The 56,665-nt window shown below is 64.2% G+C and carries 55 protein-coding genes and 1 tRNA gene (2 of these 56 only partly in view); 20 read left to right on the forward strand and 36 right to left on the reverse strand.

Annotation, left to right across the window (positions count from 1 at the left end; all coding sequences use genetic code 11):
• Positions 1 to 1,537, forward strand: the 3' portion of a protein-coding gene (parE, locus tag U0025_RS10715) for a DNA topoisomerase IV subunit B (protein ID WP_004207372.1). 443 nt of this gene lie to the left of the window's left edge; the window shows 1,537 of its 1,980 coding nt (coding positions 444-1,980); its start codon lies off the left edge, out of view; the stop codon is at positions 1,535 to 1,537.
• The gene (locus tag U0025_RS10720; RefSeq protein WP_004207373.1) at positions 1,534 to 2,808 is read left to right on the forward strand and encodes a serine hydrolase; all 1,275 of its coding nucleotides are present in this window, start codon (positions 1,534 to 1,536) and stop codon (positions 2,806 to 2,808) included. The genes parE and U0025_RS10720 overlap by 4 nt, the downstream gene beginning before the upstream one ends.
• A 167-nt stretch (positions 2,809 to 2,975) precedes the next feature.
• On the opposite strand, the gene U0025_RS10725 is transcribed toward U0025_RS10720, so the two are convergent.
• The 9 genes from U0025_RS10725 to U0025_RS10765 form a co-directional block, all read right to left on the reverse strand.
• A complete protein-coding gene (locus U0025_RS10725) occupies positions 2,976 to 3,767 on the reverse strand; it encodes a LysR family transcriptional regulator (protein WP_004207374.1) in 792 nt (263 codons plus the stop codon).
• Positions 3,764 to 4,162: a Co2+/Mg2+ efflux protein ApaG gene (apaG, locus tag U0025_RS10730; protein WP_004207375.1), complete on the reverse strand. Its 399-nt coding sequence runs from the start codon at positions 4,160 to 4,162 to the stop codon at positions 3,764 to 3,766. Before apaG ends, U0025_RS10725 begins: the two co-directional genes overlap by 4 nt.
• 32 nt (positions 4,163 to 4,194) lie before the next feature.
• Complete coding sequence (locus tag U0025_RS10735) at positions 4,195 to 5,403, reverse strand: trans-sulfuration enzyme family protein (protein ID WP_004207376.1); 1,209 nt, start codon at positions 5,401 to 5,403, stop codon at positions 4,195 to 4,197.
• On the reverse strand, positions 5,400 to 6,398 hold the full coding sequence (locus tag U0025_RS10740; protein WP_004207377.1) for a threonine dehydratase: 999 nt from the start codon (positions 6,396 to 6,398) through the stop codon (positions 5,400 to 5,402). The genes U0025_RS10735 and U0025_RS10740 overlap by 4 nt, the downstream gene beginning before the upstream one ends.
• Before the next feature lie 184 nt (positions 6,399 to 6,582).
• Entirely contained in the window at positions 6,583 to 6,999 is a 417-nt protein-coding gene (locus tag U0025_RS10745) for a hypothetical protein (RefSeq protein WP_004207378.1), read from the reverse strand.
• An 85-nt stretch (positions 7,000 to 7,084) separates the two neighbouring features.
• The gene (gene leuB, locus U0025_RS10750; protein WP_004207379.1) at positions 7,085 to 8,128 is read right to left on the reverse strand and encodes a 3-isopropylmalate dehydrogenase; all 1,044 of its coding nucleotides are present in this window, start codon (positions 8,126 to 8,128) and stop codon (positions 7,085 to 7,087) included.
• 120 nt (positions 8,129 to 8,248) lie between these two features.
• A complete protein-coding gene (recO, locus tag U0025_RS10755; RefSeq protein ID WP_004207380.1) occupies positions 8,249 to 8,983 on the reverse strand; it encodes a DNA repair protein RecO in 735 nt (244 codons plus the stop codon).
• Between the two features lie 38 nt (positions 8,984 to 9,021).
• Positions 9,022 to 10,002, reverse strand: coding sequence for a TerC family protein (locus U0025_RS10760; protein ID WP_004207381.1), 981 nt, complete (start codon positions 10,000 to 10,002; stop codon positions 9,022 to 9,024).
• A 142-nt stretch (positions 10,003 to 10,144) separates the two neighbouring features.
• Complete coding sequence (locus U0025_RS10765; RefSeq protein WP_004207382.1) at positions 10,145 to 11,662, reverse strand: acetyl-CoA hydrolase/transferase family protein; 1,518 nt, start codon at positions 11,660 to 11,662, stop codon at positions 10,145 to 10,147.
• A gap of 116 nt (positions 11,663 to 11,778) precedes the next feature.
• On the opposite strand from U0025_RS10765, the gene U0025_RS10770 reads away from it, so the two are divergent.
• Entirely contained in the window at positions 11,779 to 12,666 is an 888-nt protein-coding gene (locus tag U0025_RS10770) for a LysR substrate-binding domain-containing protein (RefSeq protein ID WP_004207383.1), read from the forward strand.
• Here the strand turns inward: U0025_RS10770 and U0025_RS10775 are convergent.
• From U0025_RS10775 to uvrC, 3 genes are all read right to left on the reverse strand, one after another.
• Entirely contained in the window at positions 12,663 to 14,189 is a 1,527-nt protein-coding gene (locus U0025_RS10775) for a methyl-accepting chemotaxis protein (protein ID WP_004207384.1), read from the reverse strand. The genes U0025_RS10770 and U0025_RS10775 overlap by 4 nt on opposite strands.
• Complete coding sequence (locus U0025_RS10780) at positions 14,186 to 14,437, reverse strand: hypothetical protein (protein WP_051156872.1); 252 nt, start codon at positions 14,435 to 14,437, stop codon at positions 14,186 to 14,188. Before U0025_RS10780 ends, U0025_RS10775 begins: the two co-directional genes overlap by 4 nt.
• A 152-nt stretch (positions 14,438 to 14,589) precedes the next feature.
• Positions 14,590 to 16,503 carry an excinuclease ABC subunit UvrC gene (gene uvrC / locus U0025_RS10785; RefSeq protein ID WP_037491626.1) on the reverse strand — a complete coding sequence of 638 codons (1,914 nt, stop codon included), beginning with the start codon at positions 16,501 to 16,503 and terminating at the stop codon, positions 14,590 to 14,592.
• 241 nt (positions 16,504 to 16,744) lie between these two features.
• Here uvrC and U0025_RS10790 point away from each other — a divergent pair, with 241 nt between their 5' ends.
• Positions 16,745 to 17,797 (forward strand): NAD(P)-dependent alcohol dehydrogenase, encoded by a 1,053-nt coding sequence (locus tag U0025_RS10790; RefSeq protein ID WP_004207388.1) that lies wholly within the window; start codon positions 16,745 to 16,747, stop codon positions 17,795 to 17,797.
• A gap of 103 nt (positions 17,798 to 17,900) precedes the next feature.
• Entirely contained in the window at positions 17,901 to 18,425 is a 525-nt protein-coding gene (locus U0025_RS10795; protein WP_004207389.1) for a GNAT family N-acetyltransferase, read from the forward strand.
• Positions 18,426 to 18,488: 63 nt separating this feature from the next.
• Here the strand turns inward: U0025_RS10795 and U0025_RS10800 are convergent, their stop codons facing one another.
• The 8 genes from U0025_RS10800 to U0025_RS10835 all read right to left on the reverse strand — a co-directional run bounded on the left by U0025_RS10800 (position 18,489) and on the right by U0025_RS10835 (position 25,074).
• Positions 18,489 to 19,103, reverse strand: coding sequence for a F0F1 ATP synthase subunit B family protein (locus U0025_RS10800; protein WP_004207390.1), 615 nt, complete (start codon positions 19,101 to 19,103; stop codon positions 18,489 to 18,491).
• Positions 19,096 to 19,590, reverse strand: a complete 495-nt coding sequence (locus U0025_RS10805) for a F0F1 ATP synthase subunit B family protein (protein WP_004207391.1) — start codon at positions 19,588 to 19,590, stop codon at positions 19,096 to 19,098. The genes U0025_RS10800 and U0025_RS10805 overlap by 8 nt, the downstream gene beginning before the upstream one ends.
• A gap of 67 nt (positions 19,591 to 19,657) precedes the next feature.
• Positions 19,658 to 19,885: a F0F1 ATP synthase subunit C gene (locus U0025_RS10810; protein ID WP_004207392.1), complete on the reverse strand. Its 228-nt coding sequence runs from the start codon at positions 19,883 to 19,885 to the stop codon at positions 19,658 to 19,660.
• Positions 19,886 to 19,937: 52 nt separating this feature from the next.
• Entirely contained in the window at positions 19,938 to 20,723 is a 786-nt protein-coding gene (locus U0025_RS10815) for a F0F1 ATP synthase subunit A (protein ID WP_004207393.1), read from the reverse strand.
• A 46-nt stretch (positions 20,724 to 20,769) separates the two neighbouring features.
• The gene (locus tag U0025_RS10820) at positions 20,770 to 21,093 is read right to left on the reverse strand and encodes an AtpZ/AtpI family protein (RefSeq protein ID WP_004207394.1); all 324 of its coding nucleotides are present in this window, start codon (positions 21,091 to 21,093) and stop codon (positions 20,770 to 20,772) included.
• Between the two features lie 173 nt (positions 21,094 to 21,266).
• Positions 21,267 to 21,653 (reverse strand): YdbL family probable chaperone protein, encoded by a 387-nt coding sequence (locus tag U0025_RS10825; RefSeq protein WP_004207395.1) that lies wholly within the window; start codon positions 21,651 to 21,653, stop codon positions 21,267 to 21,269.
• A complete protein-coding gene (locus tag U0025_RS10830; RefSeq protein WP_004207396.1) occupies positions 21,650 to 21,838 on the reverse strand; it encodes a YnbE family lipoprotein in 189 nt (62 codons plus the stop codon). The genes U0025_RS10825 and U0025_RS10830 overlap by 4 nt, the downstream gene beginning before the upstream one ends.
• A complete protein-coding gene (locus U0025_RS10835) occupies positions 21,835 to 25,074 on the reverse strand; it encodes an intermembrane phospholipid transport protein YdbH family protein (RefSeq protein WP_004207397.1) in 3,240 nt (1,079 codons plus the stop codon). The genes U0025_RS10830 and U0025_RS10835 overlap by 4 nt, the downstream gene beginning before the upstream one ends.
• Before the next feature lie 152 nt (positions 25,075 to 25,226).
• Between U0025_RS10835 and radC the strand changes: the two genes are divergently transcribed.
• Positions 25,227 to 25,919 carry a RadC family protein gene (gene radC, locus U0025_RS10840; protein ID WP_004207398.1) on the forward strand — a complete coding sequence of 231 codons (693 nt, stop codon included), beginning with the start codon at positions 25,227 to 25,229 and terminating at the stop codon, positions 25,917 to 25,919.
• Between the two features lie 2 nt (positions 25,920 to 25,921).
• Here the strand turns inward: radC and U0025_RS10845 are convergent, their stop codons facing one another.
• From U0025_RS10845 to U0025_RS10855, 3 genes are all read right to left on the reverse strand, one after another.
• A complete protein-coding gene (locus U0025_RS10845; protein WP_004207399.1) occupies positions 25,922 to 26,302 on the reverse strand; it encodes a VOC family protein in 381 nt (126 codons plus the stop codon).
• Positions 26,303 to 26,403: 101 nt separating this feature from the next.
• Entirely contained in the window at positions 26,404 to 27,795 is a 1,392-nt protein-coding gene (locus tag U0025_RS10850; RefSeq protein ID WP_004207400.1) for a DEAD/DEAH box helicase, read from the reverse strand.
• A 134-nt stretch (positions 27,796 to 27,929) separates the two neighbouring features.
• Entirely contained in the window at positions 27,930 to 28,361 is a 432-nt protein-coding gene (locus tag U0025_RS10855) for a hypothetical protein (RefSeq protein ID WP_004207401.1), read from the reverse strand.
• A 77-nt stretch (positions 28,362 to 28,438) separates the two neighbouring features.
• On the opposite strand from U0025_RS10855, the gene U0025_RS10860 reads away from it, so the two are divergent.
• The 4 genes from U0025_RS10860 (at position 28,439) to U0025_RS10875 (ending at position 31,948) form a co-directional block, all read left to right on the forward strand.
• Entirely contained in the window at positions 28,439 to 29,893 is a 1,455-nt protein-coding gene (locus U0025_RS10860) for an FAD-binding oxidoreductase (protein WP_004207402.1), read from the forward strand.
• Positions 29,894 to 30,009: 116 nt separating this feature from the next.
• Positions 30,010 to 30,798 (forward strand): SapC family protein, encoded by a 789-nt coding sequence (locus U0025_RS10865; RefSeq protein ID WP_004207403.1) that lies wholly within the window; start codon positions 30,010 to 30,012, stop codon positions 30,796 to 30,798.
• A 305-nt stretch (positions 30,799 to 31,103) separates the two neighbouring features.
• Positions 31,104 to 31,178, forward strand: a tRNA-Glu gene (locus U0025_RS10870).
• A gap of 518 nt (positions 31,179 to 31,696) precedes the next feature.
• Entirely contained in the window at positions 31,697 to 31,948 is a 252-nt protein-coding gene (locus U0025_RS10875) for a hypothetical protein (protein WP_037490186.1), read from the forward strand.
• A 164-nt stretch (positions 31,949 to 32,112) separates the two neighbouring features.
• Here the strand turns inward: U0025_RS10875 and U0025_RS10880 are convergent, their stop codons facing one another.
• From U0025_RS10880 to U0025_RS10920, 9 genes are all read right to left on the reverse strand, one after another.
• Entirely contained in the window at positions 32,113 to 32,472 is a 360-nt protein-coding gene (locus U0025_RS10880) for a hypothetical protein (RefSeq protein WP_004207404.1), read from the reverse strand.
• 83 nt (positions 32,473 to 32,555) lie between these two features.
• A complete protein-coding gene (locus U0025_RS10885) occupies positions 32,556 to 33,368 on the reverse strand; it encodes an energy transducer TonB family protein (protein WP_004207405.1) in 813 nt (270 codons plus the stop codon).
• Positions 33,369 to 33,372: 4 nt separating this feature from the next.
• On the reverse strand, positions 33,373 to 33,735 hold the full coding sequence (locus U0025_RS10890; RefSeq protein WP_004207406.1) for a hypothetical protein: 363 nt from the start codon (positions 33,733 to 33,735) through the stop codon (positions 33,373 to 33,375).
• The gene (locus U0025_RS10895) at positions 33,732 to 34,559 is read right to left on the reverse strand and encodes a DUF3325 domain-containing protein (protein ID WP_004207407.1); all 828 of its coding nucleotides are present in this window, start codon (positions 34,557 to 34,559) and stop codon (positions 33,732 to 33,734) included. Before U0025_RS10895 ends, U0025_RS10890 begins: the two co-directional genes overlap by 4 nt.
• On the reverse strand, positions 34,556 to 34,858 hold the full coding sequence (locus U0025_RS10900; protein WP_004207408.1) for a hypothetical protein: 303 nt from the start codon (positions 34,856 to 34,858) through the stop codon (positions 34,556 to 34,558). Before U0025_RS10900 ends, U0025_RS10895 begins: the two co-directional genes overlap by 4 nt.
• The gene (locus U0025_RS10905; RefSeq protein WP_004207409.1) at positions 34,855 to 36,486 is read right to left on the reverse strand and encodes a PepSY-associated TM helix domain-containing protein; all 1,632 of its coding nucleotides are present in this window, start codon (positions 36,484 to 36,486) and stop codon (positions 34,855 to 34,857) included. The genes U0025_RS10900 and U0025_RS10905 overlap by 4 nt, the downstream gene beginning before the upstream one ends.
• Positions 36,487 to 36,699: 213 nt before the next feature.
• Positions 36,700 to 39,213, reverse strand: a complete 2,514-nt coding sequence (locus U0025_RS10910; RefSeq protein ID WP_157225175.1) for a TonB-dependent siderophore receptor — start codon at positions 39,211 to 39,213, stop codon at positions 36,700 to 36,702.
• A gap of 122 nt (positions 39,214 to 39,335) precedes the next feature.
• On the reverse strand, positions 39,336 to 40,316 hold the full coding sequence (locus U0025_RS10915; RefSeq protein WP_004207411.1) for a FecR family protein: 981 nt from the start codon (positions 40,314 to 40,316) through the stop codon (positions 39,336 to 39,338).
• A 108-nt stretch (positions 40,317 to 40,424) separates the two neighbouring features.
• Entirely contained in the window at positions 40,425 to 40,937 is a 513-nt protein-coding gene (locus U0025_RS10920) for an RNA polymerase sigma factor (protein WP_004207412.1), read from the reverse strand.
• Positions 40,938 to 41,211: 274 nt separating this feature from the next.
• Here U0025_RS10920 and U0025_RS10925 point away from each other — a divergent pair, with 274 nt between their 5' ends.
• From U0025_RS10925 to U0025_RS10935, 3 genes are all read left to right on the forward strand, one after another.
• On the forward strand, positions 41,212 to 41,718 hold the full coding sequence (locus tag U0025_RS10925; protein WP_004207413.1) for an RNA polymerase sigma factor: 507 nt from the start codon (positions 41,212 to 41,214) through the stop codon (positions 41,716 to 41,718).
• Positions 41,719 to 41,847: 129 nt separating this feature from the next.
• Entirely contained in the window at positions 41,848 to 42,825 is a 978-nt protein-coding gene (locus tag U0025_RS10930; RefSeq protein WP_004207414.1) for a FecR family protein, read from the forward strand.
• A gap of 135 nt (positions 42,826 to 42,960) precedes the next feature.
• Entirely contained in the window at positions 42,961 to 45,477 is a 2,517-nt protein-coding gene (locus U0025_RS10935) for a TonB-dependent siderophore receptor (protein ID WP_004207415.1), read from the forward strand.
• A 441-nt stretch (positions 45,478 to 45,918) separates the two neighbouring features.
• Here the strand turns inward: U0025_RS10935 and U0025_RS10940 are convergent, their stop codons facing one another.
• From U0025_RS10940 to U0025_RS10955, 4 genes are all read right to left on the reverse strand, one after another.
• Positions 45,919 to 46,389 carry a nuclear transport factor 2 family protein gene (locus tag U0025_RS10940; protein WP_004207416.1) on the reverse strand — a complete coding sequence of 157 codons (471 nt, stop codon included), beginning with the start codon at positions 46,387 to 46,389 and terminating at the stop codon, positions 45,919 to 45,921.
• Positions 46,389 to 47,018, reverse strand: coding sequence for a pyridoxamine 5'-phosphate oxidase family protein (locus tag U0025_RS10945; protein WP_004207417.1), 630 nt, complete (start codon positions 47,016 to 47,018; stop codon positions 46,389 to 46,391). Before U0025_RS10945 ends, U0025_RS10940 begins: the two co-directional genes overlap by 1 nt.
• 61 nt (positions 47,019 to 47,079) lie before the next feature.
• Positions 47,080 to 48,051 carry an alpha/beta fold hydrolase gene (locus tag U0025_RS10950; RefSeq protein WP_004207418.1) on the reverse strand — a complete coding sequence of 324 codons (972 nt, stop codon included), beginning with the start codon at positions 48,049 to 48,051 and terminating at the stop codon, positions 47,080 to 47,082.
• Positions 48,052 to 48,178: 127 nt separating this feature from the next.
• Complete coding sequence (locus U0025_RS10955; RefSeq protein ID WP_257010909.1) at positions 48,179 to 49,063, reverse strand: LysR family transcriptional regulator; 885 nt, start codon at positions 49,061 to 49,063, stop codon at positions 48,179 to 48,181.
• A 256-nt stretch (positions 49,064 to 49,319) separates the two neighbouring features.
• Here U0025_RS10955 and U0025_RS10960 point away from each other — a divergent pair, with 256 nt between their 5' ends.
• From U0025_RS10960 to U0025_RS10990, 7 genes are all read left to right on the forward strand, one after another.
• Positions 49,320 to 50,309 (forward strand): L,D-transpeptidase, encoded by a 990-nt coding sequence (locus tag U0025_RS10960; protein WP_037491638.1) that lies wholly within the window; start codon positions 49,320 to 49,322, stop codon positions 50,307 to 50,309.
• 108 nt (positions 50,310 to 50,417) lie between these two features.
• Positions 50,418 to 50,906 carry a nuclear transport factor 2 family protein gene (locus tag U0025_RS10965; protein WP_004207421.1) on the forward strand — a complete coding sequence of 163 codons (489 nt, stop codon included), beginning with the start codon at positions 50,418 to 50,420 and terminating at the stop codon, positions 50,904 to 50,906.
• Between the two features lie 140 nt (positions 50,907 to 51,046).
• The gene (locus U0025_RS10970) at positions 51,047 to 52,282 is read left to right on the forward strand and encodes a hypothetical protein (protein WP_004207422.1); all 1,236 of its coding nucleotides are present in this window, start codon (positions 51,047 to 51,049) and stop codon (positions 52,280 to 52,282) included.
• Entirely contained in the window at positions 52,275 to 53,432 is a 1,158-nt protein-coding gene (locus tag U0025_RS10975; protein ID WP_004207423.1) for a glycosyltransferase family 4 protein, read from the forward strand. Before U0025_RS10970 ends, U0025_RS10975 begins: the two co-directional genes overlap by 8 nt.
• Position 53,433: 1 nt before the next feature.
• Positions 53,434 to 54,453, forward strand: a complete 1,020-nt coding sequence (locus U0025_RS10980; RefSeq protein WP_004207424.1) for a sulfotransferase — start codon at positions 53,434 to 53,436, stop codon at positions 54,451 to 54,453.
• Complete coding sequence (locus U0025_RS10985; RefSeq protein ID WP_004207425.1) at positions 54,405 to 55,145, forward strand: winged helix-turn-helix domain-containing protein; 741 nt, start codon at positions 54,405 to 54,407, stop codon at positions 55,143 to 55,145. The genes U0025_RS10980 and U0025_RS10985 overlap by 49 nt, the downstream gene beginning before the upstream one ends.
• A gap of 315 nt (positions 55,146 to 55,460) precedes the next feature.
• Positions 55,461 to 56,665, forward strand: partial view of a TonB-dependent receptor gene (locus U0025_RS10990; RefSeq protein ID WP_004207426.1) — the 5' portion only. Its footprint extends 1,594 nt past the window's final position; the window shows 1,205 of its 2,799 coding nt (coding positions 1-1,205); the start codon lies at positions 55,461 to 55,463; its stop codon lies beyond the right edge, outside the window.

Raw genomic sequence — 56,665 nt, forward strand, 5'->3', positions numbered from 1 at the left:
CAACAAGGAACTGTTCCGCCAGAGCTTCAGCCAGGGCCTGCCCACCAGCGGCCTGGAAAAGGTCGGCGCCGCCCCCAACCGGCGCGGCACCGCGGTCAGCTTCATTCCCGACAGCGAGATTTTCGGCGAGCAGAAATTCAAGCCGGCCAAGCTCTATCGTCTCGCCCGGTCCAAGGCCTATCTGTTCGCCGGGGTCGAGATACGCTGGAAATGCGCGCCCGAACTGATCGGTGACGACACCCCGCCCGAAGCGGTGTTCCAGTTCCCCGGCGGCCTGGCCGACCATCTGAAGGAGCAACTGGGCGACCGCGAATGCGCCACCACCCAATTCTTCTCGGGCAATCAGGATTTTCCGGGCGAAGCCGGCCGGGTCGAATGGGCGGTCGCCTGGCCGCTCTGGTCCGACGGCAGCTATAGCTGGTATTGCAACACCATCCCGACGCCCGATGGCGGCACCCATGAAAACGGCCTGCGCGCCGCACTGGTGAAGGGTATCCGCGCCTTTGGCGAACTGGTGGGGCAGAAGAAGGCGAAGGACATCACCGCCGATGACATCATGACGTCATCGGAAATCATGCTGTCGGTCTTCATCCGCGATCCCCAGTTCCAGAGCCAGACCAAGGATCGCCTGACCAGCCCCGACGCCGCGCGCCTGGTCGAAAATGCCGTGCGCGACCATTTCGACCATTTCCTGACCGACCATATGGACCGGGGCAAGGCGCTGCTCGCCTATGTCATCGACCGCATGGACGAGCGCCTCAAGCGCAAGCAGGAAAAGGAGGTCAAGCGCAAGACCGCCACCAGCGCGCGCAAGCTGCGCCTGCCCGGCAAGCTCACAGATTGTTCGAACGACGACCCGGAAGGTGCTGAAATCTTTCTCGTCGAAGGCGACTCGGCCGGCGGATCGGCCAAGCAGGCTCGCGATCGCAAGACGCAGGCGATCCTGCCCCTGCGCGGCAAGATCCTCAACGTCGCCTCAGCAAACACCGCCAAGATATTGGCAAACCAGGAAATTGCCGACATGATCCTGGCGCTGGGCTGCGGCACGCGCAAGGATTGCAACCCCGATAATCTGCGCTACGAACGCATCGTCATCATGACCGACGCCGATGTCGACGGCGCCCATATCGCCACTTTGCTGATGACCTTCTTCTTCCAGGAAATGCCCGAGCTGGTGCGGCGCGGCCATCTCTATCTGGCGCAGCCGCCGCTCTATCGCCTGACTGCCGGCGGCAAGAGCCTCTATGCGATGGACGATGCCCAGCGCGAGGCGATGATGGCCAAGGAGTTCAAGGGCAAGAAGGTCGAGATCAGCCGCTTCAAGGGGCTGGGCGAAATGAACCCGATGCAGTTGCGCGAGACCACCATGGACCCCAAGACCCGCAGCCTGATCCGCATCACCCTGCCCGACGATATCGAGGATCGGCAGCAGGTGCGCGACCTGGTCGAGCGGCTGATGGGCACCAACCCGGCCCATCGCTTCGCCTTCATTCAGGAAAATGCGGCAGCGGTCGATGAGGAAGCGATTGACGCATGAGGCTGCTGGCGGCCGCGCTTGTCCTCATCGGGATGGCGCTGCTGCCGGGTCGCGCCATGGCTGATCCCGCCCCTGCCCTTCGCGCGCGCGCCGCGCAACTGGTGACCATCCTCGCCGGCCCCGGCAACGAATCGGACTTCTTCTCCCCCGTCTTCATCGACGCCATCCCGGTCGACCGCTGGCGCGCGCTCGCCGCCGACCTGCGCCGCCAGCATGGCCGGCCGGTCGCGCTGGGCGCGCTCACCCAGCAGAGCGCAACCGCCGGGCAGATGGAGGTCCGCTACGAACGGGCGATCGTCGCCATCACGCTGGTGATCGCCCCCGATCCGCCCAACCGCGTCGTCGGCCTGCGCATCATCGGCAGCCGCCAGGCCGATGACAGCATGGCCGCAGTGCTGCACGACATCGCCGCCCTGCCGGGTCGCAGCAGCTTCGCCATCGCCCGGCTGACCGATGCCGGCCCCGTCCTGCTCCAGTCGCACCATCCCGACCAGCCGATGGCGACCGGCTCCTCCTTCAAGCTGACCGTGCTGGCCGAACTGGCGCGTGCGGTGCAGGCCGGCGAGCGGCGCTGGAGCGATGTCATGCCGCTCGGTCCGAAAAGCTTTTCCGGCCGGCTGATGGCATGGCCCGATCGTGCGCCGATGACGCTGCACAGCCTGGCGACCGCGATGATCGCCGAAAGTGACAATAGCGCGTCGGACACGTTGCTGCTGGGCCTCGACCGCGACAAGGTCGACGCCATGCGCCAGCGTTTCGGTATCGCCGATCCCCGCAGCCTGCCGATGCTGACCACGGCCGAGGCCTTTGCCCTCAAGATGCCGGCCAATGCCGAATTGCGCCGCCGCTATGAGGTCGGGACCATCGCCGATCGCCGCGCCCTGTTGCGGGATGCCGCCGCCCGGCTGACCGCCGCTCATGTCGATGTCGGCACCGTGTCGGAAAATCCGGTGGCGATAGACACGCTCGAATGGTTCGCCAGCCCGCAGGAGGAAATCGCCCAGCTCGACTGGCTGCGCCGCAACGGTGGCGACGCCCTGTCGATCATGGCGGTCAATCCGGGCATCGCCCCCGCCAACGCGAAACGCTGGCGCTATTTCGGCTATAAGGGCGGCAGCGAGCCCGGCGTCATTGCCATGAACTTCCTGGTGCAGGCGCAGGACGGCCAATATTACGCGGTCAGCGGCGCCTGGAATGATCCGGTCGCCCGCGTCGACGAAGGCCGCTTCGTCATGCTGATGACGCGCGCGCTCAACCTGCTCGCCGACTGATCGCCCGGTCCGGCGCCTGTCCTACACGCCGCCGATCCTCTATACATGCCCGATGGGACATGGACGACGCTCGCAACAATCCATCACCAGTTGGACATTTAATGTCGAAATGTGCGGGAAATATGCGAAGTTAAGCGGCCGAAATCCTATTTCCCGGCCCCGCCGGGTCAGGCCGTGAGCGCCTCGACCAGCGCCTTGACCTTCTTCTGGCGCCATTGCGGCAGTGGCGCGATCAGCCAGTAGCTGAGCATTGTCGGCAGGGCATCGCCCACCTTGCGCACCCGTCCATTCTCGATATCCGCCTGTGCCAGCAGCAGCGGCACGCTCGCCCGGCCAAAGCCGTTCGCAGCCGCCTCGATCGCCAGCCCCGCATCCGCCACCCGGATCGCGGCAGGCAGGTCGCCCGAGGGGCAGCCGGGCCATTCGATCCGCTGCTCCGGCCCGCCGGCCGCCGCTTCCACGGTGACGAAGGCGGTTTCGCCGATCTTGATGCCCTCATGCTCGCCCGCGCCATCGGTCAGGCGCAGCGCCAGGTCCAGATTGGCCTCGGTAAAGTCCAGCGCCTCGTCGGCTGCGACCAGCGAGAAGGTCAGGCCGGGCTGGCTCGCGGCATAGGCGGCCAGGCGCGGCTGCAGCCATTTGGCGGTGATGTCGCGCGGCGCCGCGATCGTCAGCGACGAACTGGACTGGCCCGCCTGCATCGCCCGCACCGCTTCCTCGAACTCCAGGAAACCGGCACGCAGCGCTTCCAGCCCCGCTTCGGTCTCGGGCGTCAGTTCCAGCCCCTTGGGCGTGCGGCGAAACAGCACCACGCCCAGCATATCCTCCAGCGCGCGGATCTGCTGACCGACCGCCGCCGGCGTCACCGCCAGTTCGTCGGCGGCGCGGGTGAAGGACAGGTGTCGCGCCGCGGCATCCAGCACGCGCAGGCCGTTGAGCGGCAAATGGGTCCGCTTCATTCGGCCACCGCCGGCGCGATCAGCGCGAAATGGGGAATGGTCACCTCGAACGTCTCGCCATCGGACCCGATCATCGTATAGGCGCCGCGCATCGACCCGGTCGCCGTGTTGAGCGGGCAGCCCGACACATAGTCATAGCTTTTGCCCGGTTGCACCACCGGCTGTTCCCCGATCACGCCTTCACCCTCCAATTCCTGCTGAATGCCCCGCCCATCGGTGATGATCCAGTGACGGCTCAGCAGCTGCACCGGCTGTTCGCCCTGATTTTCGATCCGGATATGATAGGCCCAGAACCAGCGCCCCCGGTCCGGCTCCGACTGTTCGGGCAGGAAAGTCACGGCGACATGGACGATGATGTCCCGCGTCGTCGCGTGCAGGGGGAACAATGCGTTCATATCTCCCGCATGCGCCTCCCTGCCCGGTTCCGTCAACGCCCTATCGTCTTGAGCGCCTGGTCGAAGTCCGCGATCACATCGTCCGGATCTTCCAGGCCGACGTTCAGGCGCAGCATATCCTCGGTGATGCCGACTTCCAGCCGCGCTTCCTCGGCCATGCCGAAATGGGTGGTCGATGCCGGATGAGTCATCAGCGATCGCGAATCCCCGATATTGTTGCTGATGTCGACCAGTTCCAGCGCGTTGAGCAGGCCATGCGCCTCGGCCCGGCCGCCGCCGACATAGAGCGAGAAGATCGGCCCGGCCGCGTCCATCTGCCGCATTGCCAGCGCATGCTGGGGATGACTCTCCAGCCCCGGATAATTGACCTTGGGCAGGCGGGTTTCCAGGAACTGGGCAACCTTGAGCGCATTCTCGCTCTGGCGGCGGATGCGCAGGTCCAGCGTCTCCAGCCCCTTCAGCACCACCCAGGCGTTGAACGCGCTGAGCGTCGGGCCGGTGTTGCGGTGGAAGGGCAGCAGCACATTGTCGATCCAGTCGCGGCTGCCACAGATGGCGCCGGCCAGCACGCGGCCCTGCCCGTCCATCATCTTGGTCGCGCTATAGGCAACCACGTCGGCACCGAACTCCATCGGCCGCTGCAATGCGGGCGAGGCGAAGGCATTGTCGACGACGGTGGTGATGCCGCGTGCCTTTGCGATCGCGCAGACGGCGGCGATGTCGACCACGTCCATGGTCGGGTTGGCCGGCGTCTCGAAGAAGAAGACCTTGGTATTGGGCTGTGCCGCCGCTTCCCAGGCCGCGACGTCGCTGCCGTCGATCGTCGTCGTCGCGATACCGAACTTGGGCAGCAGCGTGTCGACCAGCCAGCGGCAGGAGCCGAAGGCCGCCTTGGCCGCAACGACATGGTCGCCGGCCGACAGCTGGCACAGCAGGGCGGCGGTCATGGCCGCCATGCCGGTCGCGGTGGCGCGACAGGCTTCTGCGCCTTCTAGCAGGGCGATGCGCTGCTCCAGCATCTCGACGGTCGGGTTCTGCAGCCGGCTATAGGTCATACCCTGCTGTTCACCGGCGAAGCGCGCGGCGGCATCCTCGGCCCGGTCGTAGCAATAGCCGCTGGACAGGAACAAAGCCTCGGACGTCTCGCCATATTCGGTGCGCGCGGTGCCGCCCCGGATGGCCAGCGTCGCCGGCTTCCAGTTCTTGGTGATCTCAGGGTTCTGACCGCTCTTCCGCTTCATATCGCCTTCCGCATATCCGTCGTGACGCGCGGCGTTTCGCCGCCCAATATCTGTGCCATCTGGCTCATGTCGCCATTACCGCCCGACAGGATAACCGCAACCTTCTTGCCGCGCATCTGCTCCTTTTCCTGGATCAGCGCGGCCAGCGCCACCGCACCGGCGCCCTCGGCCAGATTATGGGTGTCCTGCCAGTAGATGCGGATGGCGTCGGCCACCTCGTCATCGGTGACGCCGACGAAGCGGTCGGCGCGCGGCCCGAAATAGTCGAGCGCGGCCTGAACCGGGGTGCAGACGGCGACGCCATCGGCAAAGGTATAGGCGGTCGGGCTGGTCAGCAATTGCCCTGCCTCGAACGAGCGCTTGGCGGCATCGACATGGGCGGATACGACACCGACGACCTTGGTCTTGAGGCCCAGCGCATCCCTTGCCGCGATCGTGGCGCACAGGCCCGATCCGCAACCGACGGGGACATAGACGGTGTCGAGGTCCGGCACCGCATCGAACAGTTCCAGCCCATAGCTGGCGACACCGCGCACCAGTTGCGCATGATAGGCCGGAACCATGAACAGCCCCTGCTCGGCGGCCAGGCGCACCGCCTCCGCCTTGGCGCTGTCGAAATCATGGCCATGTTCGATCAGGGTGGCACCGAATGCGCGCATCGCCGCATTCTTCTCCAGCGCATTGCCATGGGGAACGACGATCGTCGCCTGCAGACCGGCGGCGCGGGCCGCGCGCACCTGCGCCTGGCCATGATTGCCGCGAGTCGCGGTGATGATGCCCGTCACCTCGGGATGGGTGCGCCGCAGCCAGTCGATATAGGTGATGGCGCCGCGCACCTTGAAAGCGCCGGTCGGCGTGTGGTTCTCATGCTTGACCCAGGTTTCAACGCCGATCCGCCCGGCCAGCAGCGGCCAGGCATATTGCGGGGTCGGCGGCACCTGGTCATGAACCATGGCGGCGGCGGCACGAAGGCTGGGCAGGGAAAAGTCGTCCATGCCGCTGCCTAGCTGGCGCGTGGAAGAGCCGACAGGACCGATATGCGCGAATTGGCCCCCTAGAGCCTGATCGTTTGAGGCGGAAGCGCCTCGCGCTTCCACCGATAGCGTGAATCAGGCTCTATTCTTGGATGCTAGACCTTGATTCACGCTTCAGGCAGATTCAGCCTGAAGCGATCAAGGTCTAGGCGGCCCTGCGCACCCTGCCCTCGATCAGCGGATGCAGATGCGCCTCTTCCCACTCCATATGGTCGTAGAGCATGTCCTGCAGCCCCAAGGTGCCCCGGCGATAGCCATCCCAGTCAGCCATGATCTGGGCAGGCGTCCATTGCTTGATATGGTCGCTGTAGCGCAGGAACAGCGCCACCATGGTGCGGCCATGCTGATGCACGACCGGCTCGGCTTCCATCGCCAGCGGCCCCTGGCGCAAGCCCCGCGCCAGCATGTCCTCACGCCCCATATGGTCGCGGAACAGCTGGGCGAAGCGGATGCGCCAGCGGGTCAGAAGTGCCATGTCGCGAACGTCATCGTCCATCATGCTGGCAAAATCCCGCATCATGCCCCGCAGGACATGATGGTCTTCAATCAGTTCAGTCGGCATTTGCGTCCCCATTCACCGCTCATATCGACCGGAAACGAAGAAACTTTACGTTCGCGTCACGCAAATGCGACGAACCGAAGTCGGATCAGAGCGCCGCCAGAACCGCGTCGCCCATCTCGATGGTGTTCATCGTGCCACCCAGATCCGGCGAACGGGCACCGTCGGCCAGTGCCTTGGCAACCGCCGCCTCGATCCGGTCGGCCGGTTCGGGCAGGTTCAGCGAATAACGCAGCATCATCGCCGCCGACAGGATGGTCGCCAGCGGATTGGCCTTGCCCTGACCGGCAATGTCGGGCGCGGACCCATGGATCGGTTCATAAAGGCCCTGGCCGCTACCGTTGAGCGTCGCCGATGCCAGCATGCCGATCGAGCCGACGCACATGCTCGCCTGATCGGACAGGATGTCGCCGAACATGTTGCCGGTGACGATGACGTCGAACTGGCCGGGGTTGCGGACCAGCTGCATCGCGGCATTGTCGACATACATATGGGTCAGCGCGACGTCGGAATATTCGGCCGATACCTCGATCACCACATCGCGCCACAGCTGGCTGGTTTCCAGCACATTGGCCTTGTCGACCGAGCAGAGCTTGCCGCGACGGGCGCGGGCCGCCTGGAAACCGGCATGGGCGATGCGGCGCACTTCGGCTTCGTTATAGGACATGATGTCATAGCCTTCGCGCAGGCCATCGACGGTGGTGCGCATGCCCTTTTCGCCGAAATAGACGTCGCCATTGGTCTCGCGCACGATCAGCAGGTCGATCGAGCCGGCCACTTCGGGCTTCAGCGCGCTTTCATGCGCCAGTTCGGGGAAGACCTTGGCCGGGCGCAGGTTCGAGAACAGGCCCAGTTCCTTGCGCAGGCCCAGGATCGCCTGTTCCGGGCGCAGATGGCGTTCCAGCGAGTCGCAGTCGGGATCGCCGACCGCACCGAACAGGATGGCGTCAGCGCGCTTGGCGATGTCCAGCGTCTCGGGCGGCAGCGGGTGGCCGACCGCCTTATAGGCTGAACCGCCGACCAGCCCCTCTTCATAGGTGACGCCGTCGATCGCCAGCGCATCAAGCACGCGCTTCGCCTGCGCGACGATCTCGGGGCCGATACCATCTCCAGGGAACAGGGCGATCAACATGGGAAACCTCTTTCTAAATCTCTGTCGGCACGGTTCCGCGAAAGAAAATGGCCGCCGTTGCCCGGCGGGCGAACGGAGAATGCGGAAACGGCGCGCCCGCCCTTGCAAAAACTGCGCGCGTTACGCAACCGCTCTTTTCAGCCGATCGACCAGTCTTTCGCGCGCGGCCAGCACATCGGCCCGCCTTTCGGTCAGCACCGACCGCTCCAGGAAGAAGCCGGTCAGGCGCAATCCATCCATGATCTGCGGCCAGTCGCCAGCCCCGCCCTGCAACAGGAAAGGCGGCAGCGGCAGCAGGCGGGCCTCATAGCCCTCCGCCCCGGCCCGGCTGACCGCCGCCGCGCTGCGCGGGCTGACAAAGGCCAGCTCGTCGGCGCTGCCGGTCGCGGCGCAACGGTTCAGATCAAGGCCGAAGCCCAGTTCCGCCAGCAACAGCAATTCGTAGCGGACCAAAGCCGCCGCCCAGCCCCGCGCCGCCGGCGCCGCCTCGACCGCGCCAAGCACGCCATCGAACGCTTCGTAGAGCGTCGGATAGGGCGTTCCCTCCGGCAGGGCCGTCGCCGTCAGCGCGCAGGCCCAGTCGATCGCCGCAGCCGGCAATGGCTCGCCCAGCAGGGGCGCGCGACTATGCTCCAGTTCGACGGTCAGGCTCGCCAGCTGATCCTCTGTGCGGGCGCGAAACTCGGCCTTCACCGCATTGCCCGGCAGCAGCACCGGGCGCAGCGCCCGCGACCGCCCGCCGCGCACATAGCCCGCGACCAGCCCATGGTCGGGCGTCAGCAGCCGCGCGACCGCGCCATGTTCGCCATGGGCGCGCAGCGCGCAGACGATGCCGGATGTGATGAGGACGGGCATGGCGCCTTCCTATCGACGATCCGGCATCCGTGCCAAATCTAATGTTGTAGCTGCGCCTCGCCACGGGTGCGCCACAGCGACAGCCCGATACCCGCGCCCAGCACCCCGGCCGTCACCAGCAGGGAAAAGGCCGGCGGGATCTTCTCCAGCCCCAGCGCATCGGCCAGGAAGATCTTGGCGCCGATGAAGATCAGCACCACCGACAGCGCATATTTGAGATAATGGAAGCGGTGGACCGCCGCCGCCAGCGCAAAATAGAGCGCGCGCAGGCCCAGGATCGCGAAGATATTGGAGGTATAGACCAGATAGGGATCGGTGGTGATGGCGAAGATCGCCGGCACAGAATCCACCGCGAAGATGACGTCGGCAATCTCGATCATCACCAGCGCCAGGAACAGCGGCGTCGCATGGAGCAGCGGCTTGCCGCCCGGTTCGGCCGGCTGGCGCACGAAGAAATGATCGCCCTCCACCCGCTCGGTCACGCGCATGTGACGGCGCAGGAAGCCAAGCAGCCGGTTCCCCTCCATCGTCTGTTCCTTGCCCACCGTCCACAGCATGCGGATGCCGGTGAAGATCAGGATCGCCGCGAAGAAATAGAGCGCCCAGGAGACATTCTGGACCAGCGCCGCGCCCAGCCCGATCATGATCGCGCGCAGGACGATGACGCCGATGATGCCCCAGAACAGCACCTCATGCTGATAGCGGCGCGGCACTTGGAAGAAGGAGAAGATCATCGCGATGACGAAGACATTGTCGAGCGCCAGCGATTTTTCGACGACGAAACCGGTGAGATAGGCGACCGCCGCCTCCTGCCCCATCTGCCAGGCGATCCAGCCGCCAAAGGCAAGGCCGATCGCAATGTAGAAGCCGGCCAGCTTCACGCTCTCGCGCACGCCAATCTCGCGCTGCTTGCGATGCAGCACGCCCAGATCCAGCGCCAGCAGCGCGATGATGATCGTCAGGAAGAGCACCCACATCCAGATGGGCTTGTCGAGAAAGTCGGTCGTCAGGAAATCCATGATGGGTCCGTGCTGCAAAGATGCAGGTCAAGCGGACGGCATGGCTCCCGGGTTCCCTCAGCGGGAATATGTCGGAAAGCGGCAATCGAACAGCAACGATCAGTGGCCCGGCGCAGCTCAGGCCACGCCGGGCAGCCGATGATCAGTCCGGCATCATCGAGCCGGTATCGATGAAGCGCTGGTGCCAGGCAAAGGCCTCGGCCGGCAGCATCGGCGACTGCAGGCCATAGCTGCCCTGCATCGCCCGCCTGAAATAATCCTTCAGCATCGGGCGATAATCGGGATGGGCGCAATTGTTGATGATCAGTTCAGCCCGCTGGCGCGGCGCCAGCCCGCGCAGGTCGGCCAGCCCCTGTTCGGTGACGATCACCTGCACATCCTGGTTGATATGGTCGACATGGCTGGCATGCGGCACGATCGCCGAAATCTTGCCCTGCTTGGCGGTCGAAGGCGTCATGAAGATCGACAGATAGGCGTTGCGGGCAAAATCGCCCGATCCGCCGATGCCGTTCTGGATACGCGATCCCATGACGTGGGTGGAGTTCACATTGCCATAAATGTCCGCCTCGATGAGACCGTTCATGGCGATGCAGCCCAGGCGGCGAACCAGTTCGGGATGGTTGCTGATTTCCTGCGGGCGCAGGATCATCTTGTTGCGGAAGCGGGCCATGTCGGCATTCAGTCGCGCAGCAGCTTCCGGACTGAGCGAGAAAGCGGTGGCGCTCGCCATGCGCAGCTTGCCGGATTCCAGCAGGTCGAGCATGCCGTCCTGAATGACCTCCGTATAGGAGACCATATTGTCGAACGGCGCGTCGATGAGGCCCGTCAGCACGGCATTGGCGATATTGCCGACGCCCGACTGGAGCGGCAGCAGCGACGCCGGGATGCGGCCCATCTTCACTTCATGGCCGAGGAATTCGAGCAGATGGCCGGCAATCGCCCGCGCACTGTCATCGGGCGGGGTGAAGGGGGCGTTGCGATCGGGCGAGTCGGTTTCGACCACCGCCAGCACCTTGGCAGGATCGACCCTGAAATAGGGTTCGCCGATGCGATCGTCGGCGCGGGTCAGCGGAATCGGCACGCGGCTGGGCGGCAACGCCGTGCCGTAGTAGATGTCGTGCATCCCTTCGAGTGCGGCATTCTGCCAGCTATTGACCTCCAGGATGATGCCCTTGGCACGATCGAGCCAGGTCTTGTTGTTGCCGACCGAGGCGGACGGGATCAGCAGGCCGTCGGGCGTGATGCCGGTCACTTCGACCACCGCGACATCCAGTTCGCCCAAAAAGCCCTGCCATGCCATCGGCGCGACCTGGCTCAGATGCATGTCGAAATATTGCATCTCGCCGCGGTTGATCCGCTCGCGGGCAATCGGATCGCTATTATAGGGAAGACGAAATTCGACGCCGTCGGCCTTGGCGAGCGCGCCGTCCAGTTCCGGCCCGGTCGACGCGCCGGTCCACACCTTCACCCGGAACGGATCGCCGGCCGAATGGGCGGCGGTGATTCGATCCGCGAGCGCCAGAGGGACGGCCTTGGGATAGCCCGAACCGGTGAAGCCGCTCATGCCCACGGTCATGCCATCGGCAATCAGGGCAGCTGCGTCCTGCGCGCTGCGTCTTTTTGCCGCAAACCCTGCATGACCGATACGATCCGATGCCATCCTCTCGTCTCCATTAAATGTCTGACTGGCGTCCCTGCGCCGGCGCTTAGGTCTGGCTTTTCCGTTCTCCGCACAATAGGGATTCCCGGCACAATATCTGTGCAGGACATGTTCAAATGAGCGACCTGCTTCTTTCGATCCGCACCTTCATACGGCTATGCGAAAAGCCCAGTTTCACGCGCGTCGCTGCCGAGATGCATGCGAGCCACACCACCATAGCGCGACGGCTCGATCAGGTGGAAGCCCATTTCGGCACCGTGCTGTTTCATCGCACCACGCGCCGGCTGGTCCCGACGCCGGAAGCCGACCAGTTGCTGGTCCATGCCCGCACGCTGGTCGATGCGCTGGAAGTGGCCGAACAGGAATTGCGCCCGGTTCAGGGCGATGTCAGCGGCACGGTGCGGATCGGCGTCACCACCGCGCTGGGCCTCTATTATCTGGGCCTGCTGAGCCTGCTGAGCGATCAGCATCCCGGCCTGCGGATCGACATGGCGATGACCGACTGGCAACGCGATCTGGTCCAGGACCGGCTCGATCTGGCCCTGCGCGTCGGCCCGGTCGGGGACGATATGCTGGTCGTGCATCGGCTGGGCGCCCTGCCCCGCATGTTGGTCGCCCATCCCGACTATGTCGCGCGCCATGGCCTGCCAACCAGCGCGGACGATCTGCCGAGCCATCGCTGTATCGCCTATGGCTATGGCGATTTGCCGGCCAAATGGACGGTTGACGGCCGCGACCAGTTGATCAGCGGCCCGTTCCGCAGCGACAATAGCGAGGCGGTGCATCGCGCCGCGCTCGCCGGCCTCGGCATCGCGATGCTGCCCGCCGTGCGGGTGGCAGACGATCTGGAGGCGGGGCGCCTCGTGCGCGTCCTCCCCGCCAGCCAGATCGACCCGATCGACATATTGGCGGTGCATCCCGCGCTGAAGCGCCTGCCCGCCCGCGCCAGGCTGGTGCTCGATTTCCTGAAGGCGAATTTCCCCGGCGACCTGCCCCAGCGCTAAGCGGCGCGCAGTTCTTCCAGTACGTTACGTACCGTTTCCTGCAATTCCTGCGAACGACTGGACAAGGCGGTGGCCGCCGCATCGGTTTCGCCCATGGCCGATTGCGCCTCCGCCAGGGCCAGGCTCAGCGCTTCGGCCTGGGACGCCGCTTCGGCGATATGGCGGGCCATCTCCTCGGTCGCGGCCGCGATCTCGCCGGTGGCGCGTATCTGCTCCGCCACATCATCGACGATGCCGGCAGTCGACCGGTCGATCGTGTCGGCCGATTGGGTCGCGACATCGATCGCGCCCGACACGCTGTCGGCCGCGCGGCGGATATCCTGCAGATAGATGTCGATCTGGCGGGTCGCCTCGGCCGTCTGCGCGGCGAGGCTCTTCATCTCCGATGCCACGACGGCAAAGCCGCGCACCTCGCTGCCGCTACGCGCTGCCTCGATCCCGGCATTGAGCGACAGGGTCCGGCTCTGCGCCGCGATCTGGGCAATCAGCGCGACGATCGAACTGGCGGAATCGACCGTCGCCGACAGCATGTCAACCTCCGGCGTCAGCGCACGGGTCGCCATCGCGCCGCGCAGCGCATTGTCGCGGGTGTGGCTGGCGCTGCCGCCCACGCCATTGATCGAAATGGCCAGCTTTTCCGTATCCTGCGCCACCGCGCGGACATCGCCATCGGCGCGGGCATGGGCCTTGCGCAATTCGGCCGAGCGCTGGGTCGTGCGATCGAGCAGATCGAACAGCCATTGCTTGCTGGCCGACAATTGCCCGGCCAGTTGGCCCAGATCTCCGACCACCGCGCCCAACCGCGCCTCCAGCGCATCGGCCACCAGCCGGCGCCGCTCGCTTGCCTCTTCAGCCCGCCGCGCCGCTTCCTCGATCGCGCGCTGTCGGGTGGCAATTGTCTGCGCCCGCTCCAGTTCGGCCAGCGCGACCTCGGCCCGCTCCTTCGCCGCGTCCGCTTCCTTGCGCAAACCTTCGCTCCGCTGCCGCTCCTCGGTCTGCAGGCGGATGGTCTGGGTCAGCAGCGACACGATCCACCACAGCATCAGGGTCTGGATCACCACGATCAGCGCATGCACCAGCACGCGCGGCAGATCGCCCTCGCTGGCGAACACCCAGGCGGGATAGCTATAATTGAGGATCAGATGATGGAGCGCCGTCACGCCGGCCGCCACCAGTAGCGCCCGGCGATCGAGCAGCACGGTCTGTGCCGCCAGCGCCGCAAAGAAGCCCATATGCATGTCCATCTGCCAGCCATGACCGCGCAGCAGGAAGACATAGAGCGCCGGGATCGCCACCGATGTCACCGCCAGCGTCATGCGCGCCGGCGCCGAAATGTCGCGCCGCCGCACCATGATGGTCGGAAGCAGCGCCAGCAGCGCAGCCGCCAGCGCGCCGACCGCCGCATCGGGAGAGTTGAGCAGCCAGCCGATCAGCATGAGCGCCGGCACATTCAGCCAGAACAGCCACATCAGCATGCGCGCACCGGCCAGGCGGATGCTTTCCATCGGGCGTTCGACGTTCATGCCCGCCCTCCCCTGCCGGCGCAGAGGAAATCGGGTGCCGCCAGCAGCAACACGCCGCGCGCCAGCATCGGCCAGCCCAGCCGATCGCGATCGCCCCGCACCACCAATGCCCCCTCGATCTGCCCCTTGCCGATCGGGATCGCGCCGACCGCAATCAACCCCGCCGCCAATCCATGGCCGCTGGCCGTTGTCAGGGGAATGGCGAGCATGTCGCCACGCGCCGGCGGCGCCAGAACACCCGCCATCATCAGAAAAGCGACTGTCGCCAATTGCGCAGCCGCAAGCCCCCACCTGTTCCCCACTCTTGTCTCCCCCGCCGATCGGCTGGGGAAACATCACCAACAATTGTTAACGCGACACTTATGAGCCAGCAAAAATCATTGCGTCATCGTCACATTTTTCAGCCGTGGAAATAATCATAGACCTGCTGCGCGACCGCCTTCGACACGCCGGGTGCCCGTTGCAGATCCTCCAGCGCAGCATCCCGCACCGCCCGCGCCGTCCCGAAATGCATCAGAAGCGCCTTTTTCCGGGCCGGGCCGATGCCCGGCACCTCGTCCAGCGACGACACGGTGATCGCCTTGCTGCGCTTCGCCCGATGCGCGCCGATGGCAAAGCGATGCGCTTCATCGCGCAGGCGCTGCATGTAGAAGAGCAGCGGATGATTGATCGGGAAACTCACCTCCCGGCCATCCATCAGGTGGAATACCTCGCGCCCGTCGCGGCCATGATGTGGCCCCTTGGCGATGCCGATCATGCAGACATCCTCGATGCCCATATCCTCCAGCATCGCCCGCGCCGCCGACAATTGCCCCTTGCCGCCGTCGATCAGAACCAGGTCCGGCCATTCGCCGCCGTCGCGATCGGGATCTTCGCGCGCCGCCCGGCCGAAGCGCCGCTCAAACATCTCACGCATCATCGCGAAATCGTCGTTCGAGATTTCGGGGTTCTTCATGTTGAACTTGCGATAGGCGTTCTTGCGGAATCCCTCCGGCCCCGCGACCACCATCGCCCCCAGCGCATGGGCGCCCTGGATATGGCTGTTGTCGTAGATTTCGATCCGGTCGGGCACGCCGTCCAGCCCGAAAGCCTCGACCATCTCGTCCAATATCTTGGCTTGCGTCGTCGTCTCGGCCAGGCGCCGGTCGAGCGCCTCCACCGCGTTACGCTGCGCCTGCTTGATCAGGCGCGTGCGCTCGCCGCGCTGGGGCACCTCGATCCGCACCTTGCTGCCCAGCCTTTCGCTCAGCGCCAGCGCCATCAGTTCGCACTCGGCCGGCTCACGGTCGGTCAGGATCAGCTTGGGCGGCGGCACTTCCTCGTAAAATTGCGCCATGAAGCTTTCCAGCACCTCTTCGGTCGCCACATCATTGGTGTGGACTGGAAAGAAGCTGCGATGCCCCCAATTCTGGCCGCCGCGGATGAAGAAGGCCTGGATGCACATCGATCCGCCCTTCTCCGCCAGCGCGAAGATATCGGCGTCGCCCAGCCCTTCTGCATTGATCGCCTGCGATCCCTGGATGAAGGTCAGCGCCTTCAGCCGGTCGCGGATCATCGCTGCCTGTTCGAAATCCAGCGCCTCGGCCGCCGCCTCCATCGCCGCGCCCAGCTTCTGCTGCACGGCGGTTGACTTGCCGCCCAGGAAATCCTGGGCGTCCTGCACCAGTTCGGCATAGCCGGCCGTGTCGATGCGATCGACGCAGGGCGCCGAGCAGCGCTTGATCTGATACAACAGGCAGGGCCGCGAGCGATTGGCGAAGAAGCTGTCGGTGCAGGACCGCAGCAGGAACAGCTTTTGCAGTGCGTTGATCGTCCGCGTCACCGATCCGGCGCTGGCGAAGGGGCCATAATAGCGCCCCTTATATTTCCGCGCGCCGCGATGCTTCTGCACGCGGGGAAAGGCATGATCCTCGCGCAACAGGATGAAGGGGAAGCTTTTGTCGTCGCGCAACAGGACATTATAGGGCGGGCGATAGCGCTTGATGAGTTGCGCCTCCAGCAGCAGCGCTTCGGCTTCGCTGTTGGTGGTGACGATCGTCATGCTGCGGGTCTGCGCCACCATGCGCCGCAGCCGGTTGGGCAGCCGGTCGACCTGGGTATAATTGGCGACCCGGTTCTTCAGCGCCCGCGCCTTGCCGACATAAAGGACGTCGCCGCGCGCATCCTGCATCCGATAGACGCCGGGCCGGGTCGGCAGCGTCTTCAGCGTCGTGCGGATCGCCTCCACGCCCGCATCGATGTCGGGCTGGCTGCCGGTGACGGTATAGGTCGCCTTGTCTTCATTGAAACGGTCGGGGGATTGCGGCTGCGACATGGCCGCAGAGATAGCGGCACCGGCGCGGATCGCAATGGCGGTGTGGAACAAAGGGCGGCCAACATCGCCATTCATGATTGCCATTCATGGCTGTGTTACCGAAAGCCGGCCTAATCAACAGCCTGTCGACTTCCTACATGGGACAGGCGCAGGTCATCCCCTGGCTCGCGCCCATCCAAGAATAGCAGCGGAAGGGGCATATGCCCTGCACACCGCGAACCTCAAGCAAAGGGATATCCCCATGGCCACCAAAGCCTATGGCGCCAACGCCGCCGACAAGCCGCTCGAAGCCCTCGACATCGAACGCCGCGCCGTCGGTCCGCATGATGTCGCGATCGATATCGCCTATTGCGGCGTCTGCCATTCGGACCTGCACCAGGTCCGTTCCGAATGGGACGGCACCCTCTATCCCTGCGTTCCCGGCCATGAGATCGTCGGTCATGTGACCGCCGTTGGCGATCATGTCAGCGCCTTCAAGGTCGGCGACACGGTCGGCGTCGGTTGCATGGTCGACAGCTGTCAGGGCTGCGCCTCCTGCGACGAAGGCCTGGAGCAATATTGCGAGAGCGGCTTCGTCGGAACCTATAATGGCAAGACCGACGACGCGCCGGGCCACACGCTGGGCGGCTATTCGCAGAATATCGTGGTGAAGGACAAGTTCGTCCTGAAGATCAGCCACCCCGCCGATCAGCTCGCCGCCGTGGCGCCGCTGCTGTGCGCCGGCATCACCACCTGGTCGCCGCTGCGCCACTGGAAGGTCGGCCCCGGCCAGAAGGTCGGCATCGTCGGCATTGGCGGCCTGGGCCATATGGGGATCAAGCTGGCCCATGCCATGGGCGCCAAGGTCGTCGCCTTCACCACCTCGGAATCCAAGCGCCAGGACGCGCTGGACCTGGGCGCCGACGAAGTCGTCGTCTCGCGCAATGCCGAAGAGATGCAGGCCCATGCCAACAGCTTCGACTTCATCCTGAACACGGTTGCGGCAAGCCATAATCTCGACGCCTTCACCACCCTGCTGAAGCGCGACGGGACGATGACGCTGGTCGGCGTGCCCGAGCATGCCCACCCCTCGCCCAATGTCGGCGCGCTGATCTTCAAGCGCCGTTCGATCGCCGGCTCGCTGATCGGTGGCATCGCCGAGACGCAGGAAATGCTCGATTTCTGCGCAGAGGAGGGCATCGTCGCCGATATCGAGATGATCCGCATCCAGGATATCGAAGACGCCTATGCCCGCATGCAGAAGAGCGACGTCAAATATCGCTTCGTGATCGACAACGCCACGCTGGCGGCCTGATCGCTTCAAGGAAGGGCGGCCGAAAGGTCGCCCTTTTCCTATAGGGCGCCACTTTGCCGCGATCGGCCGTGGCGCTCGTCAGCCGGCGCTCTATCCCAACTGGATGCTGGCCCTCCTTCCCTTCACCCCCGATCATTTCTCCACCCTGTCGGGCTGGTTTGGCAGCGACGCGGATGTCGTTCAGTGGGGCGGACCCTATGTCCATTTCCCGCTGTCCGACGAACAGATGGCGGCGATGCTGGACGAAGGACGCAGCGATCCGCCCGCACGCCTGTGCTGGATGGCGCAGGACGGTGATCGACTGGTCGGCCATGTCCAGATCGCCTTCGACTGGCGCAACGGCAATGCCACGCTGGGCCGGGTCGTGATCGCGCCCGATGCGCGGGGCCGGGGTCTGGCGGTGCCGATGCTGCGCCTTGCGCTCGCCAGCGCCTTTGCCTTTGACGCCGTCGAGCGACTGGAACTCAATGTCTATGCCTGGAACCGGCCCGCCATCCGCAGCTATGAACTGCTGGGCTTCGTGACCGAAGGCGTCCGCCTGTCCTCCGTCCGGGTCGGCGATGCGCGATGGGATACCGCGATCATGCGGATGCTGCGATCCGAATGGATCGTCGGCACGCCAGCCTGAAGCCAAACAAAAAGGGCCGGCGCCTTTCGGTGCCGACCCTTTTGCTAATTCTGCCTGTTTCGATCAGGCGACCGGGCCAAGACCCTTGATCGCATCATCGACCAGCGCCTTGTCCGCCTTGGCATCATGGCCTTCGGCAATCAGGGCGGCGGCAGCGCCGGTAGCGGCCTTCACCGCCTTGGCACGAATGTCGGCGAGTGCGCTGCGCTCAGCCGCACCGATCTTGTCTTCCGCCATCTTCTGGCGACGGGCGACCAGATCGGCAGCCTGCACCTTGGCATCGGACAGAAGCGTTTCGGCTTCATGCTCGGCCGACTTGCGCATGGCGTCGGCTTCACCGGCCGCAGCGGCCAGCTTGGCTTCATATTCGCCCTTGAGCGCTTCGGCTTCGGCACGAAGCTTCGATGCTTCGGCCAGCTGTTCCTTGATCTGGGCAATCCGGCCATCCAGCACGCCGCCGATCAGGCTGGGCACCTTCTTGATCAGCAGGATGACGATGAACACCGCCATCGCCAGGCTGACCCAGGCCGTCGCGTCCATGCCGACCGCCTTGGGATCGGTATGCGGCGCGACGCCTTCATGCGCCACGGTGCCAACCGGCTCCATGCCTTCGGCGTGGATTGCCTGATTGAGGTGCGGGGCCTGCGCCTCGCTATGCTCTACTGCTGCCTCAGCCATGAGCCAGTGCCGCCTTTACTGCGTTGCGGGCCGCTTCGTCCGACGCTTCCACGCCGGAAATCCGGACGACCATGTCGCGCGCCGCATCGGCGGCGACGGTTTCAATCTGTGCCATGGCGGCATCCGTGGCGGTCTTGATCCGGGCTTCGGCAGCGCCGATTTTGTCCTGGATCTCCGCATCGGCGGCGGCCAGCTTCGCTTCCGAAGCCTTGGCGGCATCCGCCTTCGCCTTGGCCAGCGTCGCCTGGGCGGCGGTGCGGCTTTCGGCATCACGGACGCGATAGTCCGCTTCCGCTTCGTCGGCGCGGGCGAAGGCTGCCTTGGCAGCATCGAGATCACCCGAAATCTTCGCGTCGCGCGCGTCGGCCGTCGCCTGCACCTTGGGCACCATGCCGCGGCCGATGACGAAGAAGACGAAGCCGAACGTCAGCAGCAGCCAGAAGATCTGGGAAGCATAGGTATCGGCGATTTGCGCGATTTGAGGCATTTTTATCCGTCCGAAAAGGGGGCGGTCGTCAAGGGGCAGGCAGCCAGGCTGCCCGCCCCGTCGATCTTTAGGCCACGAAGACCAGGATCATGGCGATAACGAACGCCAGCAGACCCAGAAGTTCGGCGGCCGCGAAGCCGATGAACAGGCGACCCTGCTGGCCGTCAGCGGCACCCGGATTGCGCAGCGCGCCTTCGAGGAACGAGCTGAAGACGTTGCCCACACCGAGGGCGGCAATGCCCGCACCGATCGCGGCCAGGCCAGCACCGAGCAGCTTTGCGGCTTCTGCGTCCATGTTCTAAACTCCTTTTTCTAAACCAATTAAGCGTTGAAGAATGTACGAAAACTCAGTGCAGGTTTTCGGCGTCGTTGATGTAGACCGAGGTCAGCAGCGCAAACACATAGGCCTGGATCACGGCGACCAGCACTTCGAGTGCGCTGATACCGACCATCAGCACAAAGCTGGCGGCACCGACGGTCAGACCGAAACCGGGGCCAGCATTCGAGCTGTTGATGACGAAGCCGGCCAGCACCTTGAGCAGCACGTGTCCGGCGGTCATCGCCACGAACAGTCGCAGGCCCAGGCTGAACGGACGCACCATGAACGAGATCAGCTCGATCGGGAAAATGACCGGGATCATCGGCAGGGGCGTGCCGTGCGGCACGAACAGGGAGAAGAAGTGCAGCCCATGCTTCCAGAAGCCCACGATCAGCACGATCGAGAAGCTCATGATCGCCAGCACGCCGGTGGCGGTGAAGTGGCTGGTGAAGGTGAAGGGGTGGACCCCGACCAGACCCAGCGGCAGCAGACCCAGAAGGTTGGCCATCAGGATGAACATGAAGAGCGAGAAGACATAGGGAATGTACTTCTTGCCGCCTTCACCCACGTTCGAGATCAGCAGGTTCTTGATGAAGCCGGTGAAATATTCGACCGCCATCTGCCAACGACCAGGCACCACTTCGCGCTTCATGCCGCCGATCACGAAGATCCACAGCACCACCGCAGCGGCGACCATATAGAGCGCGCTGTTGGTGAAGGCGATGTTGAAGCCGCCGATGGACAGGTGATCGGTACCGAACAGCGGTTCGATCGCAAACTGATGCATCGGATCGATTTTGCCGGATTCTGCCACTTGGACCCCTGTACCGTCTAATATTCGGACTAAGACAAAAGCGCCCCTATTGATCGGAACGCTTCGTCGTCGTCAATCTGATGATGTTCCTGAACGCCGCCACGATCCCGAGACCGAGGAAGACAAGCAGGAGCCATGGAGATGTGCCGAGCAGCCGGTCGAGAACCCAGCCGATCAACGCACCACCGACAAGACCACCGATCAGCTCTGCGAGAACCCTGTTGCCCAGACGCGAACCATCGTCCGCCTGCTGCACTTTCGTCCCCTGTCTGACCTGCTCGGCATGTTCCGCCTGCGCAATTCTCGCTTCCAGTGAAGCGATCCGCGCATCTTCCCCCGCCGGGTCCTGCCCGGATTCACCCGCAACCATTGCCAATCCTTCCATCAGGCTGAAACCCAATGGCAGGCGGCATGGCGCTTGCGGCTGCACCCGTCAAGGCGCGGCCCGTTTAGAAAGGGGATGACGGATAGTCAACTATACTTGGGCAGGAGATTATCCTGCCCAGACGAACTGGCGGTCAAAGTCCGCCAGCCACGCGCATTTTACTGACCTGCGGTGGCGCAATAGGCCGGCAAAGAGATCGCCCCGGCGCCCTTGGTCTGCCAGGCACCACCGCCGACGCGATAGACCTGCCCCGGCTTCACCCGGCTGCTGAGCGTCTGGCAACCGGTTGCGGCCGCCACATCCTGCACCGTCACGCCGCGCTTGCCGGCCAGATCGGTATAGACGGCGCGGCGCTTGATGTTGATCGATTCGACCTCGGCCCGCACATCCGCGCCCACCGTGCCGGCGATGCCCAGATAGCCATCGGCCTGCTCGCCCACCGTGCCGGCGGCGATCGCGGCGGCCGCACCACCCTGGGCCTGCGCGGCACCGGCCAGAACCAGGCCGCCCAGCACAGCGGCGGCCAGCATGAACTTGCGTGTCATTGCGGGAACAACTCCGGGTTATTGTTGATCAGATCCTTGGCGTCCTTCTCCAGACGGACGACGACCTCCTGCTGGACCTTCACGTTCAGATTGATCTCGATCGGCTTGTCCGGGGCCTTGACCTGGATGCATCCCCCCAGGGCCGAAGCGGCCAGACCGGCCATCATGATTGCTGCTATCTTCATTTCGGCTCCGTATTTGACACAGTCTCGCTTGCCGCAGGCTGAACCGCAAGACCAGATTGCAGATCGGCCGCGCTTTGTGCGCGCATCTTCTGCTGGGCATCCTCGCCAATCTGGTCGCGGATCACCTGCGACGGGTCGACATAGGATTGGGCGGATTTCATCAGCCCCCGGAAGGGCGCGGAAATCCGCACGTTGAAAATGAAGGGCAGGCCAACGAAGCTTTTTGCTATCCCCTGCGGCGCCCCGCCCAATTGGCCCCGGTTGACGCCGTTGAACACCACATTGGTCACCATCTCGCCATCCAGCGCGCCATCCATCAGGATGGTGAGGCATTTATATTGCAGATCCTTCAGCGCATCGAAGGCGACCTTGCCCATAACTCCGACTTGTTCGTTCGACACCGGCCCCACATAGGACAGCACGCCGGACTGGCGCGTGGGATCGCAGGGGATGCTCGGCAGCACGCCCTCGGGCATGATCAGCGGCGCCATGCCCTGCTGCCGTGCGACCAGCACGCCGCCGGCAACCCGCCCGCCCTGCGCATTGAAGATCAGCGGCATGATGCCGTCGAACGTGCCGGTCGCCGACACATTTTTGAGGTCCATCGCCTGGATGAAGGCGCCGGCGTCGAGGCCGATGACCCGGAAGGTCAGATAGCGGTCGACATCGGCACCAAAGTCCATGGTCGTGGGCAGAAGCACCAGTTCACCGCCCGAAAAGGGAAAGCCGCCACCCTCGATATGCACCTTCTGGCCGGCACCCAGGCGATAGCGCACCGTACCATTGCGTGCCTCGACGCCCGGATTGACCAGCGCGATTCGCGCCTCCTGCCCGGTCGGCGTCACCATGTTGAGCAGGTCGGAGAAGCGGATCTCGCCAGACAGCCCCTCGACCGGGCCGAATGCCGCCGCCAGATCCAGCCGATCGGTCCGGAAGACGCCATCGCTGCTGACATCGGAACCGGTCCATCGGATATGCCCCTCGCCGGTCACGCGGCCAGCGACATTGGCGATCACGCCGAGCGTCAACGGCGTCAGTTCCTCCGGCTGCAATCCCGGCCCGAAGCCCAGGTCCGGCACGGTCAGGTCGGCATGCCCCTTCCCGTTGCCCAGGTCATGCGCAATATCGGCGCGCGCCACCGTGGCACCCTTGCCCGGCACCTGCAGCGTGCCGGTCGCGGTGATTCGGCCATCCTTCATCGCCAGGGCAAAGTCAGGCACGGACAGCGGGTTGAAGCGCACCGAAGGCTGCGCATCGCGCACCTGCATCGCCGCCTTGAGCGACAGCGCCCCCTTGGCAAAGGCCCAGCCGCCAGCCCCTTGCTCGACGATCAGCGGCACGGTGCCGATCCGTCCGCCCGCGCCCTTGATGTCGCCGGCAAAGCCTTCCTTCGTCGCCGCACCGGTGACGCTCGCGGCCGACAGGCGAACCGGCGCATCCTCCGGGCCAATGGCGAAATCGGCATTGCCCAGGGTGAAGCCGGTCTGGCCCAATATCAAGCGGGCATTGTCCGCCTTGAGCCGCATCGGGTTATCGCCACTTCGCCCGTTCAGCGCGACATTGCGAAGCTCCGCACCGCCCTTCATGCCGCCCGGCCCCATGGCGAAGAGGGCCGAATTGGGCAGTGGGCAGAGCGCCTGCCGGGTCTGCCCCAGCGCGAAGCTGCCATAGCGCGCTTCCAGCAAGGTCAGTGGCGCGCAATGTTCGTTGATCGCGATCGCACCATTGGGCGCCAGCCGGCCATCGATCGGCAGGCCAAGACCGCGAACAGCCCCATCGGGCAGCGGCCCATCCAGCCGCAACGCCGTCGTGAAGCGCGTATCGCCCTTCGGCCCGGCAACGAATCGGACAGGCTCGAACGCCAGCCGGGCACCGTCGGCCGTATAGGGATCGATGAACAACTGCCCGCCAAAACCGCCGCCGGCGCGGCGGGCCAGCCGGAGCGCAGCCTTGGGCAAGCCGCCGCCCTGCGACGTGATCGCGCCGTCCAGCGCCCAGTCGATCGCCGCGCCGCCCTTGCCCGGCCAGGCCAGCGTCACCCGGCCGTCCCGCGCCACGGCCACCTGCGCGCCACTGCGCGCGGCGAATTCGGTATCGGTCAGCACCAGACTGCCGGCGTCGCCCTTCTGCGCCAGCGCCACCCGCGCCCGCAGCAGATTATCCGCCCCGGCCCGCCGGGCCGCATCCGCCAACCGCAGGGCCAGCGGCGCCACCGGCGTGCCCGCCGTCGACGTGCGCAAAGCCGCCAGCGGATCGCGCCCGGCCATCCGCCCGTTCCGCGTGGTCAGATCGCCACTGAAGGTCGCATCACCGCCGTGCAGCGTCCAGTCACCGGCCAGTTCGGTTGGCCCCGCCAGCACCCCGGCACCGGAAAAGGCGCGCGCGCCGATCCGCGCCCGCCCCGCCATGGCCTTGGCCGAACCGTCGAACTCGATCCGACCGACGGGGGCTGCCAGCAACATGCCCTGCGCCTTGAGCGCATCACCCGCCAGCTTGGCCGATCCGTTCCAGCGGTCCAGCCCCTGCCCCAGCCACAAATCGATCTCGGCCGTCGGCGCAGCCATCGCCATGTCCGCGCAGGCCAGCGCATCGGCCTTGATCGGCCCGCGCAGATGCGGCCGGCCGTCCACCATCGCCACGTCCAGCCAGGCGCTGGCCTTGGCCACGCCACAGCCGGCCATCCGTGCCTTGGGCATGGCGGCGGCCAGCTTGCCGCGGAAACCCGATTTCAGATTGCCATTGCCATCGATCTGCATGCCGACCGCCCCCGCATCAGTATCCAGCCGCAACTGCGCGTCGCGCAGATGGAGCAGCAGGTCGGGCATGGCGAAGGGGGCGGTCGAATCGGGATCGCGAAACTTGTCCAGTTCGCCCAGCGTCAGCACGCCGTCGCGATAGGCGCCGCGCATCCGCACGCCACCGGCGCGCACCGCCGCCACCTGCGGCGTCACGCCGGAAAAGGCGATGTCGACTTCCACCCAGCGGGCGGTCAGGTCTGGCCGCGCCGGATCGCCCAGCACGACATTCTCGATCCGCTGGGTGCGCAGGCCCACCTGCGTCAGGTCATAATTGGCCTGGACCCCGCGCCGGTTCAGTTCGCGATTGACGAAATTCTCGGCGATCGGCGCGCGCTGCGTCCACAGCGCGACCAGCACCAGGCCGAGCGAACCCGTCCCGACACCCAGCCAGCGCAGCCAGCCCCGGCGAATTTCGGCTTCGCCGTTCTCGTCTTCCATCTGCCTGGCCAACCCCGACTTTCGCTCGCACTTCAGGTCCGTAACGCATCCATAACGTCCGACCCATTGGAAATATCCACCCCTGAAATAGCCTTGCCCGCGAAATCCGCAAAGCCTAGCCTTCATTTGCCGGGGAATGGGGGATCGCCAGCATGACCGAAAAGGACGAACGCGCGAGCCAGGATGGCGCTGGTCATCGCGCCCGCCTGCGCCAGCGACTGGCCGAAGGCGGCGACGGGCTGCTCGACCATGAACTGATCGAATATCTGCTCGCCCTCGCCATCCCCCGCCGCGACACCAAGCCGCTGGCCCGGCTGCTGCTACGCGAATTTGGCGGGATCGGCGGATTGATGGCGGCCGACTGGCAGGCAATCGCACGGGTGCCCGGCATGGGCGATACCAGCGTCGCCGCGATCAAGATCGTTCAGGCAACCGCGCTGCGGATGCTGCGCAACGATGTGGCGGAACGACCGGTGTTGGGCAGTTGGCAAGCGCTGCTCGACTATCTGCGCGCCGACATGGCCTATCTCCATGTCGAACGCGTGCGGGTGCTGCATCTCAACAGCCGCAACATGCTGATCCGGGACGAGAATATGGGCGACGGATCGATCGACCAGGCGGCCATATATACACGCGAGGTGATCAAGCGGGCGATGGAACTGGGATCGGCAGCCCTGATCCTGGTGCATAACCACCCGTCGGGCGATCCGTCACCCAGCAAGCAGGATATCGAGATTACCCGCCAGATCGTCGAGGCCGGCAAACGGCTGGGCATCGGCGTCCACGACCATATCATCATCGGCGCGCAGGGGCATAGCAGCCTGCGCGCACAAGGACTGTTATAGCGTCAGGCGCCCTCGATCAGCTCGGACGGCCAGCCGATCCGCACCAGCAGTCCATCCGGCCCGTTGATCCCGACCTCATACAGTCCCCATTCGCGATGGCGCAAAATGCCGCCCGGCCGGATGACCAGGTCATCGACCCGCGCCGCGATCGCCGCCACATCGGGCGTGCGCAGATAGACGCCAAAGGGATTATGCGCCGGCACATCCCAGGGCGGCGCGCCGGCCTGGGTCAGATGCACCTCGCAGCCCCATCCCTCCATGATATGATAATGGTGATCGCCGCCAATCCGCGCGAAGCCCAGCCTTTCCCAGAAGACCAGCGCGACCGCGACGTCATTGCTGGGCACGATCGCGAAAGCGCCAACACCTGGAATTGCCGTCATGGCCAACCTCTCCCCTTGCCCCGTCCCGATCACATAACAAAAAGGCCCCCGCCATGCTTGCGCGTGACGGGGGCCTTTTTTTTCAATCAAAGTGGCGCCGTTCAGCCACCAAAACCGAAGTTCAGGAATTCGGGCACCGGACCGTTCCAGCCATCGTCCGGACCATCATCGGGTTCCTGACGGCGGCTATGCGGCGCTGGGCGTGCAGCCGGCGCATCGCGGCGGTCGTCACGACGATCATCCCGCTTGTCGCTGCGCCGGTCATCCTTGCGCTCGGGCTTGCGGCGCGCGTCGCGGCCACCGGAACGCTCATTGTCGCGCTCCTCGCGATCGGCCTTGCGTGACTCTTCCTTGGCGCGCGACGCAGGCGCAGCCGCGACCGGCGTATCGACATAGTCGATCTTGGTGCCGATCAGCTTCTGGATATTGTCGATCGCCTCGGCATCCTCGGCCGCGACGAAGGTATAGGCAACGCCCTTGGCCCCCGCGCGACCGGTACGGCCGATGCGGTGGACATAGTCATCGGGATGCCAGGGCGCGTCGAAATTGAAGACGTGGCTGACGCCCTTGATGTCGAGGCCGCGGGCCGCGACGTCCGACGCCACCAGGATGTTCACGCTGCCATCGCGGAACCGCTCCAGTTCGGCGATACGCGATGCCTGGTCGATATCACCATGGATCTCGCCCGACTTGAAGCCGTGGCGCTGCAGGCTCTTGTTCAGTTCGCGCACCGTCGTCTTGCGGTTGCAGAAAATCACCGCGCTCTGCACCTCTTCTGCTTCCAGCATCGCGCGCAGCGCTTCACGCTTCTTGCGCGAATCAACCTTCACCAGTCGCTGGGTGATGTTGGTCGATGCCGTTGCCGGGCGCGCCACCTCGATCGACTTGGGATTGTCCAGGAAACGATCGGCCAGCTTCTTGATGACCGGCGGCATGGTGGCAGAGAAGAGAAGTGTCTGGCGCTGCGCCGGCAGCTTGGTGCAGATTTCCTCGATATCCGGGATGAAGCCCATGTCGAGCATGCGGTCGGCTTCGTCGATGACCAGCATGTTGCAGCCATTGAGCAGGATCTTGCCGCGCTGGAACAGGTCCATCAGGCGGCCCGGCGTCGCGATCAGCACGTCGACGCCCTTTTCCAGCGCCTTGATCTGGTCGCCCATCTGCACGCCGCCGATCAGCAGCGCCATGGAGAGCTTGTGATATTTGCCGTATTTCTCGAAATTCTCGGCCACCTGGGCAGCGAGTTCGCGGGTCGGCTCCAGGATCAGGCTGCGCGGCATCAACGCACGGGCACGGCCGTGCGCCAGGATGTCGATCATCGGCAGCACGAAGCTGGCGGTCTTGCCCGTGCCCGTCTGCGCGATGCCGATGATGTCCTTCATCATCAGCACCGGCGGGATCGCCTGCGCCTGGATCGGCGTGGGCGTGTCGTAACCCGCCTCGGTTACGGCCTTGAGCAATTCGTCGGAGAGGCCGAGATCGGCAAAAGTCATTCAAATGTCCGGGACAGGAGGTTGGCCGTCCTGCGCGTCCGCACGACGGAAATCGCGCGCGACTTGCGAAAATATCGCCATCTTGTCAAGGAAATCGCGCAATATGCCGGGCAAACCAGCCGTTTTTCTGCCAATCAATCCTCGGCGTCCGCTTCCACCAGCCGCCTGAAGCTGTCGATCCCGCAACTCGCGCCACTGCGCGCCTGCAACTCGTCCCGCCCCGAACAGAGCGACCCATCCTCGTCCGGTTCGACATAGAAGCCCGAATAGAAGCTGGCGGAATCGCATCCCCGCTCCAGTCGCGCGCGATAGCGATGCTTGTCCGCCAGGATCAGGTCGACCCCGTTGGACACCACGATGCTGGCCCCGCGAATCGATCGCAACGCCACACAGCGCGGCCCCTTCTTCTCTTCCCAGCGCTCGTCGCTCTTGGGCACGACTCGCGTCGGCGCCCGCCCCTTGGCCATCGGAACACGAATGATCACGCGCTGCTCGATCGTCAGTTGCGCCCATTGCACCGGGTCGGCAGCAGGTGCTGCAAGCAGCATCAGGATGGTATGAACCAAGCGGAACCCCTTTTGGGAGTGGCAAGCTATCGGCCAACGGTTGAACCGTCGATGAATTCCGGGGCATAGCATGTCCCATGACAGAACAAGCCATAATCGCACAGGATGCCATCGATCGCTTCGTCGCCCTGCTCGGCCCCAAGGGCGTCATTACCGATGCCGACGATATCGCCCCCTGGGTCAGCGACTGGCGCGGCCGCTATCATGGTGCGGCCCGCGCGATCCTGTCGCCGGCCACGACGCGCGAAGTGGCCGACTGCGTGGCGCTGGCGGCGGAACTGGGCATCGCCCTCGTCCCCCAGGGCGGCAACACGTCGATGGTCGGCGGCGCGACACCGCCGGCCGACGGATCGGCGCTGATCCTGTCGTTGCGCCGCATGAACCAGATCCGCAACCTGTCGGCCGACGACAATCTGGCGGTGTGCGAGGCCGGGGTCATCCTTTCCAATCTGCACGACGCCGCCGAAGCGGCCGGCCGTCGCTTTCCGCTCAGTCTGGGGGCCAAGGGATCGGCCACGATCGGCGGCCTCGTCTCGACCAATGCCGGCGGCACCCAGGTGCTGCGCCACGGCACGATGCGCGCGCTGGTCGAGGGGATCGAGGCGGTGCTGCCCGACGGCAGCATCTTCGACGGACTGGACGCGCTCAAGAAGGATAATCGCGGCTATGACATCAAACAGTTGCTGATCGGTGCGGAGGGTACGCTGGGCGTCATCACCGCGGCCGCCCTGCGGCTGGTGCCCGCCATCGCCGCCCGCGCGGTCGGCTGGGTCAGCGTGCAGACCCCCGCCGATGCCCTCGCCCTGCTGCGTCTGGTCGAAGGCGAACTGGGCGACAGCGTCGAGGGGTTCGAGGTGATTGCCGACGATGGCCTCGGCCATGTCCTGTCCCATATTCCCGGCACGCGCTGCCCGATCGAGACCCGGACGCCCTGGCATGTGCTGATCGAGGTCGACCATGGCGACATGCGCGAGCCCGGCCCGACCGAGCGGCTGGAAGGCGCGCTCGGCCTGGCGCTGGAACGCGGCATCGCGATCGACGCCGCCATTGCCGCCAGCGAAGCCCAGGCAGAGGCCTTCTGGCGCATCCGCGAATCCCTGTCGGAATCCGAAAAGGCGCAGGGGCCCGCGCTGCAATATGACATCAGCGTGCCGGTGCCGCGCATGCCGGCCTTCATGCTGGAGGCTGCCGCCGCCGCCGAAGCAGCCTTCCCCGGCACGACCGCCTCTTCCTTCGGCCATCTGGGCGACGGCAATGTCCATTTCCATGTCCGCGCGCCCAGGGGCACCAGCGACGGTCCGGCCTGGATCGCGGCGCAGGGCCAGGCGATCAACGCCTTCGTCCATGACGCGGTGGTCGCCGCGGGCGGTTCCATCTCGGCCGAACATGGCATCGGCCAGATGAAGCGCGCCGAACTCGGACGCCTCGCCAGCCCGGCCCGCATCCATGCCCTGCGCGCGATAAAGACAGCCTTCGATCCGGGCGGCATCATGAACCCCGACAAGCTCATCCCTCGCCCCGACGAGGGTTGAGCGCAGCATATCCACAAAGCGATTGCCTAGCGGGATAGCTCCGATTATCCCGTCACACCCATATTCGGATCAGCGACGCAAGCCTTGCGCGCTTTCTAACAGGACGGAACAACATCATGGCCAGCGCGCCCGCGAACAGCCTTCCCATCTTCTACAACGACCTGATCCCGCTCAGCACCGTCGATCATGCTGATTATCGCACCCAGCCGGTCGATGCCGCTCCGTTCCTGGTGACCCAGCACGCCGTGCCGCTGACCATCGACGAATTCGTCTCGGCCCAGCGCTTCGTGCCGATCATCTTCTCGGCTGGCCAGGATTCGGTGCCGCTCGCGCTGATGGGCCTCAACGAAGGCGTGAACGTCTTCGTCGATGACGAAGGCAAGCTGCGCGGCCCGGCCTATATCCCGGCCTATGTCCGTCGCTATCCCTGGATGCTGGCCAAGCTGCGTCCCGACAGCGACGAACTCTCGCTCTGCTTCGACCCGACCAGCAAGGCGATCGGCACCGAAGGCGACGGCCCGGTCCTGTTCGAAAATGGCCAGCCGACCGACGTGACCAAGGGCATCCTGAAGTTCTGCGAGGATTTCGAGCAGGCCGCCGCCCGCACCGGCCAGTTCATGAAGGACCTGGCCGAGATGGACCTGCTGATGGATGGCGAAGTCGCGATCCAGACCCCGAACAACGAACAGCCCTTCGTCTATCGCGGCTTCCGCATGGTGAACGAGGAAAAGCTGCGCGACCTGCGTGGTGACCAGCTGCGCAAGATCAACCAGAACGGCCTGCTGCCGCTGATCCACGCCCACCTCTTCTCGCTGCAGCTGATGCGCGAGATCTTTGAAGGCCAGGTCAGCCAGGGCAAGGGCCCGATCGCTGTACCGGCCGCACCGGTGCCAGCAGACGCCTAAACTCCGATCAACTCCGTTAATCGCAAATATATCGGGACAGGGCGGGGCTTGCTCTTGAAAGCAGCCGCGCCCTGTCCTATTTCTGTTGCATGCGATGCACCTGCCCCCCTTTCGGGTGCGTCGTATAGGGCGCCTCCCCCTTGGAGGCGTCTCCTCCCTGAACCTGGCCACCCCGTGCATCGCATGGGGTGGTTTTTTATGGGCTGCAGTCAGCGTAGGTCGCCGGAAATTTTCGCTGCTTTCGCTTGACGCCATCGCCAGCCCTGCCTAAAGGCACGCCCCTGCCTGTCGCCCATGCGACATACGGCCCCTTCGTCTAGCGGTTAGGACGCGGCCCTCTCACGGCTGAAACACGGGTTCGATTCCCGTAGGGGTCACCATTTCGGCGATTTTCCGCAGATTTGCGAGAAACTCCGGCAGGTGCGCCCATATCACGAGGTCAGGCGGTCCATTTAGGTGGTCCATATGAGCACTCGATTGCTCTCCCCCTTAAGGCGCAAAAACTCCTCGCAATATCGGTTCCGCATGGTCGTACCGCCCCATTATCGGGGGCAGATCGGCAAGGCAGAAATCAAGCAGTCACTCTGCACGGACGACCTCGGCGAAACCCGAGGACACGCTTGCCGGCACGGATGCGATCGATGGCTATCTAACAGACTGTCCGTCGAGTTGGGCAGTATGGACAAAGCCATTTCTCACGAACGCGATGGGATCGCTCTGGCTGAAACAGACCATCTGAAATGCCCTATGGCGGAGGAATTGGGTCTTCAGTCCGGTGATAGCCATCCTCTGCCGGGCAGTCCCGACCCTGCCTATCACCACCCATCGATGCAGGCGCTCATCCATTCACGGCACAATGCGACGACCGCGATGCGGAAAGGCGCAGCTTCCGGCAAGGGTGTACGAGGACTGGGCCGCCAAGCAGCCCGCTTCGGTGCGAAAGCGTTGCGATGAATGGCGCGTTTCGATCCGTCGTTTCGCCAAAATATTCGGCGACATCGATGTCGCCGATGTCGACCGGGACATGGTCATCGATTTTCGCGAGGCGATGGCACGGCTGCCAACGCGGCCGAAGAAGCATGTGGCATGCTTGCCGCTGCTGGATCAGATCCGGCCGGGCCTACATGACGCTGGTTCGTTCGGCGCATAAATTTCTGGTCCATCGGATGCTGCAAAATCTTAAGCGGCATCTCGATGATGCGGACGCGAGCCGAGAGCCCGAATCGGACTCCCTACTCGCCACGACCGAGATGGGCTGCTGAACCGCCTTTCACGGAACGCATGGCCGACTTTTGCGCCGCGCGAAGTGGGACGTTATCCAGCCTCCTCAACCGTCGACGCATGCTGGAGGGTGAGAGGCGGCAATTGAATGCCCAGCGCGTTGAGAGTGCCCGCGCAGTGAACCACGGTGAGCGTAAGCATGGCATCGCGATGGAATGATTTCGTATAGCTCAGTACCCGCTGCGCCTGCGCCAGCCAGGCGAGTAGCGAAAGCTCGTCACGGCCGAGCCAGCTAGTACCGGGCACATTGACGCGCATGCCAGCGCGGTGCGCCAGATCACGAAGCCGACCAAATTGCGCCTCATAGAGGAACAGGGCCTGATCGTCGGTCTGGTCTCCTCGCAGCATGCGGATGACGCGCTGTTCGATAAACGAACGGCGCTTGAGCGCCATCGCCGTTCGACGCGGCGATCCTCGGGCGATTATTGCCAATGAGACACTCTCCCAATGAGGGTTTTCAGGCCCAATGAGGGTTTTCAGGACATGAAAAACTCTACGGGGACCACCAGTTCGATGCTGTCGCCCTTCACCTCTTCAGGCGGTCTGGGCAGCGGCGAGGCCCGCTTGGGCAGGCTGAGAGCCTCGTCGTCGAGGGAGCGGACGCCCGAGGACCGCTCCAGCCGGACAGACAAGACCTTGCCTTCGCGGTTCATGACGAAGCGGATATAGGGCACGCCCTGCTGGCGCCGGAACGCCGCCTCCCGCGGATAGCGCTTCACCTTGTTGAGCGCGCCCAGCACAAGGCCTTCCCAACTGGGTTTGGCATCGCTGGCCTTCTGCGCGGGCGGTGCCGGCTTGGTTTCCGGCGCCGTGGTCTTCTCGATCGGCGGGCCGGGATCGATGACAGGCTTGGCCGCAACCAATGTGACCGGGTTCTGGCTTGGGATCGCTATTTCGGGAACCTCGATCCTGGGGCGATCGGGCTGAAGCTGCGCCTTTTCCTTCTGGACCTGTTCGGGGCCTGGGGACGCCTGCCGCTGCGGTTCGGGCGGTGCGGCGGGAGCCGCAATATCGAACACGCTGAGCGCTGGCGTTGGCTTTGCTGCGGTATAGACCTGCCAGGACAAAAACAGGCCAGCAGCTATGACCATGGCGACGCAGCAAACCCCGCCCATTCCGAACAGCCGCCTCTGAAGGCTCATGGGCTGGTCCGCATAGCGACCCGATGGCCGCCATTCTGACGCTGCTGATATCGCCCCCATCTCGACGAGGCCCGACTGGCGGGCAGAATCGTCCGGCGCATCATAGGCCAGAGGGGCAACCCGCGCGCTGCCGCGATTGACCGTCATGCTCTCATTTCCTCACCCAACGGGCGCGGTCGCTCGCCCTGGGCAGGCTGATCTCATCATGTTCGACGATCGCCTGATGGCCGGGCCCTATGTCGAACAGGACATAATAGGGGCCTTTGGGCCGCGCGAAGGTCAGCGTGCCATCCTTGCCCAGTTTGCCGGCCAGCAGCCGCCTGTCGGCATGATCGATTACCTCAAGGCGCTCGCCCTGTGCTGTTTCCCCTTCGGCATAGCCTCCCCGACACCGGACAGTCGCCGGGTCCAGCAACACGCATTTGAGGATCGGTTCATGCGCCAGCGCAGGCATCGACAAGCCGCCGATGATGACGGCCAGCCCACAGGCTAGAGATTTTCTCACAGCTGTCATTTCGTGCGCTCCTGATTGGCGAACCAAGTGACGGTCGCAGGCGAGACGGCGGCCATCGGCCACGATGTCTGATGGACCGCGCCGTCCTTGCCCACGACCGTCATCCATAATTCACTCCTGGCGGTGAGATCGGAGGGCAACTGGATCTGTGCCGAACGCTCCCAGCGGCCCCCATCGAACGCAACGCCCGAAGCGCGCATGGCGCGCGGGCGATTGACCTTGAGGGTGACGCGCAGGATCTGGTTGTCGCAGCTTTCGCAAAAGCGCAGGCGATAGGCTTTCATCGGCACATCCATGTCGACCAGTTCCGGGCCATCACGGTCAGTCTCGGCAAAAGTGAAAGTCCAGGGGCCGACCTGACCATGTATCGCATCCTCGCGTTGCAAGGGCTTGGTCTCCACCTGTGCGAAGGCAACGACGAAGGCCCCGGCGGTCGAAGCCAGCAGAAGCCAGCCGATCCAACGCCGCGATTGGCGGATCGGCTCTTCGACCACCAGCGCGGTCTTCTTGCGCGGGCTACGGTCCGCGCTGGCCTTGACCGGCGGCTGCCACGGCCATTTCGGCAGGGCGAAGACGAGTGCGACCGCAGCGAGGCCAATCCATCCGGTCCATATGGCAATGCCGACTCCGGCCGTCACAAGCCCGGCGATGCCAAGCGCCAATGCGCCTGCCAGTAGCGCCCAGCCACCGATCCGTGCCACCAGGCGCCAGTGCGGCGCGGGCACGATGCGCAGCAGATGTTTGGCATGGCGCTCCATGCCCACGGCCAGTGCCACGAAGCCAAGGAAGCTCAGCGCCAGCATGGCGAGATGCACGACGCTCACGCTGCGCCTCCCGCACCGAGCAGCCATGCCGCCGCGCTCAGCAACGCCGTGCCGCCCAGCACGACGCCCCAGATCCACCGCAGGCGACGGACATGGAAGGCCCAGATGACGAACCCGGCATAGAGCGCAAAGCTCAACATGGATGCGCTCAGCACCGCTTGCGCCTTGGGAAGCGGCCAGACGAGCGCGAGCAGCACGGTTGCGGCAGAGATCAGCGCATAACCGCCCAGAAATGCGCCTGCGACCCGCGATGCGACCGCCAGGCGGTAGCCCACGGAAACGGACTTGCCCCGGCTCATGCCTGCGCCGCCCGCAGCACGGGTTGACGGGCAGTCGTCGCCGGCACGGACCGCAAACGCCGCTGCACCTTGCGAGCCGTGAAGGCGAAGGCACCGGCGAGGCCCAGCATGGTGAGATCGAACCCGGCGAATACCCAGTCTCCCTCGCTCAGCGAGACCGGCAGACCCCGCCCGGTCGTCAGCGCATTCAGCAGCGGCACGCAGGCGAAAGCGGCGCAACTCGCCCACAGCAGTTCGATCCATGCCCGACGCAGTGGACGGCCCAGCGCGTAGAACAGCGTGCCCAGCCACAGCGCGAACAGACTGTGATATTCCCAGGCCGCACGGTCCATCATGTCGACCGGAAGCAGTCGATTGGCCCAAAAGAAGCCCGCTACCGCCAGCGGCAGGCCTGCAATCGTGGCGACGTTCAGGCTCTCGACCAGACGCACGCCGAACTGCTCCTGATGCCCGCGGTCTTCGTTCAGATGAAAGCGGCGCCGCTTGACCGACCACAGCACCAGTCCCGTACCGACCATCGCGCAGCCAAGCAGGCCGGACGCAAAATAGGCCCAGCGCCCCCAGATATCGGCGTAGAGGCCTTCATGCAGGTTGAACAGCACGCTCTGCGTCACGCCCGGCGCGCCGCTGGAGGCCGGCTCATCGGGCAGGCGCTCGCCGGTGTCGGCGTTGAACCGCATGGTTGCCGCGTCATTGCGCCCAAGGCCCATCGGGACATGGGTCAGTTCCACTGCCGGCCCCTCGCCTTCCATCCGCTCGACGGTGATCCAGGCGATCTGGTCCATGCCCCACGCCTTGCCAGCCTGTGCGATCATGGACGCGAGCGGTGCTGCCGGACGGCCTATCGGTGCATGCTTGTGCTCTCCGCCTTCGTACAGTTCATCATAATAGGCCCCGCTCGTTTCCGGGTCGGTGCCGTAGACCACGTCCTTGCCGGCAGGCATGTAGGCGAAGAGAAAGAAGACCAGCCCGCTATAGGTGATCATCAGGAAGAAGGGCAGCGCCATCACGCTGACCACATTATGCGCATCCAGCCAGGAACGCTGGCCCTTGCCGGGGCGGAAGGTGAAGAAGTCCTTGAAGATCTTCTTGTGGGTGATGACCCCGCTGACGATCGCCAGCAGCATCAGCATCGTGGCCATGCCGACGATCCGGATCGCCCAGTCATAGGGCAGGTAGTGCAGTGCATAGTGCATGCGGTAGAGGCCAACGCCGCCCGCCGTCTCTCGCGGTTCGGGATCGGGCGGCAGGACGGCGCCGCTGGCCGGGTCAAGGCGTTCGCTACTGCTGGCGCCATAGTCATGCGTCCCGCTCGGCATTTCCTCCCAGCGGACGGAGAAATTCTGCCAGTCGCGGTTCCCCTGTTGCCGGTAGGGGAAGACGATCTGCCAACTCGCGGCGACCGGGGCGACTGTGGCCAATCGTTCGATGGCCCGGTCGGTCAGGATCATGCGATCAACCTCGACAGGCGCCACCGTGACCACCCGCTCGGGCTGCATCCAGCGGCTAATCTCCTGCTGGAAATAGCCCGCCGTGCCGGTCACGAAGACGAAGAACAGCAGCCAGCCTGCCACCAGTCCAACCCAGGTGTGCAGCCAGGCCATCGACTGGCGGAATGCGTCTTTCATGCGATTGCTTTTCAATACCGTTTGGAGAGCGTCTGTCAGTTAGACGTTTGACCGCTGCGGATTTTCACATTTTCTCTCGCAACGTGACACGGCCCATGCCCGCGCGTGGCTTGCTTGACCAAGCAAAGCTGCCTTTGGAGCGAGGCGTTCGCCGCTATATCCCGCGCGAAACCTTCGACTGGGAATGTCGGAGGTTTCGCGCTGGTCATCGGCTCAGTAGGTTCCGCGCAGCGTCACCATGAAGTTGCGGGGATTGCCATAAGTCGCCGCGCTGCTGGTGGAAACGCGGTACGTCTTGTTGGCGAGATTATCGAGGTAGACACCCAGCGTCAGATGCCGGTTGATCTCGTAATCGGCGCTGGCACCGATCACGGCATAGCCCTTGCGCAAGTCCGAGTTGCCGAACACGCGGACGCCGGCACCAAGGCGCAGCCCCTCAAGCGCGTCGGGAAGCTGATAGGTGCTCCACACCCGCGCCGAATGCTTGGGTGCCCAGAGCAGGATCGGGCCGCCTTCGTCGTCTTCCTTGTTCTTGGTCACGTTGAACGTGTATCCGGCGGAAATCTGCCAGCTCTGCGTCAGCGCGCCTTTCAGTTCTGCGTCGAACCCCTTGCTGGTCTGAAGCTTCGCCACGCGTTGCATATAGGTGGTGCCATAGCCGGGGATGACGACCTGCCCCTGCGTTTCATCATTCACGTAGACGTTGTTCTTCTCGATGTAGAACACCGAAAAGGCCGCCTGCAATGCACCTCCGTTGAGGTCACCCTTGACGCCGCCCTCGAAGTTGCGGCCAGTGGTCGGCTTGTCCGAGAAGCTGATCTGCGTGGCATCCTCGTGCCACTGGCCGATCGGCACGATGTTCTGCATCGGCTCGAAGATTTCGGAGTAGCTGGCATAGGTCGTCCAGTCGGGCGAGACGTCGTAGGTGACGGCCGCGTAAGGCACGAACTTGCCGATCGTCTGGCCCCGGAAATTCTCGTTGCGGCTGTAGCGCCCGCCGATAATCACCTTGACCGGATCGGCAATATGCATGCCCAGCGTGCCCCAGAAGCCGTAACGGCTCGTGACCCAGCCGTCTTCGCTATAGACGCTGCCCCAAGTGCCGTAACCGCTCCAGGTGGCGATTTCGGCCTTGGTCGGCTTGGCGTAGCGATAATAGGTCAGATAGTCTTCGACCGTCACACCGGCTATGCTGCCGATCGGGTTGGTCGAATTGGCGTCGCTGCGCGACCAGTTCGCGCCGACGGCAACGTCGTGCTGTCGGCCGAACAGGGTGAACTTGCCCTTCAAATTGGCGTCCGCCATCGTCTGGTTGGAATAGCCGTGCGACATCCAGCGCATGAAGAAACCGCTGGGGACTGCCGCATCGGAATTGATGCCGATGCCATAATAGCCATAAAGCTCGTCGGAATCGACTTCGCTGCGGGTGAGGTTGACGGTCAGGTTCCAGTCGGGGCTGAAATCGTGGCTGGCCTTGGCGAAATATTGCAGGGTCTGCGCCTTGTCATAGGACCATTCGGGCATCCAGGAATCCCGCTTCGACAGGATCGGCAGATTCTCCGGCGTGCCGAGACTGCCCGAACGCCATGCCAATGTGCGTTCATATTTCTGCGTGTTCAGATCGTCATAGCTCAGGCCCGCCGACAGCGTTGTATGCGCGCCTGCGTCCCATTCAATGATGCCATAGCCGAACTTGTCCTTGGTATAGGCGCCGGTGAAATAGGAATCCGCGTCCTGCCAGCCCGCCACCACGCGGGCGCGCAATGTGCCCGAGGCATTGAGCGGACCGCCCACGTCAAGCTCGGCGCGGTAATTGTCCCAGCTTCCCGCATAGGCGGCGAACTTGATCTGGCGCTTGGTCGTCGGGCGCTTGCGCACAAGGTTGACCGTGCCGCTGGCGTCCCCGTTTCCCGAATAGAGCCCATCCGCACCGCGCATCACCTCGACATGGTCATAGGCGAGCAGATTGGGCAGGCCGACGCCGTTGATGATCGATTGCAGGCCGTCATGCATGCGCATGGGGCTGCCGCCGTCTATCGTCAGGTTCTGCATCAGAAAGCCGCGCGAATAGAATACGGGGGTACGGGCATTATAGGAGGCCACGTAGACGCCGGTCACCTGATCGAGCGCGGCGGTCACGGTGGTGATATCCTTGTCCTCGATCTCCTGCGCGGTCAGCACGGTGACGCTGCGGGGGATGTCGCGCAGGCGCTGCGCCGACTTGCCGCCGACCTGTGCATATTGCCCGGCAAGGGACTTCGTACCCTCGGTCATCGTCAGGGCAAGATCCGCGCCATCGGTGCCGTTGGCCGTCATGGTTGCAGTAGCGCCCTCGACCCTCACCGGCCCCAGCTGGACCGCCCCCTCAGCAGACCTGGGTGCTCTTTCAAGCGTATAGGAGCGCGCACCGCTCTGCCGGAAGGTGAGGCCTGTTCCGACCAGCAGGCGCGATAGCGCCTCGGCCGGGCCATAGCTGCCCTGAAGGCCCGGACTGGCAATGCCGTTCGTCAGGTCTGCATCATAGATGATTTCGATATCGGCTACCTCGCCAAGGCGGTTGAGCGCAACGGCCAGCGGCCCGGCAGGCACATTATAGCTGCGCCCCTGGGCATAGGCGCTCGTTGGCATGACGATCCCGGCGCCCAGCGCGGTCGTAGCGAGCAACGTTGCCGGAATGACAGTGCGAAATCCCGCCATAGCAGCCTTGCCGGCCTCTACAATCTTCACGTGTTACCCCCCAAAATTCAGGCATCTGATATGAATGGCAATTCGCTAATGCGAAGCGCCTTCAAGAACATGACGTCTCAAATCTCGAAGTGAGAACCGGGGAGCCGAATTTTTTTGTGGGTTCAGTCGTGAATGAAAATCACCCGGTCGGTGAGACGGATGGAAGCCAGCTTCAAGGATGCCTGGAGTGTGTCGAGCGCGGCGACGGGATTGTCGGTGCGGAAAATCCCGCTGACGCGCCGGTTGCCCAGATCGGTGCCGATGATGCCGATATATCCCGGATGATAGCGATTAAGCTCCGCCACCACGGCTCGCAGCGGCTGGTCCACGAAGACAAGCCGTTTGCGGGTCCAGGCGGAGACCGCATTTGCATCGACCGTGCGAACGGAACCAACGCCGTTCCTGTCATATCTGACGGACTGCCCTTCCTTCACGATCGCGATGGAGGCCCCGGCGCCCGGCGCTGCCACGCGAACGCTGTGCAGGGTAACGGTAATCTGCGTCCTGTCGGCATGACGATCGACGATGAACCGCGTGCCCAGCGCCGTGGTCGATCCGCCTTTCGCTTCGACCGAGAATGGGCGCCGGGGATCGCGCGCCACCGAAAAGGCGGCTTCGCCTTTCAGCACATGCACGATCCGGCGATCGGGCTGATAATCGATGGATATGGCGCTGTCGGTATTGAGCTGGACCTGCGATCCATCGGCAAGGGTCATGGTGCGCTGTTCGCCCGTCGCCGTCATTGCATCGGACCGCAGCGCTGTCGGCCAGTCCCCGATCGCGCCCGCGACAAGAAGGGCGACGCTGGCCGCGACGGCCGGCGCAATCCATTTTCTTTTGCCTTCCGGTCGGCCCACCGGCGGATAACCCGGCAATGGCGGTTCGCTGAGCCTGCGCTGCGTCACTTCCGAACGAATGGCCGGATGCCCCATGAAACGCCACGCCGCACGGGCCTTTTCAAAGGCCGGCGGGTGACGGGGATCGCTGCCAAGCCATTGTTCCAGGGCCGCAATGCCATCATCGCTCAGGCCGGCATCCTGTTCGATCGCCCAGCGCGTCGCGGCATCCTCGATCGGATCCGGGGCATCGTCGTCAGCGCTCATAGTGCATTCCGATCGCTTCTCCCGCCTCAACCATGGAATTTTCACACTCTCCATAATCATTGACGTTCGAAAGCGGCATCCGGACACTCCGCAAGCCAACAAATCGCATCATTCACTTTCCCCTAGTCGGGTCATGCAATGTCGCAAGGCCTGCTGGAGATGTCGGACGACCATGCTGCGGGAAATCCCGATCCGATGCGCGATGTCGTCCAGAGTAAGCTCGTCAAATTTGCGCAGGATGAAGATTTCTCTGGTTCGCGCGGGAAGTTCGTCGATGGCGGTCATCGTCACGGCCAGACGCTGGCGATCGGACAGTTCGGTATCGGCTCCAACCATGTCGGCCGGGATTTCCTCGGGGAGCGTATCGGCGGCGTGGAACAGGGCAGCATATCTGCCGTCCGCCCTGATGCGATCCTTCGCCAGATTGGCTGCCAGCCTGAACAGATAGGCCCGCTTGTTCAGGATTGGCGGATCATCCTCGATACGCTGCACCCTGAACCAGAGACTTTGCGTGACGTCCTCCGCTGCCGGCCGATCGCGCAATATGCTTTCGACAAGTCGCAGGAGCGACGTGCGCTCTTGCAGGAGCAGGCGCGTAAGGGCTGCGGCGTTGTTGAGCATCGCTATCTGCCGACCCATTACGCACATTGATAATCGTTCGCAACAACTCATGTGCCGCTCGTGCATGACTGTTATCGGGGCGGTGTGTTCAATCACATACCGCGCTGTTCCTTGCTTTTGGCTGATGGACAGGGACAGTGGTTGGCAACGACCCGACGTCCGCTGCAGGATGGATTGCAGCGGTCAGGCTCTTCCTCTATGCGCCTTTTTGAGAATCGATCGCAAATGCTCTTCGCCGGACGGGCCTTGCGCATGTTCGCAGGAGCCGCGGGCGTTGAAACAAGCGACTATAGCAGCGCGATTATATGCGGCGCAGCGCCCGGCGCTGGTTGACTATGCCGCCAGCATCCTCGGTGATCGGGCCAAGGCCGAAGATATCGTACAGGATGCCTGGATATCGTTCGCATCGATCGAAGACCAGAATGGGATCCAGAATCCCGAACGCTTCCTGCGGCGGATGATCCGCAACCTGGCGATCGACGCCCTGCGCCGGACAAGGCGCTATGATCGGATCGCAGGCGGCGATATGGAAGAGGCCGAACGCACAGTGCAGGACAATGCGCCAGGAACGGAGCAGGCCCTTATCGCCCGTCAGGAACTGGCTCGGGTGCAGAGGGCTTTGGCGCGCCTCCCCGAACGCCAGCGGCTGGCCATAGAGATGCACCGCATCGGGCGCTACAAGCTGCGGGAGATTGCGGAGCGGCTGGGCGTGTCCATTCCCTTTGTCCATGGCCTGATCGTGAAGGGGCTGGCGGCTTGTGACGACTATCGCGATGAGTGAACGGCCCATGCACCTTTTCCTCCCCCCGCTTAAATTCCGCGCGGCCCGATCGTCTGTGGTCCTGTGGAGGAGCGCCATGCCCAGTCGTCCGATTTTTCGGGCGTGCCGGATTGGCGATGGAGGTGGTCTGTGACGGAAGAAAGCTTGCGCCTTGCAGCCGCCGACTGGCTCGTCCGCCTGCAGGAGCGCCCCGACGACGCAGCATTGAAGGATGCCTTCGACGACTGGCTGGATGCCGATGCCCGTCATGTCATCGCCTGGGCCAGGATGGCGGAAACGGCCGATGCCATCGCCGATGGCGAACCGGCGTTTCGGGACAGGTGGGACGCGGCTCCCGGCGCCATTCTGCCATCGCTTCCGGCGCCCGCGCCCCGCCATGCGGGGTGGCGGTTCCATGGCCGGCGCAGATTGACCATCGCGGCTGTGGCGGCAGTCTGCGTGGGCGTCCTGGCTGGGCCATCGTTGCTGCTGCACCTGCGCGCCGATCATCGCACCGGCGCGGGCGAAACCCTTATGGTGGCGATGGACGACGGCAGCCACATCCGGCTGGGCCCGGACAGCGCCATCGCGGCATCCTTCGACAAGGGGCATCGCGACATCCGCCTCCTGTCCGGGCAGGCATGGTTTGAGGTCCGACCGGACAAGGCCCGGCCTTTCCGGGTCATGGCGGGCCATGTCACCACTAGCGTGCTGGGTACCGGCTTCGACGTGCGGATGATCGGCACGACGACGTCGGTGGCGGTACGTCACGGTCGCGTGCGGGTGGAGGCCCGGGGCACGCCGGCGCGGGAACTGACGGCCGGCCAATGGGCCATGGCCACCGCCGACACTGCGCTGAAAACCGGGACCGAACAGCCCGACCTTATCGGCGCCTGGCAGAGCGGCGACATTCTGGCCCGCAGACTGACCATAGCCGCCGCGATCGACGAACTGCGCCCATGGTTTGGCGGCCATATCATCGTCACCGACGCCAGCCTTGCAGCCCGCCCGATCAGCGGCATCTATCATGCCAATGATCCGGCGAAGGCGCTGGAAACCATGGTCTATCCCTATGGCGGGCGCGTCACGCGGATCACGCCATGGCTGCTGATCGTTTCCGGTCGCTGACTGCACGGAAAAGATTTTCGACGGAAAATTACGGTCGCTGGTTAAAAGCTCCATCGCTCAGGCGTCCAGCGAGGGAGAGGAGTTCTTGCGAGGCAATAGCATGTCCGCAACCTCCTCGTGCAGTTGGAGGCAGAATTGACGGACGTTAGCATATTGGGGCAAAATTTCGGGCGCGCGCTGGCCATCGGCCTGCTCGCATCAACGGTGACGGGGGCAGCGCTGCTGTCGCCCGCCATGGCGCAAACATCGCCCAACAGCGCGCAGCGCCGCATCAATGTGCCCGCGCAGCCATTGACCGATGCCGTCATCCTGTTCGGCCGCCAGTCCGGGGTGGAGGTGACGGCTGGATCCGATCTGCTGAACGGCAAGATCAGCAGCGCAGTTGCCGGTAGTTTCGCCCCGGCCGAGGCGCTGAGCCGCCTGCTGAGCGGCACCGGCCTGACCTTTCGCTTCATCGGCCCCAAATCGGTCGAACTGCACCCCGCTCCGCAGGCTGCCAATGGCACCGTGCAGCTTGGTCCGGTGCGGGTCGAAGGCACGGATAGCGGCAGCGGTTCGGGCAGCTTCGCCGGCATCACCAGCGATCCGGTCGCGACTGAAGCCAGCGGTTCCTACACCATTCCCGCGATGAGCACGGCCACGAAGCTGTTGCTATCCCCGCGTGAAACGCCCCAGTCGCTGACGGTCGTCACCCGCCAGCGGATAGAGGATCAGGGCCTTGCCACGTTGAGCGACGTGGTGCGCGCCACGCCCGGCCTCTATCTCACCAAATGGGGCGGCGAGCGCTATCGCTTCAATGCCCGCATGTTCCAGCTCGACAACCTGATGATCGATGGCATGCCGGTGCAATATGAGGAGGCGGCGCTCTCCACCGGCATTCTCGACATGTATGACCGGGTGGAGGTCGTGCGCGGCGCGGCGGGACTGATGGAGGGGGCTGGCACACCCGCCGGATCGATCAACCTGGTCCGAAAGCGCCCCACGCGGGAGACGCAGGCGATCTTCACGCTCAGTGCAGGCAGCTGGAACAATTTTCTGGGCACGATGGATGTGGGCGGCGCCGTCAACAGCGCAGGCACGCTGCGCACCCGTGCCGTGGTAACGTATCAGGACAAGGACAGCTTCATCGACGATTACCATAATCAGCGCATGTCGCTTTATGGCATAGTCGAGGCGGATCTGGGTTCTTCTACCCTGCTGACCGTGGGCGCCAGCTACAGCAATGAGGATAATCCCGGCGTCGACTGGAATGGCCTTGGCACGGCCGCAGACGGCAGTTTTCTGGACATAGCCCGCTCCACCCGCATGAGCCCCAGCTGGTCCTATTGGGACAAGAAGAGCGCGACCTATTTCGCCAATCTGGACCATGAATTCGGCAATGGCTGGAAGGCACGGCTGGCCGCCACCGCAATCCAGAGCGAGATGTCGATGATCGGCACCTTCCTGTCCTATGCCACCTCCACGGCCGGTGAAACGCGCTTCAATCTGGGCGGCGCGGCGCTGGCCTATCATTATGATCGCGACCAGTTGAGCCTCGATGGCTATGCCTCCGGTCCGTTGACCCTGTTCGGCCAGACCCATGAACTGGTCGTCGGCGGCAGCTATCGCAAGGCGACATGGGACGATATCGGCGCACCCACCGATTTTACCGCCGTCAGCTTCGACCCGCTGGACTGGGACCCGCGTTCCGTGCCCACGCCCACCATCACCGGCGACTGGACCATGTATCTGCGTGATCAGAAGCGCGAGCAGATCGGCGTCTACTCCACCGCCCGGTTGACAGTGGCCGAACCCTTGACGCTGGTGCTGGGCGGGCGTTTCGACTGGTTCAAGCAGGAACTGGCGAATGGCTGGGCCGGCGCCATCTACAGCACCGCCGATTACGAGGTGAAGGGCCAGTTCACGCCCTATGTCGGCATGGTCTATGATTTCCACCGCAACCACTCGCTCTATGCCAGCTGGACGCGGATCTTCAATCCGCAGAACAACCTGACCCGGAATGGCGCGATCATCGCTCCGCAGGAGGGCGCGAATTACGAAGTGGGCGTCAAGGGCAGCTATTGGGATGGCCGCCTCAACACCAGCCTGGCGCTGTTCCAGATCGAACTGACCAACCTGCCCATGGCACTGCTCGCCTCGGAATGCGCTGCCGGCCTCACCGCCTGCTACGCCCCCTCCGGCAAGGTCCGCAGCCGCGGCGTGGAGTTTGAAGTGTCGGGCGAACTTGCCAAGGGCTGGCAGCTTTCGGGCGGCTATACCTATAACAGTGCAAAACATCTGAGCAGTTCGAGCTATAATCCGACCGGTATCTATACCGATGGTACGCGCTACGGCACGAACCTGCCGCGTGGGCTGTTCAAGCTTTCGACGACCTATAGTCTGCCTGGTGCTTTCGACCGCTGGACGCTGGGCGGCACGTTGCAGGCGCAGAGCAAGATTTACAGCGCGCCCTATGGCGGCCTCGTCCAGCAAGACGGTTACGCGCTGCTCGACCTGTCGATCAAATATGCCGCATCCAGCCGGGCGACGGTGACGGTCAATGTGAACAATGTTTTCGACAAATATTATTATGAGAATGTCGGGGCACCTACCGGTTCCAACTTCATCGGGGCACCACGCAACGTCCTGGCGACGCTGCGCTACAAGATCTGATCGTCACAGCATGTGGCGCGCTGATGGTGGCGCGCCACATGCTGCCGGATCATCTGCTTACAATGGCGGCCATCTCTATCGCGAAGGAATGGAATAGGGTGGCGTAATGGCCAACAAACTGCGGTCGAGTTGTACGGCACGAGCGTCTGCTTTCTTGAACTTTGCGCCCAGAACCAGACCGAGCAGAATGTCCCAATGATGGCCAACAAACAGACCGTCGACCCTTGTGTAGCGTGTAGACATGTCGGAAGTTTCGTAGTCCATTTAACTGGTCCATGAGGCATCGAAATTGCTTATTGAACAATCTTATAACATACTGTTAAATATATCTTATCTACAATACCACCTTCCCTCCCGTGGAGGTCACCAGCTTCGATCACATCTGACGAACAACCGATATGCCGATGCACTGGCGATCGCATTTCTCTGCGGGCAGCCGCCCTACAGCCCAAGTTCGCTTAGTCCCGGATGATCATCAGGCCGGCGTCCCTGCGTCCAGTGGAATTTCCGGTCGGCTGCGCTGATCGGTGCATCATTGATGCAGGCAAACCGTCGCTGCATCAGGCCACTCTCGTCAAATTCCCAATTCTCGTTGCCGTAGGAGCGGAACCAGTTGCCGCTGTCGTCATGCCATTCATAGGCGAAGCGCACCGCGATGCGATTGTCGGCAAAGGCCCATAATTCCTTGATCAGCCGATAATCCAGTTCGCGCTGCCATTTGCGCGTCAGGAAGGCGATGATCGCCGAGCGGCCATTGACGAACTCGGCCCGGTTCCGCCACTGGCTGAGCGGCGTATAGGCCATGGCCACCCTCGCCGGATCGCGGCTGTTCCAGCCATCCTCGGCCAGGCGCACCTTCTCGATCGCGCTCTCCAGGGTGAAGGGTGGCAACGGCGGTCTCACATTGTCCATCATGCGTCTCCCATCTTGGCAAGGCGATCCTGCAACGCCTGATTCTCGGCTTCCAGTTGCGCCAGCCGCTCATGCAGCGGCCGGACCGCCTGTTCGATCTCGCGCTCGGTGAAGCGCGGCGTGATATGCTGCGGGCAGTTCCAGTCGAACGCCTCCAGCCGCAGCCGGAAAATGCGCTCCGCCCGCGCCTTGTAATCCTTGTCCATGACAAGGTCGGTGAGTGCCGGATCGGCATCGATCGCCAGCTTCTCGACATGGACGTAGATTTTGAGCCGGGCACGGCGGGGATAGTCCATCAGGATCAGGCAGGCCCGGTCGTTCGCAGCCAGATTGCCGGTGCTGATATATTGGCGGTTGCCGCGATAATCGGCAAAGGCCAGCGTCCGGTCGTCGACCAGCTTGAGGAAACCGGCCGGACCGCCGCGATGCTGGACATAGGGCCAGCCATCCTCCGACACGGTGGCCATGTAAAAACTGTCGCGGGCTGCCAGGAAATGGGCTTCATTGTCGGTGAAGCGGTCAAAGGCGCGATTGCCGCTGAACGCCGCCCAATGGGCGTCCGCGCCCATCTCCGCCTGTGCCGCGCGGACGCTCGGCGTCGTGGCGATATCCAGAAAACCGTAGGACATGGTCTGTCTCCCATCATCCGTTCGTTGCGGGGCCATGCTTCGACATGGCCCCGCCGGGGGTTCAGCGCGCCGCGACCTTGCGGTCGAGGAAGTCGCGGATCAGCGGCGCCATTTCATCCAGCTTGTCTTCCAGGGCGAAATGGCCGGTATCGAGAATATGCATCTCCGCATCGGGCAGGTCACGCTTGTAGGGATGCGCGCCTGGTTCGGGGAAGATCTTGTCATTCTTGCCCCAGACGATCAGCGTCGGCGGCTTGCGTTCGCGGAAGAAGGCCTGGAACGCCGGGTAGAGCGGCACATTGGTGCGATAGTCGTAGAACAGGTCGAGCTGGATATCCTTGTTGCCCGGCCGGTCGAGCAAGGCCTGGTCCTGCACCCAATTGTCGGGGCTGATGCGCGACACGTCCCGCACACCATCGGTATATTGGAACTTGGTGGCGTCCAGGCCGACGAGCCAGGCCTGCGCCTCGCGATCCTTGGCCGATCCGCTCTGCCAATAGGTCTTGATCGGATCCCAGAAGGCGCCCAGTCCTTCTTCATAGGCATTGCCATTCTGGACGATCAGCCCGCTGACCCGCTCGGGATGCTTGAGGGCGAGGCGGTAGCCGACCGGGGCGCCATAATCCATGACATACATGGCGTAGCGTTGGGCACCGATCTTGCCCATCAGCGTGTCGACCATGTCGGCATAATGGGCAAAGCTGTAGGTGAACTGGCGATGGTCGGGCGCGTCGCTCTGGCCAAAGCCCGGATAGTCCGGCGCGATCACATGATAGCGGTCGGCGAGCAGCGGGATCAGGTTGCGGAACATGTGCGACGATGTCGGGAAGCCGTGGAGCAGCAATACCACCGGGCCATCGGCGGGGCCGGCTTCGCGGTAGAACATCTTCACGCCATCGATGGTGGCGCTGCGATAATGGACGGTGGCGGCCGCAGCCTGCGTGGCGACGGCGCTGGCGGGCGCGGCGATCGCGTCGGCCGAGGCAGCGATGCCGGCGGTCGCCAGCAGCATCGAAATGACCAGTTTCTTCATCATGTCCTCCACCCTGTTGGGGGCGCTGAGCAAGGGCTTCAGCTTCTGGGGACAGAGATAATCCTTGCCCTCATTCCTGATAATTCTGGAAAACTGGAAGTCATTATTCCTTATGATGGAATAATTGTCATGCCTGCTGGAACAGAGGATTGGCCCGCAGCCGATCGACCGCCAGATCGACGAAGCTGCGCACCTTGGCCGCCGCCCGCCGCCCTTCGGCGTGGATGACATGGATCGGCAGCGGCTTTTCCATATGCTCGTCCAATATCGTGACCAGCCGTTCGGCCGCCAGTGCCGGCTCGACCTGATAGGACAGCACGCGGGTCAGTCCCCAGCCCTGCTCGGCGGCGGCGATCGCCGCTTCATTGGTGTTGCAGAAAAGTTGGGGGTGGACCGTGACGCTGCTCCGGCCCTCCGGCCCGAAATGCCATTCGGGGGAGGCCCATGCCCCGGTCGGGCCGATGATGCGATGATGGACAAGGTCGGCCGGGGTCCGGGGCATGACATGCTGCTCGAAATAGGCCGGCGCGCCACAGATGACCCGCCGCACCGTCCCGACCCGTATGGCGCTCAGCCCCGAATCCGGCAGATGACCGATCCGGATGGCGACATCGATGCCTTCCTCGACGATATTGACGAGCCGATCGACGAACAGGCTGCGCCCGGTCACCGCGGGAAAGCGATCCAGATAGTCGAGCAGGATCGGCAGCACATACATCTGGCCGAAGATCACCGATCCCGTGACGATCAGCGTGCCGGTGGGGTTGCCATGGGCGCCCGCCGCCGCCGCGTCCGCATCCGCCATCTCGGCCAATATCCGGCGGCAATCGTCCAGATAGCCACGGCCCGCCTCGGTCAGTTTCACCGATCGCGTCGTCCGCGTGAGCAGGCGCACGCCGATCTCCTCCTCCAGCGCGGAAATTGCCCGCGTGACCGCCGGCGGGCTCAGATGCAATTGCCGCGCGGCTTCGGCAAAACCGCCGGTTTCCGCCACGCGAACAAAGATCTTCATGGCTTGCCAGCGGTCCACACCATCCCCCTCGATCATCACTGCGGTCGAAAAGGATGCGCAGAACCCCATGCGCCGGTCAATCAGCAGGACTGACGCACAAGGTCCGTTGCGGGCGCAACAGAAACGATTATCTCATGGACCTCCCCCCTTCATCATGACGCCTCAGGGTCGCCCCCGATGGAAATGCACAAGGATCACGGATATCACCGCGGAACGATAACCAGGGGGACATGCCGTGCCGATCGACTACCGCAATATGGTTCGCCATGGCCGCCTGCTTTGCGCCTTGCTGCTGCTCCCCTATCCCGCTCTCGCCCAGGGCGATCGCGCCACATCGCCGCCGGAATTTGCCCGCCGTGCCGACAATCTGAAGCCCGGCCAATGGGTCTGGGCGCCACAGGTATCGCCGACCGGGCCGCTGCTCGTCTATGTCGATCTCTCGCGCCAGATCGCGACCGTCTATCGCAACGGCGTGCGCATCGCCGTGTCCACCATATCCTCGGGCAAGGAAGGCCATGCAACGCCCACCGGCGTCTTCACCATCCTGCAGAAGGACAAGGACCATCGGTCCAGCACCTATAATAACGCGCCTATGCCCTATCAGCAGCGCCTGACCTGGGACGGCGTCGCGCTCCATGCCGGCGGCCTGCCGGGCTATCCCGAAAGCCATGGCTGCATCCACCTGCCCTATAAATTCTCGCAGGAACTTTTCGCCATCACCAGCCTGGGCGCGACCGTGGTGGTTCAGGGCAATGCCGCCACCCATATGCGCACCAGCCAGGCAAGCCTCTTGTCGCCGATCAACGACAAGGGCGAGCAGGTCGAATATCGCCCGCTCAAGGATGAGGAATATCGCTGGCAGCCTGAACTGGCGACCAGCGGCCCCCTGACCATCATCGTCTCGAAGAAGGAACAGCGGATCGTCGTGCTGCGCAACGGCACGGAAATCGGCCGCAGCGTCGCCGAGATCAAGGATGGCGATCCCGGCTCCCATGTCATCACCCTCACCACGGGCAAGGATGGCAAGACCCACTGGCTCTATGTCGGCCTGCCGGGCCATGAAAATGATGTCGAGAATGTCGTGGACGAAGCCGTGCTGAACCGGGTGCGCCTGCCGCGCGGCTTCTACGACAAGATCCGCAGCCAGTTGAAGCCGGGCACCACCATCCTCGTCACCGATTCCAGCGTCGGCGCCTCGACCGGCGAGAAACTCACGATCATGGACGCGGTCGCGCCCCAGCCCTGACCATCCATCAAGCATCGCCACGGCGGAGCCCTCTATGCTTGCGGGCACCCATCCCCATGCGCACAAGCTGTCGGAAAGAGCCGCATGCCATAGGAAAGGATGAGGATAATGCCCCGCTTCACCGCCGAAACCGCCATTGCCGCGCTGGAAATCGAGCAACTGGTGATCGACTGGGGCTATGATCTGGACCTCAACGGCGGCATGAATGTCGCGCCGCTCTGTACCGACGATTGCCATTATCTGGTCGGCGGCACGCTGCATCAGGGCCATGGCCCCATTACCGCCTTCTACACCGCCCGCAACGAGCGCGTCGCCACCCAGCAGAAGGACGGCGTCCGCACCCAGCGGCACACCATCACCAATATGCGCATTCAATTCCCGGCCGCCGACCATGGCAGCGCGCAGTTCATGCTGGTCAATTATTCGGGTGAGGGCAAGGCGCCGATCCTGAACCTGGTCGGCCCGACCATCGTCGCCGATTGCCGCATGGAATTCCGCCGGGATGCGAACGGCGAATGGCGCATCTCGCTGTTCGACAGCACGCCGATGTTCATTGGCAATGATCCGTTCCTCAACGCCGCCGTCGTCCGGAAATAGGGCAGTTCGCCGCCCGGCAAGGCTGACATGGAAATGCCGAACCCGGCGCACAATGTTACAGACATCGCCGCAATCTGAAATCGCCGGGCAAAATCACACGCAGACACTTCGCCTGACCAGCGTCAGACGCGGAGTGCAGCGTGATACAACAGCCGATCAATTTCCCGGCCCGGACCGAAAAGACAGACAGGAAGACGCAGTCGATCTGCTTCTTCTTCAACGCGCAGATCCATCATCTTCTGCACGCCATGCCGCTGGCACTGGAATTGTCGCATGATCCACGCTTTCGCGTCGATATCATCGCCGCCGGGGCCGATCATATTGCGCTGGCCCGCGACCTGGCGGCCCGTCACGGCGGCGGCCGGCTGAACTTCATCCATCTCGACAATATCTGGCTGCGCACCCTGTCCCATCTGTCGGGCCATGCCAGCCCACCCAAGCTCGCCACCCTGCTCGCCGCGCGCCACCGCCTCGCCCGCTATGACGCAATCGTCGTGCCCGAACGCACCTCGCTGCTGCTGCGCCGGCTCGGGCTGGCGGACAGCCGCTTCATCCATACCTGTCATGGCGCGGGCGACCGCGCGGTCGGCTATGATCCGCGCATCGCGCTGTTCGACTTCGTCCTGCTGGCGGGCGAGAAGCAGCGCCGACGGATGCTGGCGCAGGGCCTGATCCGCGAGGATCATTACGCCATTGCCGGCTATGGCAAGTTCGACCTGACCCAGGGCCAGCGCCCGGCCAGCCCCTTTACCGACAATCGCCCGATCATCCTATACAACCCGCATTTCTCGCCGCGCCTCTCCTCCTGGCAGGCAATGGGCATGGATGTGTTGCGCCAGTTCGCGGCCGATGACCGGTTCAACCTGATCGTCGCGCCCCATGTCCGCCTGTTCGACAATCGCCGCAAGCGCACCGCGGCCGAGCGCATGCTCGCCGAATTTGCCGCCCTGCCGCACATTCATGTCGACCTGGGCAGCCGGGCGAGCGTCGACATGAGCTATGTCCAGCTTGCCGCCGCCTATATCGGCGACGTGTCGAGCCAGATCTACGAATTCATCGCCACGCCCCGCCCCTGCCTGTTCCTCAACGGCCATGGCGCGCAGTGGCGCGACGATCCCAACTATGCCCATTGGCATTATGGCCCGGTCCATGAATCCGCCGATCGCATCCCGGACAAGGTCGCCGCCGCCATGGCCGCCCATGGCATGTATGACGCCGCCCAGCGACGCGGCCTGTCCGACACCTTTACCAGCGGCGGCGCGCCCGCCTCGGCGCGCGCGGCCAGGGCGGTCGCGGATTATCTGACGCGCGGCGCACCGGCAGCAAGACCCGTTCCGACACCCTATAAGCTGCGGGAGGCGCTGCGCCATGGCTGATGCCGATCGCCGCCTCTGGCTCGTCGCCCGCGTCCATGCGCCCGATGAAGGCGGGGTCCAGACCTATGTGGCCGAAACCGCCCGCGCCTATGCCGCGCTGGGCTGGCGCGTCACCCTGTTCGCCAAATCCTCGGCCGGCCCGCGCCGGGTCAGCAGCGACGGGGTCGAACTGATCGATGTCGGCCCGGCCTCGCGCCTGCGGGTCTATGGCCGGCTGTTCCGCGCCATGGCCGGCGCCTGGCTGCGCGGTGAGCGCCCAAAGGCGATCCATGCCTGCACCTGGCGCGCAGCCCTGCCTGCCCTCGCCTTTCCCCGCCCCCTCATCGTGACGATCCATGGCCGGGAAGTCGGTCGCCCGGCCGGCGGTGCCTTCGCCCTGCTGCGGCTGGTGCTGCGCCGCGCCCGGCGCATCGTCGCGGTCAGCGCCGTCACCCGCGACCTGCTGGTGCAGCGCCTGCCCGATTTTGCCGCGCGCACCATCGTCGCCTGGAACGGGGTGCGCATGCCGGCCGACCGTCCCGCCACCGCGTTCCAATATGGCGACGCACCGGCCCAGATACTGACCGTCTGCCGCCTCGTCGCGCGCAAGAATATTCCGGCGGCGATCGACGCCGCCGCCGCCTGCCTGCGCGAGGAAGCCTCACTCCACTACACCATCGTCGGCCGCGGCGTGGACGGCATCCGCATCCAGCAGACCGTGCGCCGCCACCAGTTGGAGGATCATGTCCGCCTGGCCGGCTATGTCTCCGACGCGGAACTGGCCGAGCAATATCGCGATGCCGACATCTTCCTCCACCCCCAGATCGCGCTGGAGGACGGCGCCGAGGTGGAAGGGTTCGGCCTCAGCGTCGCCGATGCCATGGCACAGGGGCTGGCCTGCATCGTCGGCGCGGATGGCGGCCCGGCCGAACTGGTCCGCGATGGCGTCACCGGCCTGGTCGTCGACGGCAATTCCCCCGGCGCATTGCGCGCGGCGCTCGCGCTGCTGGCACGCGATCCCGCGCTCTGCCGCCGGCTGGGCGATCAGGCACGGATCTGGGCCGCGAACAACCTGTCGTGGGAACGGCATTGCCGCCTGGTGCTGCACGAACTGCCGACCCGCCGCCCCGCCCCGTCTCGCAGCACGCCCGCACTCACCGAAGGAGGATAGGATGCGCATCTACAGGGGCCCCATCATCCATATCGGCTATCACAAGACCGGAACCACCTGGTTCCAGGATATTTTCTATCCCGCCGTCCGCAATCGTCGCTACCTGCCCCGCGCCGTCGCGCGGGCCGCCTTCCTGGAGGCCGGCGCGCTCCATTTCGAGCCGGACCAGGCCCGCCACAGACTGGGCCAGGACCGCGACGACATCATCCTGTGCGAGGAAAACCTGAGCGGCGGGCTGCATAATGGCGGGCTGGCCGGCAATCTTTCCAAGGATGTCGCCGGCCGCATCCGCGACACGCTGCCCGGCGCGCAGATCGTCATCTTCGTGCGCGATCCCTGCTCGGCCATCGCGTCCGCCTATCTTCAATATGTGAAGGGCGGCGGCACCTTCGGCATCCATCGTTATCTGTTCGGTCGCGACCGGCTCGGCCCGGTGGCGCCCGAGCGGGACGAGGCGCCCGGCTTCCGCCGCGAACATTTCGACTATGCCCGGCTGATCGCTCATTATGACCGGCTGTTCGGCGCGGACAATGTCCATGTCTTCCGCTATGAGGATTTTCGCGCCGATCCGCGCGGTTTCGCCGCCGCCTATGCCGCCCGTTTCGGGCTGGATGTCGCGCTCGACCGGCTGGACTGGGGCACACGCAACCCCTCCCCCGGCCGGCTGCTGCTCTGGGCCTTTCGCGCCGCCAATCTCTTTACCCGGCGCGCCGTCGCGGACAAGGACTGCCTGCTCCATCTGCCCGGCTGGTATGGGCTCAGCCGCAAGCTGCTCCGCCGCGCCAATGCCTCGGGCCGCTTCGGCCGTCCACTGCGCATGCGCGACATATTGGACGAGGGCGCCATCGCCCATTTCAACGACTATTACCGGCATGGCGAGGCCGCCATTGCCGACCGACTGGAACAACAGACATGCCGCGACGCAAAATCACGCGACGGGATGGCCGGACCGGCGCCGTCCTATGCTCGATCATGCAGAACAGCCACATCCTCCTTGCCGACGATGACGCAGCACTGCTGACGTCGTTGTCGGACTATTTCGGCCGCTATGGCTTCGACGTCGACACCGCCGCCAATCTCGCCGACATGCGCCGCCTCTCGGAAGAGGGTCATTATGACCTGTTGATCGCCGAACCGATGATGCCGGGCCAGCATACTGCCGGCCTGCTGCGCGAATTTGCGTTCGAGCGGCGCATTCCGGTCATCATCCACAGCCGCGCCAGCAGCGACATTGATCGCATCCTGGGCCTGGAAATGGGTGCGGAAGATTATCTGACCAAGCCCTGCAACGCCCGCGAACTGCTCGCCCGCGCCAATGCGGCGCTGCGCGCCCGTCGCCGCCAGGCCGATGCCGGCACCATGGCTACGGCCCCGCGCGACAATAGCTGGGTCGCCTTCCAGGGCTGGCGCTTCGACCTCACCACCCGTCAGTTGTTCGATCCGACCGGTGGCACCATCTCGCTGTCCGAGGGCGAATATCAGTTGCTGCGCGTCTTCGTCGCCAATGCGCGCCAGGTGCTGAACCGCAACCAGCTGCTCGACCAGGTCTATGGTGCGTCGAGCGACCATTATGACCGCGCCATCGATGTCCAGCTGTGCCGTCTGCGTCGCAAATTGTCGGCCGGCGGGCTCAAGGGACAGACGATCCGCACCGTGCGCAACGAAGGCTATATTTTCGTCCACCCCGTCACGGCTGGCAACGCCGCCAACTGATCAAAATACAAGTCGAATTTATCACCCCGCATATGGAGATATGCGGGGCATTTTTCGTTATGAATACAATATAATTTTCCAATTTCTCAAATAATGAAATCCCATGAAACATAAGCAACATTTCACAACATGATCAAATCTATCGACATATCTGTTTTTTATTGGCAACAGCTTTGCTAAACCTTTGCGAAACACGGCAAATCGCGTTGACGCACTTCGTCGCACGCATACAAATCTCTCCATCGGCTCGCGTCATCCCAAGGACAAACCAACAGGGCGCGGGCCGGGATAAAAATCCCAAGGGAGATTATTTTCATGCCGTCTCACATCCTGCGGCGCCTTTCGGCGTCGACCATCCTGCTCGGCCTGGCGACCCCGGCCTTCGCGCAGACCAGCGCGGCGGATGATGGCGCGACCAGCGACACCATCGTCGTCACCGGCTCGCGCATCGCCCGCCCCGACCTGCAGCAGGCATCGCCGATCGCGATCGTCAGCGCACAGGAGTTGAAGCTCAGCGGCAAGGTCAACGTCGAATCGATCATCAATGACCTGCCCCAGCTGATCCCCAGCACGACGGCGGCATCCAACAATCCGGGCGGCGGCGTGTCCACGGCCGACCTGCGCGGCCTGGGCGCCAACCGCACCCTGGTGCTGGTCGATGGCCGTCGCTACGTCTCCTATGACTCCAACCAGATCGTCGATCTCAACACCGTTCCGGCGGGCCTGATCGACCATGTCGAAGTCGTGTCGGGCGGCCGCTCCGCCGTCTATGGTTCGGACGCGATCGCCGGCGTCATCAACTTCGTGACCAAGCGCGACTTTTCCGGCGTCGAAGCAAACGCCAATTATCGCATCAACCAGGCAGGCGACGGCGGCACCTTCAACACCAACCTGCTGATGGGCGGCAATTTCGCCGACGGTCGCGGCAACGCCACCTTCTACATCGATTACACCAAGCGCGACGCCGTCCAGCAGTCGGCCCGCAGCTATACCAAGCAGGCCTATACCGATGACGGCGATGGCGGCCTGGCCGCCGGCGGCTCGGGCTCGATCCCCGGCACCCGCTTCGCCCTGTCCGGCACCCAGTATAAGTTCAATCAGGACGGCAGCTATTCGGCCTATGACGCGACGACCGACGCCTACAACTATGCGCCGGACAATTATCTGCAGGTGCCCCAGAAGCGCATCCTGCTGAGCGCCCAGACCCATTATGACGTCAACGATCACCTGACCGTCTATGCCGAGGGTCAGTTCATCAACAACCGGGTGAAGAACCGCCTCGCGTCCACGCCGTTCACCGGCTCGGTCTCGCTCGACGTCGACTCCTCCTTCCTTTCGCCGGAATCGCAGGCGCTGCTGTCCGCAGCCGACACCGATGGCGATGGCTATGCCACCGCCGCCATCTATCGCCGCCTCAACGAGGTCGGCGCCCGCATCTCCAATGTCGACAACACCGCCTATCGCACCCTGATCGGTGCCAAGGGCCAGATTGCCGGCGACTGGAACTATGACGGCTATTA

It is taken from the genome of Sphingobium yanoikuyae (genome assembly GCF_034424525.1).
GTDB lineage: Bacteria > Pseudomonadota > Alphaproteobacteria > Sphingomonadales > Sphingomonadaceae > Sphingobium > Sphingobium yanoikuyae.

Excerpts from the sequence above, each read along its gene's own strand:
- U0025_RS10720 (WP_004207373.1), top strand. The coding sequence starts at position 1,534 with ATGAGGCTGCTGGCGGCCGCGCTTGTCCTCATCGGGATGGCGCTGCTG.
- U0025_RS10725 (WP_004207374.1), bottom strand. The coding sequence starts at position 3,767 with ATGAAGCGGACCCATTTGCCGCTCAACGGCCTGCGCGTGCTGGATGCC.
- apaG (WP_004207375.1), bottom strand. The coding sequence starts at position 4,162 with ATGAACGCATTGTTCCCCCTGCACGCGACGACGCGGGACATCATCGTC.
- U0025_RS10735 (WP_004207376.1), bottom strand. The coding sequence starts at position 5,403 with ATGAAGCGGAAGAGCGGTCAGAACCCTGAGATCACCAAGAACTGGAAG.
- U0025_RS10740 (WP_004207377.1), bottom strand. The coding sequence starts at position 6,398 with ATGGACGACTTTTCCCTGCCCAGCCTTCGTGCCGCCGCCGCCATGGTT.
- U0025_RS10745 (WP_004207378.1), bottom strand. The coding sequence starts at position 6,999 with ATGCCGACTGAACTGATTGAAGACCATCATGTCCTGCGGGGCATGATG.
- leuB (WP_004207379.1), bottom strand. The coding sequence starts at position 8,128 with ATGTTGATCGCCCTGTTCCCTGGAGATGGTATCGGCCCCGAGATCGTC.
- recO (WP_004207380.1), bottom strand. The coding sequence starts at position 8,983 with ATGCCCGTCCTCATCACATCCGGCATCGTCTGCGCGCTGCGCGCCCAT.
- U0025_RS10760 (WP_004207381.1), bottom strand. The coding sequence starts at position 10,002 with ATGGATTTCCTGACGACCGACTTTCTCGACAAGCCCATCTGGATGTGG.
- U0025_RS10765 (WP_004207382.1), bottom strand. The coding sequence starts at position 11,662 with ATGGCATCGGATCGTATCGGTCATGCAGGGTTTGCGGCAAAAAGACGC.
- U0025_RS10770 (WP_004207383.1), top strand. The coding sequence starts at position 11,779 with ATGAGCGACCTGCTTCTTTCGATCCGCACCTTCATACGGCTATGCGAA.
- U0025_RS10775 (WP_004207384.1), bottom strand. The coding sequence starts at position 14,189 with ATGAACGTCGAACGCCCGATGGAAAGCATCCGCCTGGCCGGTGCGCGC.
- U0025_RS10780 (WP_051156872.1), bottom strand. The coding sequence starts at position 14,437 with ATGATGGCGGGTGTTCTGGCGCCGCCGGCGCGTGGCGACATGCTCGCC.
- uvrC (WP_037491626.1), bottom strand. The coding sequence starts at position 16,503 with ATGTCGCAGCCGCAATCCCCCGACCGTTTCAATGAAGACAAGGCGACC.
- U0025_RS10790 (WP_004207388.1), top strand. The coding sequence starts at position 16,745 with ATGGCCACCAAAGCCTATGGCGCCAACGCCGCCGACAAGCCGCTCGAA.
- U0025_RS10795 (WP_004207389.1), top strand. The coding sequence starts at position 17,901 with ATGCTGGCCCTCCTTCCCTTCACCCCCGATCATTTCTCCACCCTGTCG.
- U0025_RS10800 (WP_004207390.1), bottom strand. The coding sequence starts at position 19,103 with ATGGCTGAGGCAGCAGTAGAGCATAGCGAGGCGCAGGCCCCGCACCTC.
- U0025_RS10805 (WP_004207391.1), bottom strand. The coding sequence starts at position 19,590 with ATGCCTCAAATCGCGCAAATCGCCGATACCTATGCTTCCCAGATCTTC.
- U0025_RS10810 (WP_004207392.1), bottom strand. The coding sequence starts at position 19,885 with ATGGACGCAGAAGCCGCAAAGCTGCTCGGTGCTGGCCTGGCCGCGATC.
- U0025_RS10820 (WP_004207394.1), bottom strand. The coding sequence starts at position 21,093 with ATGGTTGCGGGTGAATCCGGGCAGGACCCGGCGGGGGAAGATGCGCGG.
- U0025_RS10825 (WP_004207395.1), bottom strand. The coding sequence starts at position 21,653 with ATGACACGCAAGTTCATGCTGGCCGCCGCTGTGCTGGGCGGCCTGGTT.
- U0025_RS10830 (WP_004207396.1), bottom strand. The coding sequence starts at position 21,838 with ATGAAGATAGCAGCAATCATGATGGCCGGTCTGGCCGCTTCGGCCCTG.
- U0025_RS10835 (WP_004207397.1), bottom strand. The coding sequence starts at position 25,074 with ATGGAAGACGAGAACGGCGAAGCCGAAATTCGCCGGGGCTGGCTGCGC.
- radC (WP_004207398.1), top strand. The coding sequence starts at position 25,227 with ATGACCGAAAAGGACGAACGCGCGAGCCAGGATGGCGCTGGTCATCGC.
- U0025_RS10845 (WP_004207399.1), bottom strand. The coding sequence starts at position 26,302 with ATGACGGCAATTCCAGGTGTTGGCGCTTTCGCGATCGTGCCCAGCAAT.
- U0025_RS10850 (WP_004207400.1), bottom strand. The coding sequence starts at position 27,795 with ATGACTTTTGCCGATCTCGGCCTCTCCGACGAATTGCTCAAGGCCGTA.
- U0025_RS10860 (WP_004207402.1), top strand. The coding sequence starts at position 28,439 with ATGACAGAACAAGCCATAATCGCACAGGATGCCATCGATCGCTTCGTC.
- U0025_RS10865 (WP_004207403.1), top strand. The coding sequence starts at position 30,010 with ATGGCCAGCGCGCCCGCGAACAGCCTTCCCATCTTCTACAACGACCTG.
- U0025_RS10880 (WP_004207404.1), bottom strand. The coding sequence starts at position 32,472 with ATGGCGCTCAAGCGCCGTTCGTTTATCGAACAGCGCGTCATCCGCATG.
- U0025_RS10885 (WP_004207405.1), bottom strand. The coding sequence starts at position 33,368 with ATGACGGTCAATCGCGGCAGCGCGCGGGTTGCCCCTCTGGCCTATGAT.
- U0025_RS10890 (WP_004207406.1), bottom strand. The coding sequence starts at position 33,735 with ATGACAGCTGTGAGAAAATCTCTAGCCTGTGGGCTGGCCGTCATCATC.
- U0025_RS10900 (WP_004207408.1), bottom strand. The coding sequence starts at position 34,858 with ATGAGCCGGGGCAAGTCCGTTTCCGTGGGCTACCGCCTGGCGGTCGCA.
- U0025_RS10905 (WP_004207409.1), bottom strand. The coding sequence starts at position 36,486 with ATGAAAGACGCATTCCGCCAGTCGATGGCCTGGCTGCACACCTGGGTT.
- U0025_RS10915 (WP_004207411.1), bottom strand. The coding sequence starts at position 40,316 with ATGAGCGCTGACGACGATGCCCCGGATCCGATCGAGGATGCCGCGACG.
- U0025_RS10920 (WP_004207412.1), bottom strand. The coding sequence starts at position 40,937 with ATGCTCAACAACGCCGCAGCCCTTACGCGCCTGCTCCTGCAAGAGCGC.
- U0025_RS10940 (WP_004207416.1), bottom strand. The coding sequence starts at position 46,389 with ATGGACAATGTGAGACCGCCGTTGCCACCCTTCACCCTGGAGAGCGCG.
- U0025_RS10945 (WP_004207417.1), bottom strand. The coding sequence starts at position 47,018 with ATGTCCTACGGTTTTCTGGATATCGCCACGACGCCGAGCGTCCGCGCG.
- U0025_RS10950 (WP_004207418.1), bottom strand. The coding sequence starts at position 48,051 with ATGAAGAAACTGGTCATTTCGATGCTGCTGGCGACCGCCGGCATCGCT.
- U0025_RS10955 (WP_257010909.1), bottom strand. The coding sequence starts at position 49,063 with ATGAAGATCTTTGTTCGCGTGGCGGAAACCGGCGGTTTTGCCGAAGCC.
- U0025_RS10960 (WP_037491638.1), top strand. The coding sequence starts at position 49,320 with ATGGTTCGCCATGGCCGCCTGCTTTGCGCCTTGCTGCTGCTCCCCTAT.
- U0025_RS10965 (WP_004207421.1), top strand. The coding sequence starts at position 50,418 with ATGCCCCGCTTCACCGCCGAAACCGCCATTGCCGCGCTGGAAATCGAG.
- U0025_RS10975 (WP_004207423.1), top strand. The coding sequence starts at position 52,275 with ATGGCTGATGCCGATCGCCGCCTCTGGCTCGTCGCCCGCGTCCATGCG.
- U0025_RS10980 (WP_004207424.1), top strand. The coding sequence starts at position 53,434 with ATGCGCATCTACAGGGGCCCCATCATCCATATCGGCTATCACAAGACC.
- U0025_RS10985 (WP_004207425.1), top strand. The coding sequence starts at position 54,405 with ATGCAGAACAGCCACATCCTCCTTGCCGACGATGACGCAGCACTGCTG.